The organism is Coriobacteriia bacterium (assembly GCA_041658765.1).
GTDB lineage: Bacteria > Actinomycetota > Coriobacteriia > Anaerosomatales > JBAZZO01 > JBAZZO01.
The window spans coordinates 1-54,489 of record JBAZZO010000003.1; the positions used below are offsets into that span (position 1 = coordinate 1).

Sequence of the window (54,489 nt, forward strand, 5' to 3'; positions counted from 1 at the left end):
GCACGTCGAGCCCGATGTGGGTAAGCTGGTCCATGGCCGGTCCCTCCGTCTGTCGGCGCCGCGGGCCGAATTCCCGCGGACGATCCACGTATACACGGATCGGACCGGCCATCTCATAGTGACTAGAGACAACAGGTGTCGACCCCGCATCTTGACGGCAGTGACACTGGCTGAGCGGCGTGGCCAATGTCATACCCCCGTGCGATAGTCTGGGTGTGGCGCAGATTGTGGCACTACCCACTCCGGCACTAGCGAAGGAGCATCATTGAGCCACCCCGTCATCAGCCTGTTCTCCGGTGCAGGCGGCCTGGATCTCGCGGTGCATCGTTGCGCTGAGCCTCCCCTGGTACAGGACGGCACTCCAAGTCCGCTCACCGTGGCAATCGCCACTGACTACTGCGACGTGGCGCTTGAGGCGTTTTGCGCCAACTTCGCCGACACCCCGACGCTTGTGGGGAACATCCGCGAGATGCCCTCGGACGACCTGCTCAGCGCGGGCGGTCTGGCTCCCGGTGACGCCACCCTTGTTGTCGGCGGACCCCCGTGCACGCCGTTCTCCAAGTCAGGGTTCTGGATAGAGGAGAAGCGCAACAGTGCTGATCCCGACGCGTCGCTCCTTGACGAGTACGTTCGTGTCGTTCATGACACGCGTCCGGCGGCCTTCGTGCTGGAGAATGTGCAGGGACTCACATATCGGACTCATCAAAGGCAGTTCGGTCGACTCATAACGCAACTGACAGATCTAGGCTACAACCCTCAGTGGAAGGTCCTTCTGGCTGCAGACTACGGTGTTCCTCAGTTGCGCAAGCGGGTCTTCGTTGTCGGACGCCGCGACGGCGTTGCTTTCCGATTCCCAGCGCCGACACACGGCGGCTTGAGCGAGCGGCAAGACTACTCGCATCCTGATCGGTTGCCCTACGTGACAGCAAGTCAGGCGTTCAACGGTCTGCCTGACATCCCGGAGCCAGGCGAGCTTGCGGAAGGCGAGTTCGCCGAGTTGCTCGCGAGCGTTCCTCCCGGTCAGAACTACCTGTGGCACACAGACCGATTTGGTGGACAGAACGTGTTCAAGTGGCGGACGCGCTATTGGACGTTTCTCCTTCGTCTCGCACCCAATCGTCCCTCTTCCACCATTCAGGCCCAGCCGGGTCCCTGGGTAGGACCTTTCCATTGGGAGAACCTAGAGAATCCGAACAGTCAGGAGAGGGCGCGTCGGCTGCGAGTGCCTGAGCTGTTGCGGCTCATGACCTTCCCCGACGGCTTCGCCGTCTCCGCGGATAGGACTTCAGCACAGCGGCAGATTGGCAACGCAGTACCACTCGAACTCGGAAAGGCGGTCATTCGCGCGTTAATGGAGCAGATGGGACTGCTAGAGCCGGTCCGGCTCGCGGCCCGCGCGTGCGAAAGGGAGACCGTTGGACTACTCGCGGGCTAGCAGCAAGCTCACTATTGCCCTCCGCCTTGCTCGTTCGGACGAGCCCCTTCCTAGCGAGTGGATTGACTGCGCGCGCGATGTCGCTGCGGAGCCCTACAAAACGTTCACTCCGTTTCTCGGCACAGCACTTCTCGCGAAGGCGATCGACCCACACCTTGACCCTCTCTCCATCAAGGAGGACTACGGAGCGCGGGCATACTCTGCACGCGGCTTGGCGCACCGGGTGTTGGTGCCCCGACTGATCGAGGAGCACATCGACATCCGCAATCGTGGTCCCGAGCCGCTCAACAATCAGCCGTTCTTCCGGTACAACCACGTGAGCGAGATCGAGCGTGTCAGGTATCCGGAGGCGCTCGAGCGACTGAAGGAGACACTCACCCGGGTGGATGCCCTCGACGCCGACGGCGCTGCGCTGGCACTGGCCGCGTTCGTACGCCAACGATTGCAGGCAACCGAGATGACGGTGATTCCCGTAGTCGGCGGGGCTGTCTTGAGCTTGGACCGCCTTGTTCGAGCGATGCAGACCTTCCTGGCAGAGGAGAGCGAAGGCGGCAAGCGCGCCCAAGCAGTCGTTGCGGGAATCATGGACTGCGCTTTTCGTGAGGTGGTTACCGCGCGCATCAACGACCCGTCTCGTCACTACCCCGGAGATGTCGTCGCCGTCGAGGACGGGGCGGTTCTCCTGAGTGTCGAAGTCAGAACGAAGCCCGTCAGCGCGGCAGAGGTGACTCGCATCGTGAGGGAATGCGCCGCAGCAGGTGTATCGCGGTGTGTCGTCGCAGCGTTCGCTCCTTCACAGGAAGTGCTCGATGAGGAGTCACTAGCCGCGGCAGCGCTGGCACGGGGCACTATCCTCAGGCTGCACCATTCTGCCGAGTCCATGTTGTACGCCGGTCTGTGTTGGCTCGACGGGGATATCGAGCCCGCCGTGAGCAATCTGCCGCAGCGTATTCTCCGACGCCTGGACGGAATCGAGGTCAGGCCAGATTCTCTTAGCAGTTGGGTCGACTTGTGCGGGGGAGACTGACGTCATTTGGCGAACATCGTTGTGTAGTCCATACACAGGGGGTTGTGTCTCTAACCCCGGCTTCCACCAGACTCGCTTCACTCGCAGGTGAAGCCGAAGCAAGTTAGCCCCAACCTGCTACACATGTCAGAGGTGTCCGCTAGGATCACAATGGCAATAGGTCCTGGACAAGTGTCAACATATTTGTTTACATAGTCGTTATCGCGGTAAGTACAGATTGGACCGGCGTGGAGGCTCAGAAGGTAGGCGATCGAACATGGATGCTTGTTACCAGTTCCGGTCAGTGCCAACCCAAGAAGTACCTCAAGAAGAACCGCGAGACTGCGCCAACGATGCTGGCGCGAATCCGTGACATTGACCAGAACGGACCCCCTCCGAACCAGGAACTGTTTCGCTGGTTGGATGAGCACAAACACCGGAACCTCCGATTGTGTGAGTACAAGGTCCACCATCCACGAGCATGCAGGGCATACGCAGCCTATACAGAAAGCGGATACGTAATCGTTCGAATTGAAGACAAGACGGAGAACGACCAGCAGTTCAACGACACGATGAAGTCGGTCAAGGCATCGATAGACGAGTTCCTAGGGGATGGCGAGAAATATGTCGACTAGTCTGCTTGACGATCTCAATGAGCTCATTGATGACGAAAGCGCTCAGCTCGAGTACAAGCACGAGCTGGCTGCCAGCGCGTTCACCAATGATGTTGCGCGCCTGATGGCCGACCAAGGCATTTCCCAAGCGGACCTCGCCCGCAAGCTGGGTGTTTCACGTGCGCGCGTTTCGCAGCTGATGCAGCACGCCTCAAGCCCCACGCTGCGCACCATGGTCGAGGTCGCGACCGCTCTCGGCTGTGACCTCGTACCGGGACTCGCCCCGTGCGGATTCCGCCCCGCTCGCTTGTACGTGGCGGATGGCAGCAAGAACGTCGCAGGGTACCGCCAGACCAAGCAGATCAGTGATGCGCTACGAGGACGTGTGGCTCAAGCAGAACGGATAGCTGTATGAGCTCGAACATCGACTCAATCCTAAAGTTGAATGACTTCAGGGCGATGAAGACCTACTTCGAGGTCAATCCAGGCGCGGGCACTTTCGAGAAGACGGACTTGAATCTCGCGATCGATATCGCCGTGCTTCAATCGGACGAGGCTGAAGACGACATGGCCGTCCAGCTCACGGTCGACGTAAACCGGGAAGAATCTCAGTTCGAGGCGGCGGGTTTCAAGGGCAGTGTAGTCATCGCCGGATTCTTCGATACGGCGGTTCTGAAGCGAGAGCATCCCGACGACTGGGAGCCGTTGCTCATCTACAACGGCGTTACTGTACTCATCGGGACAGTGCGCACCATGTATGCAGAACTCTCCGCCGCAAGTCCTGTTGGTCGTATTCTCATCCCGGCCGTGAACGTGGCGCAGATGCTGGACCATGCCAGCAAGAAGCAGGCGGATGGCGACGCGGACTGACCGCAGGTGAGCGTGACTTCAAGTTTGAATCGCAACACTGAGCCTTCCTGAGCGCCTTCCTACGATCGTGCATAGCATTCCTCCGGTGTCCGGTAGCCGTATCGCTTCCTCGGCCGTGAGTTGAGCTTCGCGGCGATCGCGTCGCAGTCGTCCATATCTCTCAAACGTCGGCATGGGTGGCTAACAAGGGTCTGGCTGACACGCACCAGGAGCCGATGCCGCGCGTAGCCGCCCGGGACGGGGTCGGGCGGCGAGTTCCGCAGCCGGGGAGGGCGCGAAGCGCCAGGGCCCCCGGCGAGGACTGTCTGAGCCGCGGACCCCGTCCCGGGCGGCTGCTCCGGCCCGCTACGCCAGTTCGCGCCCGACGGCCGCGGCGAACGGGGCGAGGTCCGCGACGAGCGCGCGCAGGCCGGGCAGGTCGAGCGACTGCTGCCCGTCGGAGAGCGCCTTGCGGGGGTCCGGATGCGCCTCGACCATGAGACCGTCGGCGCCGATCGCCACAGCCGCGCGGCAGACGGCGGGCACCATGTCGGCGTGGCCGACCGCGTGCGAGGCGTCCACCACGATCGGCAGGTTCGACAGCTTGTGCACGACGGGGACGGCGGTGATGTCGAGCGTGAAGCGCGTGGAGGTCTCGAACGTGCGGATGCCGCGCTCGCACAGGATGACGTTCTCGTTGCCCTGGTACGTGATGTACTCGCTCGCGCCGAGCCATTCCTCGATCGTCGCCGCCATGCCGCGCTTGAAGAAGACCGGCTTGCCCGACTCGGATGTGACCTTCCCGAGCTTCTTCAGGAGCGAGAAGTTCGCCATGTTCCGCGTGCCGACCTGCAGGATGTCGATGTAGGAGTCGACGAGCTCCGCGTGGGCGGAGTCGACGACCTCGGTGACGGTGAGCAGGCCGTAGCGCTCGCCCGCCTCGGCGAGGTACTTCAGACCCTCCTCCTCGAGGCCCTGGAACGAGTACGGCGAGGTACGCGGCTTGTACGCGCCGCCGCGCAGGATACGCACGCCGCACTCGGCCGCGACCGCGGCGACCTCCATGATCTGCTCGCGGCTCTCGATGGAGCACGGCCCGGCGATGATCGATATCGGGCCGGACCTCGTGACGGCGCCGATGGCGCATGCCTCCGTCATCGCCGTCACAGCTCCTTCATCACGTGGAGGACCGCCTCGTAGATCTCTCGCAGGCCGTCGGCGAAGAGCGGCCCGTCGTTGCTGCGCGTGAGGTTCTCGAAGATCTCCTCCTCGCGCTTGGGGTCGTACAGCGACCAGTTGACGGCCGGCTTGAGGTCGCGGATGGCGAGCGCCAGCTTCGCGCGCTCGTTGAGCAGCGCGACGATGCGCCGGTCGATGTCGTCGATCCCCTCGCGCAGCCGCGCGATGTTCTCCCGTGCCTCGTCGGTCTGCTCAGCCATGACGCCTCACTCCCACTCGATCGTGCCCGGCGGCTTGCTCGTGATGTCGTATGCGACCCGGTTGATGCCGGGCACCTCGTTGATGATGCGGTTGCTCATGAGCGCGAGCAGGTCGTGCGGGAGCCGCGCCCAGTCGGCCGTCATCGCGTCCGCCGAGGCGACCGCGCGGATGATGATCGGGCGCGCGTACGTCCGCTCGTCTCCCATCACGCCGACGGAGCGGATGTCGGGCAGCACCGCGAAGTACTGCCAGACCTCTCGGCCCTCGTCCCAGCGGCCTATCTCCTCGCGCACGATCGCGTCGGCGCGGCGCAGCATCTCGAGCTTCTCCTCGGTGATGTCGCCGATGATGCGCACCGCGAGCCCGGGGCCGGGGAAAGGCTGCCGGTGGACGATCTCGTCCGGCAGGCCCAACTCGGCGCCGACCGCGCGCACCTCGTCCTTGAAGAGGTGGTCGAGCGGCTCGATGAGGTCGAAATGCACGCCCGCGGGGAACGGGATGAGGTTGTGGTGGCTCTTGATCTTCGCGGTGGCCTTGCCCTTGCGCCCGCCGGATTCGATGACGTCGGGGTAGAGCGTGCCCTGCGCGAGGAACGCGACGCCTTCGAGCTTCGTCGCCTCCTCGAAGAAGACCTGCCAGAACTCCTCGCCGATGATCCGCCGCTTGAGCTCGGGGTCGTTCACACCCGCGAGCAGCGAAAGGTAGCGCTCCTGCGCCTGCACGTGGACGAGCGGGATGTGGAACTGGTCGCGGAAGACGCGTACGACCTCGTCCGCCTCGTCGAGGCGCAGCAGCCCGTGGTCGACGAAGACGCACGTCAGCTGGTCGCCGACCGCTCGGAAGACCAGCGCGGCGACCACCGACGAGTCGACCCCGCCCGAGAGCGCGCATATCACGCGCGCGCCGCCGACGCGCTCGCGGATGCGCGCGACGGCGTCGTCGATGATGTTGACCATCGTCCACGTCGGCGCGATGCCCGCCACGTCGTGCAGGAACCGCCTGAGCATGTCCATGCCGTGCGGCGTGTGGGCGACCTCGGGATGGAACTGCGTCGCGTACAGGCGCCGCGAGGGGTCCTCCATCGCCGCGACGCCGGTGGTCTCCGTGCGAGCACTGATGCGGAAACCGGGAGGCGGCGTGCCCACCGAGTCGCGATGGCTCATCCACACCTGCTGCTCGAGCGGCAGGCCGTCGAAGATCGCGCTGTCCTCGGCGAGCACCGACAGGCGCGCGAAACCGTACTCGCCGACGTCGGTCTTGGGAACGGCGCCGCCGAGATCGAGCGCCATGAGCTGCGCGCCGTAGCAGAGCCCGAGGATCGGCACGCCGAGGTCGTAGATGCGCGGGTCCATCTTGGGCGCACCGTCGGCGTACACGCTCGCCGGACCGCCCGACAGGATGAGCGCCGCCGGCTTGCGCGCACGCAGGTCCTCGATCGTGATGTCGTGCGGGACTATCTCCGAGTAGACCTTGCACTCACGCACCCGGCGCGCGATGAGCTGCGCGTACTGCGCGCCGAAGTCGACGACGAGCACCGTCTCCGGCTGCGCCTCGGGGCCGGACGCGGAGGGCATCAGCGGCCCATCCCCACGCCCTGCTCGTTCTGGAGCTTCTTGCCTTCGGTCTGCAGCGACGGAGCGACCATGACCTCGGCCTTCTGGAACGTCTTGAGGTTCTCGTAGCCGCATGTCGCCATCGAGGTTCGCAGCGCGCCGCAGAGGTTGAGCGTGCCGTCGTTCTGGTGCGCGGGGCCGAGAAGGACATCCTCGAGCGAGCCCTTCACGCCGGCCTTCACCCGCGTGCCGCGCGGCAGCTCGGGATGGAACGTCGCCATGCCCCAGTGGTAGCCGCGGCCGGGCGCCTCCGAGGCGCTTGCGAGCGGCGAACCGATCATCACCGCATCGGCGCCGCACGCGATCGCCTTCGCGACGTCGCCGCCGGCGCGCATGCCGCCGTCGGCGATGACGTGGCAGTACGTGCCCGTCTCGTCGAGGTGGCGCATCCTCGCCGCCGCAGCGTCGGCGACGGCCGTGCACTGCGGGACGCCGATGCCGAGCACGCGGCGCGAGGTGCACGCGTGACCGGGACCGACGCCCACCAGCACGCCGACCGCACCCGTGCGCATGAGGTGCAGAGCGCCCGCGTAGGAGCAGCAGCCGCCGACGATGACCGGGATGTCGAGACCGGCGATGAACGCGTTGAGGTCGAGTGGCTTGTCGTAGCTCGAGACGTGCTCGGCGCTCACGACCGTGCCCTGGATGACGAGGACGTCCAGGCCTCCGGCGAGCGCCGGCCCGATGTAGCGCTCGACGTTCTGCGGGGTGAGGCTGGCGGCCGCGAGCACTCCGCCGTCCTTTATCTCGCGGACGCGCTTCTCGACGAGCTCGGCCTTGACCGGCTCGAGGTAGATCTCCTGCATCTTGCGAGTGGCCTCTTCGTCCGGGAAGGAGGCGATTGCGTCGAGCTTGGCGGCGGCGTCCTCGAAACGGGTCTGAATACCCTCGAGGTTGAGGACGGCGAGTCCGCCGAGCTTGCCCATCGTCACGGCGAAAGCCGGATCCACCACGCCGTCCATCGCGGAGGCGAGGACCGGCAGCGGGAACGAGAACGTCTTGCCGCCGAACGCGAACTCCCAGTGGATGTCCACGTCGCGCGGGTCGCGGGTGCGCCGCGACGGCACGATGGCGATGTCGTCGAACCCGTATGCCCTGCGAGCCGTCTTGCCCCGTCCGATCTCGACTTCCATGCTGCCTCCTAAAGGCCCGAAAGGTTCGCCCGTGACGGCGGTAACACAAGACCAGGCCCGGTCTCCCCGACTTGCCGAGCGGGGGACTGCCTGGTCTGACGTGAGCCGCGAGCACAGTCCGAGCGGCGCGGTCGCCCGGGCCGGTCTCGGTATGCGTATTGTAGGTCGTTTGCGCGCGCGGGGGAAAGAGCGTATGTCTGACGCATGCGCAGATACCTAGCAACCGTCGCCGTCCTGCTAATCGCATCGCTCGTGACGGCGCCCGATGCGCTCGCCGCGACCATCGTCGTCGACCCCGGCCACGGCGGTCCTTACTCGAATTCCAACCACTTCGGCCTGCGCGAGGAGCACGTGAACCTCGCGATCGCGCGCGAACTCGCGCGCGAACTGCGGGCCCGCGGCCACACCGTCGTCCTCACGCGCGACCACGACACCGCACTCTCCCTTCGCGACCTGCCCACCTGGCACTGGGACTCGGGATGGCGCCTCTTCCCCGACGGGATCGTCCGCGTTCGCCAAGGGGTGCCCACCGACGACCTGCAGGCGCGCGTCGACGTCGCGAACCGCATCGGAGCCGATCTCTTCATCTGCGTCCACAACAACGGCGGCCGGCCCTCGGCGCGCGGAACGGAGACGTACGCCGCCCGGCGCGACCCGCTCGGACGACGGCTCGCGGCCGACGTCCAGGCCGCGGTCGCCGCCGGGGTCGGCACACGCAACCGCGGCGCGTTCGCGCGCGACTTCTACGTCGTGCGCTGGGCGGACATGCCGGCGGCGCTCGTCGAATGCGGATTCGTCAGCAACCGCGCCGACGCGCGCCTGCTCGCGAGCGCCGCGTGGCGCGCCCGGTTCGCTCGCGCCATCGCCGGAGGCGTCACGCGCTTCCTCGCGCGCCGGCCGTTCTCCGAACGCCTCCCCCGCATCGGCGGCGAGGGCGCCGCGGGGACCGCCGCGGCTCTCGCGCGCTCGGGCTGGCCGGAGGGCGCGCGCACGGTGATCCTCGCGTCCGCTGACGGGACGGCGGCGCTCGACGCGCCGACGCTGTCCCGCGCGCTCGACGCGCCGCTGCTCTACACGAGCGGCGGCGCTCTGCCCACCGCCACCGCGGCGGCACTCGCGGCGATCGCGCCGACGGAGGTCGTCGCGATCGGAAGCGAGGGATCGCTTCCCGCCACGCTTCTCGCCGAGGCGGCGGGCGTCGCCGGAGCGCATGCTTCGCGCATCGCCGCCGGAGACGCTTTCTCCGCCGTCACGGGACGGGTGCGCGCGCTCGTCGTCGCGTCCGGCGACGACACACGGACCGCCCTCGCCGCGGCCGCCGCGGCGGCCGACCTCCGCGCGCCACTGCTGCTCTGCGCCGGCGGGTCGCTCCCGGCCTCCGCGACGGCGTTCGTCTCCCGACACCGCCGGGAGGTCACGCTCACGGTCGTCGTCGGCGACGAGACCGCCGTGAGTGCCGCGACGGCCGCCACGCTCCCGGCCGCGCTCCGCATCGTCGGGAGCGACGCGTTCGAGACCCGCATGGCCCTCTTCGACCTGCTCGGGCGCCCCGGCGCGCTCTCGCCGCTCGTGGCGAGCGCACGCGACGTACCGACCGCGCTCGCGGCCGCCTGCTACGCCGGGAAGACGGGCCGCCCGCTCCTGCTCGTCGATGGACGCGCGCTGCCGGGCCGCTTGCGGGAGTGGCTCGGGCTGAACGCCTCCCGCGTCACCGGCCCGACGCTCGTCGGCGGCGTCGCGACGCTACCACCGTCCGTAGGGTGGGCGCTCGCGAAGGCGCTCGGAAGGTAGCGAGGACCGGGAGGTCCGGCGCGAGTTCCGCAGCCGGGGGAGGCGCGAAGCGCCGAGGGTCCCCGGCGAGGACTGTCTGAGCGCAGGACCTCTCGGTCCCCCGCCCCTACACGTTGAAGCGGAAGTGCATGACGTCGCCGTCGCGCACGACGTATTCCTTGCCCTCGATGCGCAGCTTCCCGGCCGCCTTCGCCGCCGCCTCGCTGCCGAGAGCGTCGTAGTCCGCGTAGGCGATGACCTCGGCCTTGATGAAGCCTCTCTCGAAGTCGGTGTGGATGACGCCCGCCGCCTGCGGCGCCTTGGCGCCGGCGGGAACGGTCCACGCACGCGCCTCGAGCGGCCCGGCCGTGAAGAACGACTCGAGTCCCAGCAGCCGGTACGCCTCGCGGATCAGCGCGTCGAGGCCCGCCTCGCGAAGACCTAGCTCCTCGAGGTATTCCACCGCTTCGTCCGGCTCGAGGTCGGCGAGATCGGCCTCGACCTTCGCGCAGATGGGCAGGGGCACCACGCCGTCGATCGTTGCTTGAGATTCGCCCAGCTCGGTCTCGTCGACGTTGGCGACGTAGAGCATCGGCTTCATCGTGAGCAGGTGGAGGTCGCGCAGGAGCGCGCGCTCGTCATCGGTCATCTCCATCGTTCCGGCACGATGGCCCTGGCCCATCCACTTCTCCACTCGCCCGACGAGCGCGACCTTCGCGGCGAGCGCGGCGTCGCGCTTCGCCTCCTTCTCGAGTCGCGGCAGCGCCTTCTCGACGGTGCCGAGGTCGGCGAGGACCAGCTCCGTCTTGATCGTCTCGACGTCGCCCGCGGGGTCGACCTTGCCGTCGACGTGCACGACGTTCTCGTCGGAGAAGTAGCGCACGACCTCCACCACCGCGTCGGTCTCTCGGATGTTCGCGAGGAACTGGTTGCCGAGTCCCTCGCCCTCACTCGCGCCGCGCACGAGCCCCGCGATGTCGACGAACTCGACGACCGCCGGGACCACCCGCTCGGGGTGGACGAGCTCGGCGAGACGGTCGAGGCGCGGATCGGGCACGGGCACGACGCCGACGTTCGGCTCGATCGTGCAGAACGGGTAGTTCGACGCGCCGACGCTCTTGCGAGTGAGCGCGGTGAACAGCGTCGACTTGCCGACGTTGGGTAGCCCGACTATGCCGATGGAGAGTGACAAAGGCGCTCCTCGCCTCTCGCACGTGATGGACTCTGGTACTGTACTCGATGGTCGCGCGACCCGCCACAGAGGAGTATGCCCGTGCGCATCGCGATGCTCTGCGACATGTACAAACCGCACCAGAGCGGCGTCACGAACCACATCGACCTCAACAAGGGGTCCATGGAGGCCGCCGGGCACGAGGTCTTCGTCCTCACCTTCGGCGACCTCGACCATCGCGACGAGGAGCGCAACGTCCTGCGCTCGCCTGGGGTCCCGTGGGGGCGCACCGGCTACAGGTTCGGCCTCGGATACTCCCGTGCCGCCCGCCAGGTCCTGCGCACCGCGGACGTCGCGCATGTGCACCACCCGTTCATGAGCGGCCGCTTCGCGCTGCGCGAATGCGTGCCGCGCTCGATACCGATCGTCTTCACGAACCACACACGCTACGACCTGTATTCGGACGCCTATGCGGCATTCGTGCCAAAGGCGATCCGCCGCGCGTACGTGCTTGGCTACCTGCGGCGTTTCTGCTCCCGGATCGACCTCACTATCGCGCCGTCACCCGGCATCGCAGCCTGGCTCCGAGAGTCCGGCGTCACGGGACGGGTCGAGGTCGTGCCGAACAGCGTCGACACCCGCCCGTTTTGCGAAGCGGACCGCGCGGCGGCGCGAGCCGGGCTCGGCATCGGCGACGATGAGACGGTGGTGTGCTATCACGGCCGCCTCGGACCGGAGAAGGACATCACCACCCTCCTGGGCTGCTTCGGTGCCGCGTCGAAGCGAGTGGACGGCCTCACTCTCCTGCTCGTCGGAGACGGGCCGGAGCGGACGCGCCTGGAGGCGTACGCGCGCGGCACCGGGCTCGCAGGGAAGGTGCGCTTCACCGGAGCGATACCGTACCCGAAGATGCCGGGGGTGCTCGCCGCGGCCGACTTCGCCGCGACGGCATCGGTCACCGAGGTCCACCCGCTCACGGTCATCGAGGCGATGGCGACCGGCCTTCCAGTCGTAGGCGTCGTCTCGCCCGGCGTGAGCGACACCGTCGAGGACGGCACGACCGGCCTGCTCGTCGCGCCTGGAGACCCGGTCGCGCTCGCCGGGGCGATAGAGCGCCTCGCGAGCGACGCGGGGCTGCGGGCGGCGATGGGTGGGCGTGCGCGCGAGGCTGCGGCCGCGTACGACGTCGCCCGTACGAGCGCCGTCGTGCTCGAGCGCTACGCGGAACTCGTGCGTGCGAAGCGGCGGTAGGATACGGGGAGGACGGGCTAGAGTCGTCTTTTACGCTTTCGAAGGGCTCGTTGCGGCCATTCATCGCCGTAAACGAAGCGCTGGTTAGTTGGCGGACTCGTCTGCGAAGTACTTAGCCATCATGTCCTCCGCAATTGTCCGCAGCTGGTCCGCAGCTGGTCCGCAGCTGGTCCGCACCCTGTCCGCACCCTGTCCGCACCCTGTCCGCAGCTGGTCCGCAGTCGTCATCGTCATCGTCAGAACAGACTCCGCTGACTTGAGTCGGGCGGCTGGTAATCGGCATTGATTTCGTAGAATGCACTGGGATCGCTAACCGACTTCCCGTGCCTTACAAGCATGCCCTTCTCGACGAGCGCTGCAAGCGCTCTCTGGATGTGTCGGCGATCCATGTCGACCGCATCCACGACATCACTCGCCTTTGCACGCCCGCTCTGATAGACGACTTCGAGCACGGTGATTTGTATTGACGCGAGCTCGTCGAGTACGTGCTCCGAGTATCGCTCGCGCAAGTCCGCAACTGCTTTCTGGCCCGCTACGGTGTAACAAGCAGCGCCTCTGGTTCCATGCTGCGTGAGCAAGCCGCGCCGGACCAATGCCTGCAACTGGCGTGTCGCCTCAGGCCCATCAACGAAGTTGAGTGACTGAACGTCAGAGTTGACCACACGTCCGTCGCGAGCCGCCGTGACAAGAATGCGCTGCTGATCTTCGGGAAGGCCGTGCGCCCCCAGGCCCTCTAACCAGGCGTGCGCCTCCTCATCCAGAAACGCGTGGAGCCTCAACGTCACCGTGAACGATGTGGCAGCGTCCTTGAACTCCGGACGGGGAAGATGCGCCTCGTCCATGGCACGTATCATGTTGTCGATACCGATGCCGTGACGCTCAACGTACCCCAAGGCCCTCAGCACGTCTGCAGTTCTCGGATTGCGTGCATAGGATTCCGTGACGATGTTCTCGAGCGTTATCGGATAGGGCAACCCTCCTGGGCTTTGGATCTCGATGCGATCAGCGAATAGCCGGACATGGACGGTGCCGCCTGCCAGCGCGTAGTCGCGGTGGCACAGTGCGTTGACAATGGCTTCTCTGAGGGCGAAGCGGGGCACCGCGGGCAGCTTTTTCACCCTGAAGCCATCCGCGAGCACTGCCATGCTGAGCCTGTCCGTCAAGAGCCGCTCAGTTCTGTCGATGATCGCCGGGATTGTCCCTTCGACCTCTTCCGAGTGGATATAGACACCGCCGGCACCCGGCTGGGCGATCGACTTCCCCGGGAACTGCACGAAGAGCACTTTGCTCTGAGGGACCAACGCCTGCGGGTCTCGCGCGAAAAAGACAGCGCCGAGTACCGTCAGCGCGTCAGACCCAGGACCACGGACGATTGCGCCAAGCCCGCGAAGCACCTCCTCATCGGAGGCATGCGACACTAGCGAGTCCGGGTTGCGCTCCAAGACGGATTCCTTGTACATCCCCACGGCAGCTTCATCGACATCCGCCAGCGCCGTGCCCGAAACTTCGCGAAGCTCGTACTCGATTTCGGTCTTCGCGGCAACATGCGACGGCTCTTGGTCGAGGTAGATCGCCTCGCGCTCGCCACCTCGTCTTCGCGCAAGTGAGCCGTTGATGTGCTGGTGAAGCGTCGGAGAATCCGGCACCTCCATGAGAATCGCGTATGCTCCGGACTCTGGGTCGGGCACGACCTCGACTCGCACCAAGTCGAGTGGAGGTCGCATGCATTCCCGAGCAGCTCGGCTGATGCTGTCCAGTTCTGCTTGGCCGACGGACTTGATCTTGCCGCTGAACCTCGGCGGTCGGTCGTGAGTCATGCCAAAGACCACAAACCCACCCTGAGCGTTCGCGAACTGCATGAAGTAGTCAGCCAGCTCGCTCGGCTTGACGATGTTCTCCTTGAGCTCAAGGGTTTGGGTCTCGTGGCCCTCAACGAGGCGTTCCAGCTGCTCCGCATTCATCCTCGGACGTCCTTCAGCTTCTCATCCATAGAGCAAAAGCCCCTCCTCGAGCACCTGGCACTCAATCGAGGCGTGCACCTTCGAGTACCTCTCGAACTCGGCGTGTGTCTTCACGAGGATGTCGGTCGGGAACTCGAGCCCCGATAGGGCCCGGTGTGCGCGCTGCGCCCGACGGATCGGCGTGTCATCGCTCTCGGCGACGATCACCGCGAAGTCGTAGTCGCTGTCCTCCGTCGCCCGCCCCCACGCGCGCGAGCCGAAGAGGTACACCTTCTCGGGGTGGAACTCGGCCACCAACCGCTTCGTGGCCTCACCCAACCGCCGTTCTTCCACCGCGACCGGACCCATGCGGCTTCCCTCCGGGATCAAGAATCGGTGCTCCGAACGCTCATGCGTTCGCCTGAAGTATATCCTCCGCACACGACGGCCGCATTCGTGCGGGCGGCTCATGACAGGGTTGCTCCAGTGCCGTCGAAATGTCAGATGGCGGCGCTACAATTGCCCCGACTGAGCGGAGGCAGCGGTGAAGCCGAGGTCAAACCAACCGAAGAAGCATCACTACGTTCCCTGTGTCCTGCTGTCTCGCTTCGGTGACGGCGAGGGGCGCAACACCCTCATATGGGTTTGGGACAAGCAGACGGGCAAAGTCCGCCGCACGAGCGTCAACGACGCCGCACACGAGAAGCACCTCTACCGCGTCCCCAGGGAAGACTGTGCACTCATCGCCGATCTACCCGGCATGCGCTCGCTGCCAGAGGAGTACCAGGGCGAACTCGGCTGGGAGCACATGTTCGCGGACATCGAGGGGATTTTCGGCACCCTGCTCGATAGCATGTCCGAAAACCTTCGCATACCCGAGAGAGGCTCCGACGACTGGCGGTTCCTGCTGCACACCTTCTTTCTCTTGTCGGCGCGAACGCCCGCGAAGATGGAGGAAGCGCGAGTGGTGGGGGAACTCACGCTGAACATGTTCGCTCAACTTGAGGTCAACCGCTCTGACGACCCCGAGCGAGAGGCGCCCCGCTACGAAATGCCGTTCCGCGAGAACAGTCATATCCTGCTGGCGCACACCTTGCTGTCCATGGAGCCGGTGGTCGCCCTGCTTGCCGAACGCAACTGGTCGCTGCGTGTAGTGAACGACCCCGCCAACTTCATCCTCACCGACTATCCCGTGTCTTATTCGTTCGCACGACCATCCCGCAACGAGTTCGATAGTGCCGCCCCTGCGACGAAGAATACACTCGCCACTCTCCCTTTGAGCCGAAACATGTTGTTGGTCGGCGAGTTCGAGGTGCCAAGCGGGATGCGCATGGGCGATGCCAGATGGGTGGGATACCAGAACAACCTGGCATTCACCCTCGCCGAGCGGTTTTTGTTCACCCGCGAGGACAGGTTCGACTGCCTGACCGACTTCGAGCGTCTTCCCGCTTATGCCAGCATCTATGGCTCGGAAGAACGGCTGGTCACCATCACGCCCGAACTGTTTCGTTCGATGCACGAGAAAGGCGCACTCGAAAAGCCCGTGCGCATGACCGTCAACGGGCAACTGCCACAGGACTACCGCCTTTCGTAGTTCGCCCGCCCATGGCAGCAGGTAGGAATACCTTCCCAGTGACCTACTCTGTCCTGAGCACTCCCTCCGCTCGCGGTCGCGCGTGCGAGAGTGAGAACGACCGGAGGGCCGCCCCTCGCGGGACGGCCCTCGGTTCGATGCGTTTCTCGGTGCGAAAACGCGGCCTAGTACATCCCGCCGCCCATGCCGCCGCCCATCGCGGCCGCGGCGGCGCCGCTGTCCTTCTCCTTGACGTCCGAGACCGTGGTCTCGGTGATCAGGATGAGCGCGGCGATCGAAGCCGCGTTCTGCAGCGCCGAGCGGGTGACCTTGACCGGGTCGATGACGCCCATCTTCACTAGGTCGCCGTACTCGCCGGTAGCGGCGTTGAGACCGTGGCCCTTCTTGAGGGTCTTTACCTTCTCGGCCACCACGGAGCCCTCGAATCCTGCGTTCGACGCGATCATCTTCAGCGGCTCGTCGAGCGCCTTGCGGATGATCCGCACGCCGATGGCCTCGTCCTCGTCGACCTTCAGGGCGTCGAGCACCTTCGCCGCGTCGGTCAGAGCCACGCCGCCGCCGGGCACGATGCCCTCCTCGACCGCCGCGCGGGTCGCCTGGAGGGCGTCCTCGATGCGGTGCTTCTTCTCCTTGAGCTCGACCTCGGTGGCCGCGCCGACCTTGATGACGGCGACACCGCCGGAGAGCTTCGCGAGCCTCTCCTGCAGCTTCTCCTTGTCGAAGTCGCTGTCGGAGTTCTCGATCTCGACCTTGATCTGGTTGATCCGGCCCTTGATGTCCGCTTCCTTGCCGGCGCCGTCGATGATCGTCGTGTTCTCCTTGGTGATCTTGACGGTCTTCGCGCGGCCGAGCACCTCGAGCGTCACGCTCTCGAGCTTCGTGCCGAGCTCCTCGCTCACTACCTGGCCGCCGGTGACGATGGCGATGTCCTCGAGCATCCGCTTACGGCGGTCGCCGAAGCCCGGCGCCTTGACGGCGACGCACGTGAACGTGCCGCGCAGCTTGTTGAGGATCAGCGTCGGCAGGGCCTCGCCCTCGACGTCCTCGGCGATGATGAGAAGCTGCTTGCCGGCCTGCATGACCTTCTCGAGCACGGGGAGCAGGTCCTGCAGGTTGGAGATCTTCTGGTTCGCGATGAGGATGAGCGGATCGCTGAGCACGGCCTCCATGCGGTCGGGGTCCGTGATCATGTAAGGCGAGATGTAGCCCTTGTCGAACTGCATGCCCTCGACGGTCTCGATGTCGATGCCGAAGGTCTGGCTCTCCTCGACGGTGATGACACCGTCCTTGCCCACGACCTCCATCGCCTCGGCGATCTTGGCGCCGATCGTCTCGTCGGCGGCTGAGATCGAACCGACCTGCGCGATCTCGTCCTTGTCCTCGATGTCCTTCGCGTTGCCCTTGATCTCGGCGACGACGGCCTCGACGGCCTTCTCGATGCCGCGCTTGATGGCGAGCGGGTTCGCGCCCGCCGCGACGTTGCGCAAGCCCTCGTGGACGATGACCTGGGCCAGCAGCGTCGCGGTGGTGGTGCCGTCACCGGCGACGTCGTTCGTCTTCGTAGCGACTTCCTTGATGAGCATGGCGCCCATGTTCTCGAGCGGGTCGTCGAGCTCGATCTCCTTGGCGATGGTCACGCCGTCGTTGGTGATCGTCGGCGCGCCGAACTTCTTCTCGAGGACCACGTAGCGCCCGCGGGGGCCCAGGGTGACCTTCACCGCGTCGGCGAGCTTGTTGACGCCCGCTTCGAGGCCGCGTCGAGCCTCCTCGTCGAACCTGATGTCCTTGGCCATAGTGAGTGTTCTCCTTCCGGATGCGTGAGAGAGAGGCGTCGAGGGCTTCGCTAGCCCTTGACGATCGCGTACACGTCGTCGGCGCGAAGGATCAGGTAGTCCTCGCCGTCGATCTTGATCTCGGTCCCGCCGTACTTGCTGTAGATGACCACGTCGCCGACCTTGACGTCCACGGCGATGCGCTTCTTGCCGTCCTCGTCCCACTTGCCCTCTCCTACGGCCACGACCTTGCCCTTCTGGGGCTTCTCCTTGGCCGTGTCGGGGATGAACAGTCCGGACTTGGTCTGCTCCTCCGCCTCCAGCTGCTTGACGACCACGCGGTCGCCCAAAGGCTTGAGATCCATGTCTACCCTCCTGCTTCACGTGCTCGACTGACCGGTTCCGGGGCGCGATATCGGCTTGCGCCACGCATGAGTAGGTACCCCTCCTCGAGACGCGTTAGCACTCGCTCCCCGTGACTGCTAACGGAATCGGATTGTAGCGAGGCGCACGCGCGTATGCAAGACCTGCGCCGTACAAACGTCACACATCTGCTACGTGGCCGCTCATATCCTGGCCAAGCCGCAGGTTAGGAACGGCCTCCGCGTCGAGTGGGAGCCTGTCCCCGCGCGCGAGGCGGAAGTGCGCGGCAGCGGCGACCATCGCCGCGTTGTCGGTGCACAGATCCAGCGGCGGCACGCTCAGGCGCACCCCCTTGGCCCCGAGCGCGGCGGCGAGCGACTCGCGCAAGCGAGCGTTGGCGGCCACACCGCCGGCGAGGCAGAACGTCCGCACGCCGAGTTCCTCGGCCGCCCGCACCGCTTTCGCCACCTGCACGTCCACGACAGCCGCCTCGAACGAGGCGGCGATGTCCGCCACGGCGAGATCACGGCCGGCGGCACGCTCCTTCGCGATGTGCGTGACGACGGCCGTCTTGAGACCGGAGAGTGAGAAATCGAAGTCACCCGAGCGCAGCATCGCGCGCGGGAACGGGATCGCCTCGGAGTCGCCTTGCTGCGCCAGCCGCGAGATCGCCGGACCGCCCGGATAACCTAGTCCGAGCGCCTTCGCGACCTTGTCGAACGCCTCCCCCGCCGCATCGTCGAGCGTGCTGCCGAGGGTGCGATACTCGCCCCAGGCCGGCACGTGGACGAGCGACGTGTGGCCGCCGCTCACAAGGAGCGCCACGAGCGGCGGCGCCACCGTCGGATCGGCGAGCAGGTTCGCGAAGATGTGCGACTCGAGGTGGTTCACCCCCACGAGCGGAAGCCCGGTCGCGAACGCGAGCCCCTTCGCGTATGCCACCCCGACCACGAGCGCGCCCACGAGCCCTGGACCGTGTGTCACGGCCAACCCGTCGAGTTCGCCCAGGCGCACCCCGGCGCGGGAGAGCGCCTCGTCGACGACGGCGACGATCGCCTCTGTATGCTTGCGGGACGCGATCTCCGGGACGACCCCGCCGAAGCGTGCGTGGAAGTCGACCTGGCTCGCGACCACGCTCGACAGCAAGTCGGTGCCGTCGCGCATGACCGCCGCGGCGGTCTCGTCGCACGACGTCTCGATGGCCAGCAACAGCTCACCTCTCGGCAGGTCCGCCGAATCCTTCGCAAGAGACAGGAGCGCGCGGTCCCCCCGCGCGGAGATCGCATCGAGCGCCGCACTCGACTCCTGTCCCGCAAGGTCGCCGGTCCACATTATGAGCGCGTCCTCGTGCGTGTCGGGGTAGTACCCCGTGCGGATCCCCTCTGTGATGAAGCCCGCCTCGCGGTAGAGCGCGACCGCGGCGTCGTTGCTCGGACGCACCTCGAGGGTGAGCCTGCTCGCACCGCGCGAGCGCGCCTCGACGGCGAGGTGCGCGAGCAGCGCCGAAGCCAGACCCTCGCGACGGAACGCCGGCGCTACGGCGAGATTCAGCAAGTGAGCCTCGTCATCAAGGACCATGATCCCGCCGAAGCCGAGAAGGCGTCCGTCCGCCTCCAGAACCGCCCAGTAGCGCGTGTCGGTCAGCGCGAGTTCCTCGCGGAACGACGCCCGCGACCACGGCATCGTGAAGCTCGACTCCTCGACCCTGAGCACGGAGTCGAGGTCGGCCGAGGTCATCTCCCTGACCAGCACGCTCACGGTCCCACCGCCCCTGGACCGGCGACCCCGCTCTGGGGAGGACGTTCCCGGGAAGCCTGCCTGGAGGGCTCGCGCTCCTCGGCGTCGGCGAGTCTCGTGTAGATGGGGAGCAGCGCGCCGGGCTCGCCCTCCCCGGCCACCACGCCGCGAGCATGCGCCTCGGCGAGAAGCGCGCGTCCCGTCGGATACCACCGCTCGCGGTCGACGACTTCGACGCGCCCAGCCAGAGCCTCGCGAAAGACCGCCTCGTGCTTGGCGAGGCCGTCCCCCGCGAGCAACATCGCGCCGTCCGTCTCCGCCGCCCAACGCGAAGCCGTCTCCAGCGGCCGCTCGACGAGATCGACGCCGATCCGCCGGACGTCTCCGCCTTCGAGCCGGAACAGCGCCGGATAGACTTCTCCCCGCATGGCGTCGCCGACGATGCCGAGCATGCCGCCATTCCCGGCGAGCCCCCGCGCGACGGCATCGAGGGTGCCGACGCCGTAGAGCGGGACCCCGAGACCGTGAGCGAGGCCCTTCGCGGTCGCCACGCCGATGCGTACGCCGGTGAACGAGCCGGGGCCCCGCCCGACGACGACGCACTCGAGGTCGGCCGGCGTGAGGCCCGCTTCCGCGAGGAGATCGCGCAGACCGGGCAGTAGGTTCGACAGTGCCGCCCGCGGAGCCATTCGGTCGCTCTCCGCGAGGATCTCGACGTCCCCAGGTTCACCAGGCTCCGGAAGCCGGCCGACGGCGATGGCGAGCTGCTCGGTCGCGGTGTCGAAGACCGCGGTCAGCTTCACGCGGCACCGCCCGCAGCGTCCCCGGCGGCGGCGACCCACGCCCTCGCCAACGCCATCGCCCGCGGACCGGTCGGCCGCAAGCAGAGTCGGCGGGAGGTCTCGCCCGCAAAGCTTATCTCGACCGAAAGGTGATCGTCGGGCAGCGCCTCGGGGAAGCGATCTCCCCATTCGATCAGACTCACGCCGCCGGACTCGAGCGTCCCGCGGAAGTCGATGTCCTCGAGCTCGTCCGCGTCCTCGAGCCGATACAGGTCGAGGTGGAAGAGTGTGAGTGCTCGGCCGGGGTGCACCAGGAGGATGTTGAACGTCGGGCTGGTCACGGGCTCCTCGACTCCCATCCCGCGCGCGACCCCCTTCGCCAGACATGTCTTCCCTGCGCCCAGATCCCCGCACAGCGAGACGACGTCGCCGGGCTCCACCAGGCGAGCGAGCGCTTCACCGGCACGCTCGGTCGCCTCGGCGCTGCGACTGCCGATGACGAGCGGCTCGCCGCTCACCCCAGCGCCCTGTCCAGCACGACCCGTAGACGCTTGAAGTCGTCGAAGAGCACGTCCCGCTTGTCGGGCGAGTAGAGCGCGGCCGCAGGATGGAAGATCGGCACGACCTGACGCCCGTCCACCTGGTAGAGCCGCCCCCTGAGCGACGAGATCGGCGCGTCCGTGTGGAGCATGTAGCGCGTCGCGAAGTTACCGAGCGTCGCTACGACCACGGGGTCTATCAGGCGCAGCTGCTCGGCGAGGAACGGGGTGCACGTGGCGATCTCCTCCGGGAGCGGGTCCCTGTTGTTCGGCGGACGGCACTTGAGCACGTTCGCGATGTAGACCTCCGTCCGCCGCAGACCGATGCTGCCGAGCAGCTCGTCGAGGAGCTTCCCCGCTGCGCCCACGAACGGCTCACCCTTCAGGTCCTCGTTGCGGCCCGGCGCCTCTCCCACGAAGACGAGACGCGCGCCCGGGTCTCCCACGCCGAAGACGAGCCGGGTGCGAGTGGATCCGAGGGGACAGCGGTGGCAATCGCCGATGTAGCCGCCAAGGGCCTCGAGATCGGGATGAGAGAGATCGGTCACGGACGGCCTCACAGCCAAGTCGTGACGTCCTGGAGCGGCCGCCGCGACGGCTTGCCCGCCGACTCCGCCGAGTAACCGACGGGCAGGATCGCCACGGGCGCGATCGGGTGGGGTATCTCCAGCGCCTCGCGCACCGCACCCTCGTCGAACGCTCCGATCCAACAGGAGGCGAGACCGCGATCCACGGCCGCGAGCAGGATGTTCTCGACGGCGGCCGCACTGTCCTGTATCGCATAGAGCATCTCGCCGCGGTCACCGTATCGCGCCGCGCAGGGACGCGGGTCGACGCACACGACGATCACGACCGGGGCCGCGGTCGCCCAGCGCTGCGTCAGCGCGCCGGCAAGCCGCTCGCGAGTGTCGAGCGAGCGGACCACGTAGAACCGCCACGGCTGGATGTTCCCGGCCGTCGGAGCGCTGACGGCGGCGGCCAGCAACTCCGCGACGTCCTCCTCGCTCACTGCGAGCTTGGGGTTGAAATGGCGCACGCTGCGCCGCTTCGCGATAACCTCGGCGAACTCCACGGCGGCCCCTTAGCCTCTTAAGCCGCCTGACGCGGCACGGGTGCGTGTCCCGCCCTGCCCACACACTTCCACGCACGGGACATCTCCATTCTAGCGCAGCGCGGCAGGAACCCTGCCGCGCGTGGCGAATCCAACGGACAAGGGGGTGGGACGGAGAATGAGCAGCCAGCGGCCCGACATCACTGACGAGGACATTGGAATGCGCGCGCTCGAGCTCCGCCGCGAGCGGGCGGTCGAGTACGCGGTCGACCGGCTCCGGCGTGGAGCGGCCGAGCGGTGGCGGACACTGGACCCGGCGGACTACGAGCGCTTGACTTGGTTGCTCGGGGAGCTGTGGTCGTTCGTCACCCACTCGGAGTGGAACGACCTGCACTTCTCCGGCGCGAGCGGCGCGGACATCGACCGTCTTCTCGAGTTCGCGGCCGAACTGCGCGCGGGAACCCGGCCCACCGATGCCGTGCTCTCGGAGGCCGAAGGGGTCGTCCGTAAACAGGATTAGATCAGCCGGCGGCCGCGGCCGCCACGCGGGCGGCTTTCGAGCGCTCTATCTGCTTCTTGACCTTCTTTAGGCGGAACAGGTCCTCGCGTGCGCGTTCGTCCAGCGTCATCTGGATCGCGCGGACCTGTTCGCTCAGCGTCGGGATGGTGACCTGTTCGAGCGCGTTCACTCGTCGGCTCGTCTTCTGTATCTCCTCGCCGAGACGCTTCAACCGCGTCTCGATGTCCGCATACTCGATGATGGCGTCGAGGATCTTCTCGAACTTGTCGGCCGCCTCGTCGATGCGTGACGAGACGCCGGTGACGGCGTAACCACGCGTGAACGACGTCCGCAACGGGCTCTCGGACTTGTTCACGACCGGCACGGCGACGCCCATGATCTTCGTGCCGGTCATGCCGACCTTGATCGTCCCCTTGCCGGCCATCGCCGCGGAACGCACGGTCACGCCGCCGTCGACCGCTTTCGCGACGGTGAGGCTGAACTGCGCGTTACGCGACATCTGTTCGAGACTGCCCGACAGGCGCAGGGTCTCATCCATGACCGCCATGAACTCGATGAGCAGCGCGTCGCGCTTCTGCTTGAGCAGTTCCATGCCCTGTTTGGCGAGCTGGATCTGCCCCTTGCGCTCGAGCAGCTCGGAGCGTGTCGGGCGGACCTCCTCCACGCGTCAGTCCTCCTCGGCGTCCTCGGGCGCGCCCGCGTCCGGGGCCGCGGCCGTCTCCTCGGCGTCCGCCTGCTCGGCGGCAGCCGTCTCCGGCATGTACTTCCCGATGAAGTCGCGCACGCGCTTGAGTTCGCCGACCGGAAGACTCGACAGGAGTTCCCACCCTATGGCCAGCGTCTCCTCGATGGTGCGGCCCTCATCGCCCTGACCGACGACGCGATCCTCGAACATGTCGGCGAACCGCAGATAGCGACGGTCGGTCTCGGACAACGCCTCTTCGCCGACGATGGCGACGAGGCGGCGCAGGTCGCGGCCCTGTGCGTACGCGGCGTAGAGCTGGTTCGCCACGCCACGGTGGTCCTCACGCGTCTTGCCCTCGCCGATACCGAGGTTCATGAGCCTCGAGAGACAGGGCAGCGTGTCGATCGGCGGGTAGACGCCGCGCCGATGCAGCTGGCGCGAGAGTACGATCTGCCCCTCCGTGATGTACCCGGTGAGGTCGGGGATCGGGTGAGTGATGTCGTCGTCGGGCATGGTGACGATCGGCAACTGCGTGACCGAGCCCGGACGGCCCTTGATGCGGCCGGCGCGCTCGTAGATGGTCGAGAGGTCGGTGTACATGTAGCCGGGGTAGCCACGGCGACCCGGGACCTCTTCGCGGGCGGTCGAGACCTCGCGCAGCGCCTCGCAGTAGTTCGTCATGTCGGAGAGGACTACGAGCACCTGCATGTCCTTCTCGAAGGCGAGGTACTCGGCGACGGTCAGCGCGCACCGCGGCGTCAGCAGCCGCTCGACCGTCGGGTCGTCCGCGAGGTTGCGGAAGAAGACGACGCGCTCGATGGCGCCGGTACTCTCGAACTGCTGCATGAAGAACGACGCCTCGCGATGGGTGATGCCCATCGCGCCGAAGACGATGGCGAACTGCTCGCCGGAGACGACGCGCGCCTGCCGGATGATCTGCGCGGCCAGCTCGTTCGCGGGCAGACCCGAGCCGGAGAAGATCGGCAGCTTCTGGCCGCGGACGAGCGTGTTCAGCCCGTCGATGGCGGAGATACCCGTCTCGATGAAGTCGGCCGGCTTCTCGCGGCTGTACGGGTTGATCGGCAGACCGCTGACCTCGAGGCGAGCCTCAGGGATGACCGGCACGCCGCCGTCGATGGGCTTGCCCACGCCGTTGAGCACACGGCCGAGCAGCTCGACCGAGACGTCGATCTTGGCGACCTCGTCGAGGAAGCGCACGCTCGTGTACTCGACGTCGATGCCGCGAGTCCCCTCGAACACCTGGATGCAGGCGATGTCGCCCGCGATCTCGAGCACCTGTCCCGAGCGCTCGCTGCCGTCCGGCATGTTGATCGCGACCATCTCGTTGTACGAGACGCCGTGCACGTTCTCCACGAAGACGAGTGGACCGGTGACGTACGAGAGGGTCCGGTACTCGGTGGTGAGAAGGGACCCCACGGACGGGGTCTTCGTCGCTGTCCGGGCCATCTATTGCACCTCGATCCCTGCGATGTCGGCGCCGATGCGGGCGCACAGTTCCGGTATCACTTCGAGCGACGCGTCGTGGCCGATCGACTTCATGCCCGCGATCTCGTCCTTGAGCGGCAGCTCAAGGACCTGTGAGAGCGCCACGCCGCGCTGCAGCGCGGCGACAGCCGCGTCGTAGAAGGCGAGGATCGCCTTGAGCATCCAGTACTGCTTCTTCGGTGGGCAGAACGCGTCGACTTCGTCGAACGCGAACTGCTGCAGGAAGTCCTCGCGGAGCATACGGGCTATCTCCATGACGACCTTCTCCGACTCCGGCAAAGCGTCGGGGCCGACGAGCTGCACGATCTCCTGCAGCTCGACCTCCTTCTGGAGGATGAACATCGCGCGGTCGCGCGAGGCCTGCCAGTCGAAGGCGACCTCGCCCTCGAACCAGCCTTTGACCTGCGCCAGGTAGAGCGTGTAAGAGCGCGTCCAGGATATCGCCGGGAAATGGCGTCGGTGCGCGAGCCCCGTGTCGAGCGCCCAGAACGCGCCCGTGACGCGCAGCGAGTTCTGCGTCATCGGCTCCGAGAAGTCGCCGCCCGCGGGAGAGACTGCGCCGACCATCGTGACCGAGCCGACCCTGCCGTCACCGCCGAGGGCCTCGACGCGACCGCTCCTCTCGTAGAAGGCGGCAAGCCGCGTGGCGAGGTAGGCAGGATAGCCCTCTTCGCCCGGCATCTCCTCGAGGCGTCCGGAGACCTCACGCAGCGCCTCGCCCCACCTCGACGTCGAATCGGCCATCATGGCGACGTTGTAGCCCTGGTCGCGGTAGTACTCTGCGAGGGTGACGCCCGTGTAGATCGATGCCTCGCGCGCTGCGACCGGCATGTTCGACGTGTTCGCGACGAGCACGGTGCGGTCCATGAGTTTCGCGCCCGTGCGCGGGTCGTCGAGTTCGGGGAACTCGGCGAGGACCTCCGTCATCTCGTTGCCGCGCTCGCCGCAGCCGATGTAGACGATGATGTCGACATCGGCCCACTTGGCGAGCGACTGCTCGGTGACCGTCTTCCCGGTGCCGAAACCGCCAGGGATGATCGCGTTGCCGCCCTGGGCGATCGGGAAGAACGTGTCGAGGATGCGCATCCCGGTGATGAAAGGCGTGGACGGGTCGAGCTTGCGCGTGTACGGACGGCCCTGGCGGACCGGCCAGCGCTGGTGCATCCGCACCTCCTGCCCGCCCTCGAGTGTCACGACGACGTCCTGCACGGTGTAGTCGCCCTCGGCCACGACCTTCGCGACCTTGCCGGCCATTCCGGGAGGCACCATGATGCGGTGCTCGATAGTCGTGCTCTCCTGGACCGTCCCGACGATGGTGCCGGCGACGACCTCCTGCCCGGCTTTCACCCGGGGGGTGAAACGCCAGCGCTTCTCTTGGTCGAGCGCGTCCGCCACCGTGCCGCGGCTGATGAAGTCGCCATGGTCGCGGGCGATCACGGGCAGCGGACGCTGCACGCCGTCGTAGATCGACGAGAGAAGCCCCGGACCGAGGTCGACCATGAGCGGCCCTTCCGTGGACTCGACCGGCTCGCCGACCTTGAGCCCGGCCGTGTCCTCGTAGACCTGGATGGTGGCCTTGTCCGCCTCGAGACGGATGACCTCCCCCATGAGCCCGACGCCGCCGACGCGCACGACGTCGTACATCTTCGCACCGGTCATGCCTTCGGCGACGACGACCGGGCCGGTGATCTTCGCGATAGTTCCCCGTATCATGCGGTCCCCCGCTTCAGTGTGATGTCGAACCCCACCGCTCGACGGATGAGCCGCGCCAGGTAGGCGCGATGGGCGTCTCCGGTCTCGAGCTTCTCCCGGATGGGAAGCGAGATGACGATCGGCCGGTAGATACTGTCGATCTTCTTCTGCAGCCGATCGTCGATGGTGCGCAGGAGCGCCTCGTTCACCGCGACGATCCCGCTCGCGTCATCGTCGACGAGAGCCGCGATCTTCGCGCGGGCCTCCTGTGGGGTGCTCGCCGACTCCACGTCGACGCCCGCGAGACGGAATCCGTCCGCGGTGTCGGGGTCGGTGAGTACGACGAGCCTATACAAGGATCAACTCCTCCTTCATGCGCTTCTCGGTCATGCCAGAAGCGATGCCGCGGATGACGATGCGCAGGTTCGTGACCTCGTTCTGCTTCGCCCACAGGTACGAGATGAGGACCCCGACGCCGAGCGCGTCCCCGGTCCCGACGGCAAGCGCCTTGCGCATGAGGTGGTCTTCGAGCGCTCGCTCGAGCGTGGAGATCGTCCCGTGCTCGGCGTAAGTCTTGACGGCTTCGACGAGCACGCGCTCGTAAGGTGTGCGCGCCAGCCGCGCGAGCACCTCGTCGATGTCTGACATCTGGACGAGGTCCGCGAACAGACGCTCGGTGACGTGGAGACCTCCCGGAAGGAAGAACCTCTTCGCCTCCTCGCTGCGCATGTCCGCCTTCTGCACTCGGAAGACGGTCACGAGATCGACCGCGTCGATCTGGACGGCGAGGATGCGCCGTGCCGTGGCGTAGTTGTGCCCCTTGCCGGCCAGACGCTTGGTCGCCCACTTGGAGTAGAAGCGGTCGAGCGCGAGTTCCAGGACCGCGAGGTCGCTGGTCCGGACGTACTCCACGATCGACTCGTTGAGGGCATGCGCGTAGTCGACGTCCCAGATGACGAGGGTGTCGACGACGTCGCGAACGTCGCGTCGGTGAGCGAGCTCCCTCAGCTCGATAGCGGACATGGCGCCGGCGGCGATGAGGCTCTCCTCTATCTCCTCCGGCGCGAGCCCCATGTGGACACCGCGCAGAACGGTCTTGATGTTGAGCAGGTCCCACTTCCCGAGCAGCGTCCCAAGTATCGTGCGGGCCTCGGCGCTCACGAAATCGAGCACCTTCCGGTACGTCCGCACCATGTTCTCCTTGAACGCCTCGTCGATCGAGGACGGCTTCACGCCGCCCTCCAGCAGCGCCTCATCGATGTCGGGACCGTAGTCCGTGGGAGCGAGGAGCTCGACTGCGTCCCCGAGGTCCCAGCACTTCATGACCTGTTCGAACGTATCCGACGTGATCATGCGCGAGCGCATGCCGCGGACGCGCGCGTTCCCATACCCGTAGCTGCTCGAGATCGGCCGACGCTGACGGTGTCTCGTCACCGCGTGCGTCATGAGAAGAGAGCCTTCGCGATCGCGGTCCGAGCTTCGTGCCGCACGCGATCGAGACGGTCCTCGAGCATGTTGCTGTGGCTGATGCGGCCACCGGTCGCGACGATGACGACGCCGCCGGCCGTGTCGATCGGCTCGCCGAGCACGTAGCCCTTCCCTGCCCCCGCGATCGCCTTCCCCGCGAGAGCCTGGTCCTTGACGTCGACCCGGACCTCGCCGGCGTCACCGCACACCGCGGCGGTCTCGGAGAACAGCCTCTCGAACAGCTTCGCGTAGTCTCCACCGGCGCGCACATCACCGAGGCGCTGCTCGACCGATCCGAGCACCTCCTCGATGGCGCGTTCGCGCGCCGACGCCATCTCACGCTTGGCTGAGAGACGGGCGGCGTTCAGGACACGCCCCGCGCGGTCCCGGCCGGCTGCCTCGGCGGCCTGCATTCCCGCCGCGGTCAAGCGATCGGCCTCTTCTCGCGCCTCGAGCTCGATCTTCTCGGCCTGCTCGCGCGCCTTGGCGAGGACGGCCTCGCTCTCGCTCTCGGCCTGCTCGTCGAGGATCCGCAGGATGTCTTCGAGTGCCATGTTCGACCCCTAGTCGTCCGCGCCGGCTTCCGGCGCGTGTCGGTCACGCCTGAAGGATGAGGAACGCCACGACCATGCCGAGCAGCGCGATGATCTCGGGCAGCGCCTGAAGGACGATGATGTACGTCGCCACTTCCGGACGCTCGGCGAGCGTGCCGGCACCTGCGGAGCCGATGTTCGCCTGCGCGTAGCCGGCGCCGATGCCCGAAAGACCCATGGCGAGTCCAGCGCCGAGGGCCTTCCCGAGTACGGCCATGCCGACCACAGCCGCCTTGGCGGGCTCCTCGGCCGCGAGGGCCACCGCCGGGGTGAACAGGACCGTCAGGAACGTCGTGCCGTAAGCGATGCGTGCGAGCTTGCTCTTGTCCATGCCTCCTCCTAACTCCCTACTTTGTGGAACGGCCGGTATTGCTGTGCCCCCGACTCGTAGAACTTCCCGAAGAACTCGTAGAAGTTGAGGCGGAGCGCGTGAATGTTGGGGCTGAACGCCGCGATGGCGAAGTTGAGGCTGTGGAGCAGGATGCCTACCATGACGCCGATGACCGGCCCCACCTTGAGCGCGATCTCGTTCGCGATGTCCGCGAAGATCGCCCCGGACAGGCCGACAGCCATGATACGGATGTAGCTGGCCACGTGCGAGAACTGCGAGATGGACTCGACGGCGCCCGCAACACCCCCGCCACGGACGGTGAAGAACATGCCGACGAAGATGCCGGCTGCGACCAACGCCTGCAACGGGATGCTCCACGGGCCGAGACTCTCCCCTACCACCGGGATCGCCGCGAGCACTATCAGCAGCGGGACGAAGATGAGAACGGCGAGCATCCCGCCGCGCTCCTCGACGTGCTTCATGTGGCGGGTCCTGAAGCCGTTCACGATGCCGAGCACGAGGCCGAGGATGACCTGAATGGCGCCGACACCGATCGCGATGCCCATGAAGGTGGTGACGAGCTCGGTCCGCACGAAGGGCAGCTGGACCCCGCCCACATGGATCTCGCGGATCCAGCCCAGGTGCTCGCTGAGGATGTTCCCAAAGAACTCGCCGTAGACGAAACCGAACACGATGGCCATCGACGCCGCCGGTCCGAGGACCGCCGTGGCCACCTGTACGCCCTTGTTGTCCTTGAACTTGATGCGCACGAACAAGATGGTGGCGAGCATGATGAGCCCGTAGCCGATGTCGCCGACGATCATGCCGAAGAAGAGCGGGTAGAACAGGAAGATCATCCACGATGGATCGAACGTGCCGTATCGCGGGCTGCCCAAGATGCTGAGCAGGCTCGAGAACGGTGCGACCGCGCCCGTGTTGCGCAGCGCGACCGGTGTCTCCTCGTAGTCGTCCCGCGTGATCCGCTTGCGCTCGATCACGACCGCGTCCCCGACCTTCTCGTGCAGCGCGGCCTCGAGCTTGGCCACCTCTGGCTCGGGCACCCAGCCGGTGACCACGAACGCGTACTCGGTCCGGCTGAACTTGGGGATAACGACGATCTCGTCGAGACGGTCGGTGAGGACCTCGCGCACGGCGCTCATCCTCGAGTACCAGCCGGCGGCGACGCGCGAGAGGCCGCGCTTGATCTGCGAGAGGCGACCTGGGAGAAGATGAAGCCTCTCCGTGATCGTCGCGAACGCCTCTTCGAACGGCATGTCCTTGAGCTCCGAGGGGAGCCTGATCTGGTTGACGTTCTCCATCGCGAGGAACTTGTGGACGTCCTCGCTGTACCTGCGGTCGAAGACGAGGATGGCGACCGTGGTCTCCTCCTCGACATCGGCGGTGAGCACCTCGCACGAGTTGTGCGTCATACGCTCGACCTCCGAGCGGATGTGACGCAGCGCCGCCCGATAACGGCTCTCGAAGAGCAGGGCGATCGACTCGTAGTTCTCGGCGGTGACGACCTCGCGCACGAGAGGCTCGATCTTCTTGAGGATCGGCTTGTACCTGGCGAGGAGTTCCAGCTCGCTCTCGATGGATGTCCGATCGCCGACGAGGTCGGATGTCTCCTTCTCGACCCGGGCGAGCGTCGCGCCGACCTCCTTGATGAGAGCGGCGTTGTCGAGACCGTTCAGGCGCTCGTACTCGCGAAGCCTGTCGTCTTCGATGACCGCACCCGCCTCGTCGACGAGTGAAGCTAGGACGGCACGGGACCTGACCATCAGGTCCTGCAGGTCCTCCCGGTCGGCCTCTTGGTTCGCAAGGATGTCCACGTGCTCTAGCGGCAGCGGCTCCCTCAGCAGGCGCCGCGCCGGGTCCTCGATGTGCAGGACCCCGATCTCGTGAAGAAGACCCACCACCTCGGTCATCCTGTTCTGCGGACCGATTATCTCGACCTTGGCCATCTCGACGAGCATGGCCGCCCCCCTTCGGTCGCCCCGCGCATAGGCGCGGGACTCTAGCTACCGACCACCATCTTCACGACGGTGTCGACGGCGCTACCGGCACGCGCTGCTGATGCCGAGCGTATGCGCTCGACGTCCGCTTTGGTGGACTCCATGAGTTTGGCCTCTTCGACACACGCCGAGGCGACGACCGCCTCTTCGCGGCGTTTGGCGGCCTCTTCGGCCGCGACGCGGGCCTGTTCGATGATCTCCGCGGCTCGAGCACGCGCGTCGGAGACGATGACATCCGCCTCCGCACGAGCATCTTCGAGCCGGTGTCCGATAGCGACCTCGCGCTCGTGGATGACCGCGAGCGGCGAATCGCCGGAAGAGATCCTTGCGACCGGGCCGTGCTTCGCCTCCATGCCTCCCCCTTCCCCGTGGGGGACGACCCGAAGCCGAGGGTCCGGCGCGATCGCCGGTCATACCTCCGGGCGACGGTGGGTCGTCGGGCCGTTCGGGCGCGCCGCACGAGCGGCAGGCCGGCGCTCTTTGCAGGTCTCTATTGCGGTGTGGCCACGCCTCGGGCAGCCATTCCCCGCGTCAACGGTACAGGCGCTCCATCCTCAATCCGAAGGAACATGCTATCTCATAGTTGATAGTTCCGCTCGCGGAGGCCAGTTCCTCTAAAGGTATCCTGGTCGATCCTCCGCCGCCCACGATGACGGCCTCGTCCCCCACGGACACGTCGAGCCCCCGCGGCACCTCGACCATGAGCTGGTCCATGCACACGCGACCGACCTGTCGGCACGGCTTCCCCGCTATGAGCACGCGCATCGCGTTGGAGGCCGCTCGATGGACTCCGTCCGCATACCCGAGCGGCAGGGTGGCGATCGTCGTGGGCCCCGCCGCCCTGTACGTCAGCCCGTAGCTGACTCCTTCTCCGAGCGCAAGGCGTCGCACCCGTGTGACGAGCGCCTTCACCGACATCGCCGGCTCCAGGTCCACGCGGCCTTCCGTCGCGGGAGCAGGATGCAGACCGTAGATCGCGATCCCGCACCGGACCATCGCGTAGTGCGTCGCGGGATGCAGGATGGTCGCCGGACTGTTCGCGGCGTGGACGATGCCGGGGTCGATGCCGCGGTCGCGCATCGCAGCGAGCGCACCCTCGAAGCGCTCGACCTGCCTGTCGAAGTCCCAGTCGCCGGGGACGTCCGCCGTGGCGAAGTGAGTGTAGACGCCCTCCATGGAGATCCCCGGGACTCCCCTGAGGGCATCCGCCGCCTCGGCGGCCTCCTCGGCGGGGACTCCGATGCGGTTCATGCCGGTCTCCACCTTCAGATGGAAGCGCGCGGTCACGCCGCCGGCCACGGCGGCGGATGCGAGGGCCTTCGCGAACGTCCCCGAGAAGACCGTCGGCACGATCTCGTGCTCGACGATGACGGGCGCGGACTCGACCGGGGGTTCGGAGAGGAGGTGTATCGGCGCGGTCACGCCCGACTCCCGAAGTCGCAGGGCCTCGGCGACCGTCGCGACGCCGAACCGGTGAGCGCCTCCGCGCGTGGCAGCGACCGCCACGCGCTCGAGACCATGCCCATAGGCGTCGGCTTTCACCACCGCCATGAACCTGGTCTTCGGTCCGGTGAGCCTTCGAAGCGCGCGCACGTTCCGCTCGACGGCTCCCAGGTCGACCTCGACCCAGGCTCCACGGGGCGTCTGGAGACCGGACACGCTCACTCCTCGGCGGCCAGTGCGCGGACTATGTCGGACTTGCTCACGATCCCCACGAGCTTGCCGTCCTCGAGCACGGGCAGCCGACTCGCGTCCTTCTCGACCATGAGTGTCGCGATGTCGCCGATGGTCGCGTCGGCGTCCACCGTGACAGGATCCGCGGTCATCACGTCGGCGACGCTCGCGGCGACCGCCTTCCTGAGTTCCTCCTCGAACCTGCGAGTCGACGGAGGGTAGAGGATGAAACCGTCGAGGAGATGGAAGTAGGTCGGGTACTCGACCTTCACCTCCTGCATGATGAGATCGCCTTCGGTGACGAGACCGACGAGCCGCTCCCCTTCGACGACGGGAAGGGCGCCCACGCCCTTCTCGACCATGAGCTTCGCGGCCTCCTTGACGGAAAGGCCGGGCGCCACGGTCACGGGACCCGGGGTCATGATGTCTCGCGCCACGCGGTCAGCCATGTGCGCCTCCTGTTGCCGGCTCGGAACGTTCAAGGGTCTCGGCGACGGCGCCGGGCAGATGCAGCGGGACGTCCTCCGCCGTCATGCAGGTCTGGGTGCAAGCGCCGGCCGCAAGGTCTCCGGCGCGGCCATGCAGATACGCCGCAAGCGCTCCCGCCTCGAGGGCGGGCAGTCCTTGTGCCAGTAGCGTCCCCATCATGCCGGCGAGTACGTCGCCCGTGCCCCCCGTCGCTAGCCCGGGGTTTCCCGCGAGCGTGACGACCTGCCTGCCCTCTCCGGCGACGATCGTTCGTGCCCCCTTGAGGACGCAGACGGTCTCCGCGACGGCGAGCCTACCCGCCCAGGATACCCTATCGGCCTGCACTTCCCGGACCTCGACGCCGAGCAGCGACGCCAACTCGCCAGGGTGCGGGGTCAGTACCGTCCGGAACTCGCGCCCGGAGAGCGCGGAGAGGTCGGCCGCGAGAGCGACGAGGGCATCGGCGTCCACCACGAGCGGCACCGAAAGCTCCCGAACGAGACGCCGCGCGACCTCCGCCGTCTCGGGGTGACGCGACATCCCAGGCCCGAGCACGACCGCGTCCGCGCGCTCGGCGAGGGCGGCGATCCTCTCGACCGCCCCGGTCGCGATCGAACGGGTGTCGGTCTCCGGAAGCCCGACGACGACCGCAGGGACGACGCCGGCGTCCACGATGTCGGCGACGGAGACAGGCACGGCCGCGGTCACGTATCCCGCGCCCATGCGTAGGGCCCCGACGCACGCGAGCCGCACGGCGCCCGTCATGCCCGCGCTGCCGCCGACGACCAGCACGCGCCCACGGGAACCCTTGTGAGCGTCGAGTCCCGCGAGCGGGATCAGCTCGCGATAGTCCCCTCGGTCCCAGACCTCAAGCGTCCCGACCTCGTCGACCAGGTCGCCGGGGACACCGATGTCGACGACGACCACCTCGCCGGCGAAGAACGCCCCCGGGAGCAGGAGCAGGCCCGTCTTCGGAGCAGAGAAGCATACCGTGCGGGCGGCGATCACCGCCGGACCCGGAGTCGCTCCGGTCGTCGCGTCGACGCCCGAAGGTACGTCCACCGCGAGGATCGGCGCGGCTACGTCCGACATGACCGCGATCGCAGCCGCGTACGGATCGCGCGGGACGCCGGTGAAGCCGACCCCGAACAGTGCATCCACCACGCAAGCAGCCGACCTGAGCTCGAGGAGGAGTTCCTCCGCCGACTGTGGTGCGGTCCAGTCGACGCCGCCGCGTATCGCGGCCTCCGCAGCCTCGCCGGCCGGTCGCGGAAGGTCGTCCGGCAGCCCGAACGCGAGAACACGCACTTCGCGACCGGCCGCGTGGAGGCGCGCCGCGGCGGCCCATCCGTCGCCGCCGTTGTTCCCCTTCCCGGTGACGAGGACGATGCGCCCCTCCGGCGCGAGACCGGCGGCCTCGACCGCCACGGCCTCGCCCGCGCGGGCCATCAGCGCCGAGAGGGTCACGCCGCGCTCCTCGACAGCGCGCCGCTCGAGTGCGAGTGACTCGATGCCCGTAAGCGCATGGATCACTTCTGTCCCCTTCCGCTCGACGGACCCTAGCGACCCTCGACGTCCTCCTCGGGTTCATCCCCTACCTCGTCGAGCACCGAGCGCATCTCCTTGAAGGTCGCGGCGATGCGCTCCTGAGGGCTCAACGCTCCGGGCGTAGGCCCCTCGGGATCCGCCGCGATGGCGACGGCAGACGCGACCGCGTTCGTGTGCGTGTACGAGAGCGACACGTGCAGCTCGACGACGCCCGCTTCCGCGGCGACCGCGGCCGCGCGTCCGCTCAGCCGCGGCGTCGGACGGCCCGTCCGGTCGCGCACCACCTCGACGTCCCTGAAGCGCATGCCGGCGAAGCCGGTGCCGAGCGCTTTCAGCACTGCCTCCTTCGCGGCGAACCGTAGCGCGTAGTGCACCGCGGGACGGTTGCGCGAATCGCAGTAAGCGCGCTCCTCTTCGGAGAAGCACCGCTCCCTCATGCGCGGATGGCGCTCGAGAGCGACACGCATCCGCTCGATCTCGACGATGTCGACGCCCAGGCCGGCGATCACGGTCACTCCACCGTCACGGACTTCGCGAGGTTGCGCGGCTGGTCGACGTCGCAGCCCCGGAACTTGGCGATGTGGTAGGCGAGCAGCTGCAGAGGAACGACGGCCGGGATCGCCATGAGCTCCTCGGTAGCCGCGGGGACGCGGAGCACGTGCTCGGCGTGGTCTTCGATCGAATCGTCCTCCTCGGCGGCGACCGCGATGACCTCGGCGCCGCGCGCGCGGACCTCCTGGATGTTGCTCACGACCTTCTCGTACGTGCGGCTCGGCGTCGCGACGACCACGACCGGGACATCGGGGGTGATGAGCGCGATAGGCCCGTGCTTCATCTCGCCCGCCGGGTAGGCCTCCGCGTGGATGTAGCTGATCTCCTTCAGCTTGAGAGCTCCCTCCATCGCGATGGGGACGCCGAGACCGCGACCGAGGAAGAGCGAGGAGTAGCGGTCCTTGTACACAGCCGCACACTCGCGCACAGCGTGCTGGTCGGAGAGGATGCGCTCGATGAGGGCGGGCGTGCCCGACAGCTCCGTCCACACGTCGGCCACCCGCGAGCGACTCATCGCACCCTTCGCCTGCGCCAGGTAGAGTGCGAGGACGTAGACCGCCGCGAGCTGGGCCGTGAAGGTCTTCGTCGCGGCCACACCGATCTCCGGGCCGGCATGCGTGTAGATCACGCCGTCGGACTCGCGCGTGACCCTGCTCCCGACGACGTTCGTGATGGCGAGGACCCTGGCCCCGCGGGCACGGGCCTCGCGGATGCCCGCGAGCGTGTCGGCCGTCTCGCCCGACTGGGTGATCGCGACGACCAGCGTGTGGTCGTCGACGATCGGGTCGCCGTAACGGAACTCGCTCGAGACCTCGACCTCGACGGGGAGGCGCGCCCATGTCTCGATCAGCGACTTCCCGACCAGGCCCGCGTGGTACGAGGTGCCGCAAGCGATCACGAAGACGCGCTCGATCGCCCGCACCTCCTCGTCACTCATCGCGAGCTCGCTCAACATGACGCGGCCGTCCTCACCCATGCGGCCGCGCAGGGTCTCGCGAACCGCGGTGGGCTGCTCGTGGATCTCCTTGAGCATGAAATCCTCGAAGCCACCCTTCTCGGCAGCGTCCAGGTCCCATGCGACATGGATGCGTTCGGGCTCGACGGCCCTCCCCTCGCGGTCCGTGACGACGACGGAGTCCGCGGTCACCGAGGCGACCTCCCCGTCCTCGAGGACGAGGACCTCACGGGTGTGCTCGAGGACGGCGGGGATGTCGCTCGCGACGATGTTCTCCCCGCTCCCGGTGCCGACGATCAGCGGCGAGTCCCGCCGCGCCGCCACGATGAGGCCGGGGTGATCGGCGTGCACCACCGCGAGTGCGTACGAACCGTCGAGCCTTGCGGTCGCGGCACGGACGGCCCCGGCGAGGTCTCCGGTGTAGAGAGACTCGACAAGGTGCGCGATCGTCTCGGTGTCCGTCTCGGAGACATGATGGTGCCCGGCCGCCTCCAGTTCGTGGCGCAGCTCGAGGTAGTTCTCGATGATCCCGTTGTGCACGAGCGCGAGACGACCCGTGCAGTCCCGATGCGGGTGAGCGTTGACCTCGCTCGGGCATCCGTGCGTGGCCCAGCGTGTGTGCCCGATCCCTACCGAACCCTCGATCGGAGACGCCTCCACCGCAGCCCTCAGCGAGACGAGCTTGCCCAGGCGCCGCATGACGACGAAGTCGCCGTCTCGGCCGATGACCGCAAGCCCGGTCGAGTCGTACCCGCGGTACTCCAGCCGAGCGAGTCCGCCGATCAGGATGTCGGTCGCTCTTCTGGGCCCGACGTACCCGACGATGCCGCACATGTTCGCGCTACCTCCCGATGTCGGGGGATGGGTTCGTGTGAAGACGTCCGCTGCACGGTCGCGTCGCGCGCGCCGAAGCGGGGATGCGGACGCGCCATGGCGTCCGAAGATGTGATCCGCCGGACCGGAGCCGCTTTGTCCCCGCGGTCACCCGCGGGATTTGTCGGCACCGTGACGACACCGGCGCGCCGGAGGGCCATCCGCCGAACGATTCGATCGGCCCTCACCTCGTCGACCGGACCGCGACATAGCGCGGAGCGGTCCTGGCGCTTGCGGTACGCGGCAAGGTGGACGGGCATCGCCTCCTCGAAGGAGAGAGCGGACTCGGCGGAAAAGAGTGTACCAGGTCGCACGGCGCGCGAGGGACACGCGACGGTGACGGTCGAGTGACGGCTAGCCGAGCTCCCTGCGGACGACCTCCGCGAGACGCTCGGCGTGCCTTGCGGCCTCAGGCTCCGTCTCCGCCTCGACCATGACGCGGACGAGCGGCTCGGTGCCTGACGCACGCACGAGGACGCGTCCGCGCTCCCCGAGCTCGGCCTCCACCGCGTGGACGGCGTCGTTCACGGCATGGCTGGTGCCTACTCGGCCCTTGTCCGCGATCGTCACGTTCACGAGCACCTGAGGATAGCGGCGCATCACCTGACGCAGCTCCGAGAGTGGCAGACCGGTCTCGACGATGATCGACGCGAGTTGGAGACCCGTGACGAGCCCATCTCCCGTGGTGTTGTGTTCGAGGAAGATCACATGCCCCGACTGCTCGCCGCCGAGCACCGCGCCCGAGGTGAGCATCTGATCGAGGACGTAGCGGTCGCCGACCTTCGTCTTGATGAGAGCGATCCCCTGGTCGCGGAGGGCGACTTCGAGTCCGAGGTTGCTCATCACGGTGGCGACGACGAGGTCGTGGGGGAGTCTTCCGCGCTCCTTCAGATGCGTCGCGCACACGGCCATGACGGCGTCTCCGTCGACGATCGCGCCGACCTCATCCACCGCGAGCACGCGGTCCGCGTCGCCGTCGTGCGCGAGCCCGAGGTCGACGGCGTGATCCTTGACGACCCCCGCGATGCGGTCCAGATGTGTGGAACCGCTCTCTCGATTGATGTCCGTACCGTCGAAGCCGGTCTCGACCGCGATGACCTTCGCGCCGAGCTGCCTGAACGCCTCGGGTGTCGTGAGGGACGCCGCGCCGTGGCCGCAGTCGACGGCGACGGACAGGCCCTGCAGGTCGCCCTCGATGGTGCCTATCGCGTGCTGGATGTACCGGTCCGCGGCGTCATCCACGCGCTCGACACGTCCGACGGCCGCGCCGGTCGGACGCTCCCACGAGCGCTGAGCATCGACGAACTCGGCGATCTCGTCCTCGACCTCGTCGGGGAGCTTGTACCCCTCCCTGTCGAAGAGCTTGATCCCGTTGTACTCGGCCGGGTTGTGGGAGGCGGAGATGACGACGCCGCCGTCCGCGCCGAGCTGACGGGTGAGCAGGGCCACCGCGGGGGTCGGGACGATGCCGCACAGCAGTGCGTCCGCGCCGCCCGACATGATTCCCGCGACCAGCGCCGACTCGAGCATCTCGCCCGAACGGCGCGTGTCGCGTCCCACGACGATGCGGCCCCGCCCGGTGTCGCCGAGGAAGTGACCGGCCGCCTCACCGAGTCGGAAGGCGAGCTCCGGCGAGAGGTCGTCGTTCGCGATACCGCGCACGCCATCGGTGCCGAACAGCCTTCCCATGCCATCCCCTCCCGAACGGACGAAGGCCCACCGCTGGGGTGGGCCTCCAGTATCGCGCAGCCTTGCGGCCCGCGCCTAGCGCTTGCTGAACTGCGGGCGCTTGCGCGCCTTCTTGAGACCGTACTTCTTGCGCTCGACCATACGCGGGTCCCGCCGCAGCAGGCCGGCCTTCTTCAGTTCGCCGCGGTACTCGTCGCCCGCCTCGAGCAACGCGCGCGCGACGCCGTGGCGCAGCGCGCCGGCCTGACCGGATACGCCGCCGCCGTGGATGTTGGCGAAGACGTCGAACCTGCCGACCGTCTCGGTGACCCTGAGTGGCTGCTCGACGAACGTGCACAGCGCTGCGCGCCCGAAGTAGTCCTCGGCCGACTTGCCGTTCACCACCCAGAGCCCAGTGCCGGGCATGAGCCTCACGCGAGCGACGGACGTCTTCCGTCTGCCGGTACCCTGGTAGACCGCCTTCTCAACCATGCGCTACCCCTCCAAGGAGATCTGCCGGGGCTTCTGCGCCGAGTGCGGGTGCGTCGGTCCGGCGTACACTTTCAGCTTCCGGTTCATCGCGCGGCCGAGCGTGGTCTTCGGGAGCATGCCCTTCACGGCGTGCTCGATGACGCGCGCCGGCCTCTTGGCGAGCAGCATCCCGACCGAGACCTCCTTGAGGCCTCCCGGGAAACCGGTGTGGCGGTACTGCTTCTTGTCGGCCATCTTGTTGCCGGTGAGCTTCACCTTGCCCGCGTTGACGACGATGACGAAATCGCCGGTGTCGACGTGCGGGGTGAACTGCGGCTTGCGCTTGCCTCGCAGGATCGAGGCGACCTCACTGGCCAGCCGGCCGAGGGGGATGTCGGTCGCATCGACCAGCAGCCACTCGCGCTCGACCTCGCCGGGCTTGGCGTGGTACGTCTTCACAGGTCCTCCAGTGCGTGGGATGTCGGTTCTCGAGTTCACGGGGCTCGGAAACGAACCCTTAGACTATAGCCACGGCTCGTGAGCGTGTCAAACGACGCCACCGGGCGTATCCATCACGGCGCGAGCGCGTGCGCGAGCACGTCCGCGGGGGTCAGAGCCATGGCTCCTCCGGATAGCGCACGTGCCACAGGACGAGACCGTGCGGCGGGGCCGTGGGGCCCGCGGCGGCGCGCTCGCTCGCCGCGAGCGCCTCCCCGACCCACGCAGCGGGACGCCGGCCCCTGCCCACCTCGACGAGCGTGCCCACGATGATCCGCACCATCGAGTGGAGGAACGAACGGCCGACGACGCGCACGACGACGCAGTGCTCTCCCATCTCCTGCGCGGGCCCGACGTCGAGCGTCTCGATCTCGCGCACGGTCCGCTTCCCGGCCGCACTCTCCGTCACACAGAAGCTGCGGAAGTCGTGCTCGCCAAGAAGGTGATGGGCTCCCTCGCGCATCGCCCCCAGATCGAGACCCCCTTTGACCCACCAGGCGCGCCCAGCCAGGAAGAGGGGCGGGACCGGTCCCGGCACGAGCCGGTACCGGTACTCTCGGGCCTCAGCGTCATGACGGGCCGAGAAGCCGGCTGCCGCCCGGCACGCACCCGAGACCACTATGCCGGGACCGAGCAGCGCATTCAGCGACCTCACGATCGACGCCGGATCCGGATCGTCGCCCGAAGCCGGCAGGGAGACGACTTGACCCAGCGCGTGGACGCCCGCGTCCGTACGCCCGGCGCACTCGAGCGAGACTTCCCGGCGGAGGACCACGGCGAGTGCCTCCTCGAGACGACCCTGCACCGTGGCGAGGCCGGCCTGCCGCTGGAAGCCGGCGAGCCCCGCCCCGTCGTAGCCCAGCGTCAGCACGAGCGTTCCCTCGGCCTCTTCCCGCTCCACGACGCCCCCCTCTCCCGAAGATGCCGCCTTCGAGTCCATCAGCACACCACCGCGATCGCGATGCAGGCGAGGGCCCCGAGCGACAGGGTCGCCCAATCGGTCGCGCGCATCAGGGGCTCGACCAGCCGGGTGCGCGCGGCTCCACTCCGGTAGCAGCGCGCCTCCATGGCGACCGCGAGCGCGTCCGCCCGACGGAAGAGCCCGACGAAGAGCGGAACGAGCACCGGGACGTACGCCCGAGCCCGCCGCAGCGGGCCGCCCTCGCCCAACCTCGCACCCCGGGCCGTCTGGGCAAGGATGACGTGTTCGGCCTCCTGGGCCGTGGTGGGGATGAAGCGCAGAGCGATCGTGAGCATCATCGCCAGGTCGCCCACGGGTAGTCCGAGGACCTTGAGGGGTCCGAGTGCACGCTCGAGGCCGTCCGAGAGTTCCACCGGCGTCGTCGTCAGCGTGACGAGCGAAGTCCCGACGACCAGCACGACGATGCGCACCGCGAAGAAGACGCCCGAGCGCAAGCCTTCCGCATCGAGAGCGAGAGGTCCGAGCCTCAAGAGCGAGACCGTCGCGGGCTGCCATCTCACGGCATGGGCGACGAGGGTGAAGGTGAGAATGACCGCGACGGCGCGCACCCCGCGAACGGCCACGCTCCACGGCACGCGCGACACGGCGACCGACAGCGCGACGAACACGGCGAGGACGAGGAGCCCGGCGAACCGATCGACGGCGAAGAGCGCGACCGCGAACACCGCCGCGACGCCCATCTTGGCGCGCGCGTCGAGCCGGTGGACCGGCGAATCCACCGCTACGTACTGCCCGAAGACAGGACGGGCCCTCATCGCGGCCACCCCGCTGCCCCGGCGAGCCGTCGGGCCGCTTCGACCGGGTCGAACGTCACCGATCCAGAAGCTGCGCCATGTCGGGTGGCGAGCGCTTGCGCCCGCACGACCTCGGGGACCGGCGCGTCCGCGGGAGGCGCCTGCGCATATGCGCGCGCGTCTCCCGAGAAGACCGGTCTCCCGTCCCTCAAGTAGAGCACTCTCGTCGCGAGCGGCAAGAACGTGTCGGGGTCGTGCGAGACGACGACGACTCCCGCCGACTCCCGCGCCCGGCACACGATCTCGATCACGGCCGCGCGTCCCGGCGCATCGAGCCCGGCGGTCGGCTCGTCGAGCAGCAGGTACGCGGGGCGCATCGCGACGACGCCGGCTATCGCCGCCCGACGGGCCTCTCCCCCCGAGAGCGAGAACGGCGACCGCGGGTGGAACTCCTCGCCTAGCCCGACGAGCGCGAGAGCGTCGCGCGCGGCCGCGTCGGTCTCCACCTCCGACATGCCGCGGTTGCGGGGACCGAAGGCCGCGTCCGCCAACACGGTGTCCGCGAAGAACTGCGACTCCGGGTCCTGGAAGACGAGCCCGACCGACTTGCGGAACCTCACGGCCTCTCGCGAAAGGAGTTCGAGGCCGTCCACGGAGACGGAACCTTCCGTGGGCGTGACGAGCCCGGCCATGAGGGACAGCAGCGTCGACTTGCCCGATCCGGTCGGCCCGAACACGGCGAGGAGGTCTCCGGCTCCTATCTCCAGGCTCACGTCGGCGAGCGCCCTGTGTTCGACGGACGTCCCGGCCTGGTAAGCATACCCGGCGCCCTTCAGTATCAGGGCCATAGGGCGGCCACCACGCTCTCCGCAGACATCGCGTCGGGCGGAACGGGGACTCCGAGTTCGCGAAGGCTTCGGGCGAGGATCGCGATGGGCGGGATCCGCAACCCGAGGCTGCTGAGAAGCTCCTCGTCCGCGAGGAGACCACCGATGTCGCCATCGAACGCTACCGTTCCTCGCGACAGGGCGACGACCCGGTCGGCGCGAGCCGCGTCGGCCAGATCGTGGGTCACGTGCAGGATGCCCGTGCCGCGCACCGCCAGCCGATCGAGGACGGCGAGCACGTCCGCGCGGCCGCAGGGGTCGAGGAGGGCGGTCGGCTCGTCGAGCACGAGGTACGCCGGGCGCATAGCCAGCGCGCCGGCTATGGCGAGACGCTGCTTCTGCCCCTGTGAGAGCAGATGCGGTTCGCGGCGCTCCGATCCGGTGAGCCCCACCGAAGCCAGGCTCTCGTCGACCCGGAGCCGCAGCTCATCGCGAGGGACGCACAGGTTCTCGGGACCGAACGCCACGTCCTCTTCGACGACGGTGCCCACGATCTGGTCGTCGGGATTCTGCATGACGAGCCCGACTCGGGAACGCACGTCGCGCGCGCGACTCTCGTCACGGGTGTCGACGCCGTCGACGGCGACCGTCCCCTCGTCCGGCGACAGGAGGCCGTCGCACAGACGCGCCAGTGTGGACTTACCCGAACCGTTCGCGCCCACGACGGCGACGGTCTCCCCTGCGGCGAGCGTCAGCGAGACCCCGCACAGCGCGGCGTTCGGCGCTCCGGGATAGGTGAAGCCGACATCGATGAGTTCGATCACGGGCGATCCTGACGACGCGGACGCGAAGAGGGCTCCGCGCGACGCGGAGCCCTCTCATCCTACTACGCTGTGCCCGAAGCGTCGGTCAGTCGACGAGCTCCAGGATGACCATGGGTGCGGCGTCGCCCTTGCGGGGGCCGAGCTTCAAGATGCGGACGTATCCGCCCGCGCGACCCTCGAAACGGGGAGCGATGTCAGCGAACACCTTGTGGACGAGCGCCTTGTCACCGAGTTCGGCCATTGCGAGCCGACGCGAGTGCACGTCTCCGCGCTTGCCCCACGTGATGATGTGCTCGACGAGGCCGCGGACCTCTTTGGCGCGCGCTTCGGTGGTCGTGATGCGCTCGTTGATGAAGACCGCGCGCGCGATGCTGCGCAGCATGGCCGTCGTATGGCTCGCGTCGGTGCCTAGCGCACGGCCCTTCTTGGCATGTCTCATTCTGCGGTTCTCCTAAGCCTTGAGTCCCAAACCCATCGCCTGGAGCTTGTCCTTGACCTCTTCGATGGACTTGGCCCCGAAGTTCCGGATGTTCAGCAGATCGCCTTCGCTGCAGTCGACCAGCTGGCGGATGGCGTTGACGCCTTGCCTCTTCAGGCAGTTGTACGAGCGGACCGAGAGGTCCAGATCCTCGATCGGCGTGTCGAGGGCACTCTCGCTCTCGTCGATCGAGGTCGCGAAGATGGTCTCGCCCTCGGGAGGCCTTTCGGCCTGCTCGGCGAAGAGCATCATATGCTCGTCGATCACCCGGGCAGCGCGAGCGACCGCGTCGCCCGCCTCGATCGACCCGTCGCACTCCACTTCGAGGATGAGCTTGTCGTAGTCGGTCCGCTGACCGACACGCGTGTTCTCCACCACGTACGTACAGCGGGAGACCGGGCTGAACAGCGAGTCGACCGTGATGACGCCCAGCGGGTCCTCGGCGCGCTTGTTGCGGTCCGCCGTGACGTAGCCGCGCCCGACGCCGATCCGGATGCTCATCTCGAGCTTGGCGCCCTTGTTGAGCGTCGCGATGACGTGTCCGGGGTTCACGAGCTCGAACTCCGACGGGACCTTGAGGTCCGCGCCGGTCACTACCTTCGCACCGCTCGCGGTGACGGTGGCGACAGCGTCGCCCTCTCCGATCCCCGTGTCGCGGAATACGAGGCCCTTCACGTTGAGGACGATGTCGGTGACGTCCTCGCGAACGCCCTCGACGGTCGAGAACTCGTGCTGGACGCCCTCGACCCTTATCGACGTGGCGGCAGCCCCCTGCAGAGACGACAGAAGGACGCGCCGCATGCAGTTGCCGAGCGTGTAGCCGAAGCCGCGCTCGAGCGGCTCGACGACGTATCGCGCGCTGCGCTCGTCGATGCGTTCGACGTTCACCGTTGGCTTGAGGAACTCGGTCATGTACGAAGCCTCCTTGGCCGTCGCGACGCTACTTCGAGTACAACTCGACGATGAGCTGCTCGCGCACGGGCGCGTCGATCTGGTCGCGCTGCGGCGCGGATAGCACCTTGCCGGACAGCTTCTCGACGTCGACCTCGAGCCACCCGGGCACCTCGGTCTTCGCGGAAGAGATAAGAGCCGCCTTGAGCACCGTCAGGTTCCGGGCCTTCTCGCAGACGGCGATGACGTCGCCCGGACGCACGCGGTACGACGGGATGTCGACCCGCCTTCCGTTGACCAGGTAATGGCCGTGGCGGACGAGCTGACGCGCTTCATCCCGCGATGACGCGAGACCTAGGCGGTAGACCACGTTGTCGATACGGCTCTCGAGGAGCCGCAGCAGGTTCTCGCCGGTGATGCCGGGCAGCCTCGATGCGATCTCGTAGTACGTGCGGAACTGCTTCTCCAGCACGCCGTACGTGCGCTTCGCCTTCTGCTTCTCGCGCAACTGCACGCGGTACTCCGAATCGCGCGGGCGCTTCTTGCCGGCCTGGCCAGGCGGATAGGGACGACGCTCCACAGCGCACTTGTCGCTGTAGCAGCGGTCACCCTTCAGGAAGAGCTTGATACCTTCACGGCGGCACAGTCTGCAGTCCGCCCCGGTGTAACGGGCCATGGGGTCTCTTCCTCTCGAACTACACGCGACGGCGCTTGCGCGGCCGACAACCGTTGTGAGGGACGGGGGTGCGGTCCTGGATGCTGCTGATCTCCAGACCGGCGGCCTGCAGGGAGCGGATCGCCGTCTCGCGACCGGAGCCAGGCCCCTTCACGAAGACCGCGACCTTGCGCAGGCCATGCTCCTGGGCCATCTTCGCGCACGCCTCCGCGGCCATCTGCGCGGCGAACGGCGTGGACTTCCGGGAGCCCTTGAAACCGACGGTCCCAGCGGACTGCCAGGAGACCACGTTCCCCGCGGGGTCCGTGATCGAGATGATCGTGTTGTTGAACGTGCTCTTGATGTGAGCCGCGCCGACGGCGATGTTCTTGCGCTCGCTGCGGCGGACCCGGGTCTTAGCGACCCTCTTCTTGGCTGCCATGCTACTTGCCCTTCTTCTTCGCGCCGATCTGGCGACGCGGACCCTTGCGAGTGCGGGCGTTGGTGTGCGTCCGCTGACCGCGCACGGGTAGGCCCTTGCGATGACGCAGGCCGCGATAGCAGCCGATCTCCATGAGGCGCTTGATGTTCTGGCCGATCTCACGGCGGAGATCGCCTTCGACCTTGAGAGCGCGGTCGATGTACTCGCGGAGGCGGACGACCTCCTCCTCGGTGAGGTTACGCACCCGCGTGTCGGGGCTGATGCCCGTCTCGCGGAGGATCGTCCGGCTCGTCGTGAGACCGACGCCGTAGATGTAGGTCAAGCCGATCTCTACCCGCTTCTCGCGGGGAAGGTCGACGCCTGCGATGCGCGCCACGCTGACTCCCTCCCGGGCCTAGCCCTGCCGCTGCTTGTGCCGAGGATTCTCGCAGATCACGAGTACCCGACCGTGGCGGCGGATGACCTTGCACTTCTCACAGATGCGCTTTACCGACGGTCGCACCTTCATCGTGTGTTCCTTCCGGTCATTCCTGTAGACCTGTATCTCTACACCCAGCCGCAGGTGTTCCTTTTCATACCCGTTGCCCGGACGGCCACGCCGCCGGGCGTCTCCACGGCACTCCCGAGAGAGCGCCTACTTGTAGCGATACGTGATCCGGCCTCGGGTCAGGTCGTACGGAGAGAGCTCGACGATGACCCGGTCACCTGGCAGGATGCGGATGTAGTGCATGCGCATCTTCCCTGAGATGTGGGCTAGCACCCGATGCCCGTTGTCGAACTCGACGCGGAACATCGCATTCGGGAGCGGCTCGACGACCACGCCCTCCATCTCGATGGAATCATCACGCTTGCCCAAATACCCGTTTCCCTCCGATGCCCAACGGCCACGAACGCGTAGTATAGCCGACCTGCCGCGGTCGCGTCCAGCACGGAAACGATCCTAGCTGCCGCATCACTCCACCGTGAGCACCCACGGTCCCTCTTCGGTCACCGCCACGGTGTGCTCGAAGTGCGCCGAGAGGCTGCCGTCAGCCGTCACCACCGTCCAGCCGTCCCGCAGCGAGCGCACTTCCTGGCCGCCCGCGTTCACCATCGGCTCGATGGCGAAGACCATGCCCGCCTTCAGCGTCGGCCCCTGCCCCGCACGCCCGTAGTTCGGGACGTTCGGCTCCTCGTGCATGTCCCGACCGATCCCGTGCCCCACGTACTCGCGCACGACCGAGAAGCCCGCACCCTCCGCGACGTGCTGGACCGCGGCGCTGATGTCGTAGAGGCGCATCCCGGGTATGCATCTGGAGATGCCCGCCTCGAGCGCACGGCGTGTCGCATCCATCAGCGACGCCGCTTCGTCAGAGATCGCTCCCACCGGGAACGTCCTCGCGGCGTCGCCGAAGTACCCGTCGACCACCGCGCCTACGTCGACCGAGAGGATGTCACCCTCGACCAGACGCGTCGGGCCAGGGATCCCGTGGACGACCTCGCCGTTGCGCGACGTGCATATCGAGGCCGGGAACCCGCGATAGCCCTTGAACGCGGGGACGGCGCCAGCCTCTCGGATCACCGAGTCCGCGATCTTGTCGAGTTCGCCCGTGGTGACACCCGGGCGGACGGCGGCGCCGACCTCACGCAGCGTCACCGCGACGACGCGCCCCGCCTCGCGCATGATCTCGAGCTCGGCGGCCGATTTGCAGACGATCATCGTGGGGCGGCCTACGTCGCCAGGGTGCGACGGACCTCGGCGTACACTTCGTCGACGGGACGGTCGCCGTCTACGGAGCGAACGAGACCCTTCGCGCGATAGTACTCGATGAGCGGTGCGGTCGACCTCTCGTACACGTCGAGGCGGTTCGTGACCGTCTCGACCGTGTCGTCGTCCCGCTGGTAGATCTCGCCTCCGCACGTGTCACATCGACTGGGATCCGCCGGAACGTCCGAGAGCAGGTTGTAGATGCGGCCGCACGAACGGCAGGTGCGGCGAGCGGTGAGCCGGTCGACGATGACCTGCTTGTCCACGTCGACGCTCACGACCGCGTCGAGGCCCTTGCCTATCTGAGCGAGCATCGCGTCGAGCGCGTCGGCCTGCGCGACGGTGCGCGGGAAGCCGTCGAGTATGAACCCGGCGACCGTGTCCGGCTGCGAGAGCCGCTCGCGCACGAGCCCGATGACCACGTCGTCGGGGACGAGGTCGCCCGCGTCCATATAGCGCTTCGCCTCCATGCCGAGAGTCGTCGCGTCAGCGACGGCCTTGCGCAGGATGTCACCGGTCGAGACGTGGGCGACACCGAGATCGGCGACGAGCCGGGCGGCCTGCGTTCCCTTGCCGGCGCCGGGCGCCCCGAGCAGGACGATCTTCATGGTCCCGTTCCCCCTACTTGAAGTAGCCGTCGTAGTGACGCATCTTCAGCTGGCTCTCGAGCTGCGTCATCGTCTCGAGCGCGACACCAACCATGATGAGGATCGATGTGCCACCGAAGGAGCGCAGCAGCGTGACATCGGTCGCCTGGAACATGAGGCTCGGCAGGATAGCGATGCCCGCGAGGAAGAGCGCCCCCGGCAGGGTGATCCTGTTCAAGACGTTCTCGATGTAGGTGACCGTCGTCTTGCCCGGCCGCACACCCGGGATGAAGCCGCCGTTCTTGCGAAGGTTGTCCGCAAGGTCTATCGGGTTGAAGACGAGCGCCGTGTAGAAGTACGTGAAGAACACGATGAAGATGACGTACAGCGTGAAGTAGAGCCAACCGCTCGTGAGGTAGGAGCCGAGCCGCTGGAGGAACTGCACGCGAGTGAAGCTCGCGATGACCGCGGGGAACGACAGGATCGCGGACGCGAAGATGATGGGGATGACGTTCGCGGCGTTGATCTTCAGCGGGATGTACGTGCCCGTACCGCCGTATACCCGGCGGCCGACGACGCGCTTCGCGTACTGCACCGGGATACGCCGCTGTCCGCGTTCCATCACGACGACGGCCGCGATCACCAGGATGAAGACCCCCATCACAGCGAGCACCATGACCCAGTTGTTCACCTGGAGCGCGGAGATCGTCGCTTCGGGGAACCTCGCGACGATGCTGCTGAAGATGAGCAGTGACATCCCGTTGCCGATGCCTCGCTGCGTGATGAGTTCTCCCATCCACATGATGAAAGCCGTTCCTGCGAGCAGCGTGATGACGACCACGATCCGGGTCGTCCAGTCGAAACGGACGCCCACACCGCCGGCGGTCAGAGGTGCTTGGAAGACGCCGAGCAGACCTATCGACTCGAGCAGGCCGATACCGAGGGTGAGGTAGCGGGTGACCTGAGTGGTCTTGCGCTGGCCCTCCTCCCCCTCCTTCGCCCAGCGCTCGAGGGTCGGGATGACCGCCTGGAGCAACTGGATGATGATCGACGCCGTGATGTAGGGCATGATCCCTAGCGAGAAGACCGCGAATCGCTCGAGCGCGCCGCCCGAGAACAGGTTGAGCAGACCGAGCGCGCCCGGTGCGTTCACGATGTCCTTGATCTTCGACGGATCGACGCCGGGCACGGGGATATGCGCGCCGACGCGGTACAGAGCGATGATCCCGAGCGTGAAGAGTATCTTCTTGCGCAGATCGGGGATGCGGAACGCGTTGACCAATGCCTGGATCACAGCGCCTCGACCGTCCCTCCGACAGCCTCGATCTTCGTGCGGGCGGAGCCCGACACCTTGTCTACCTTCACAGCGAGCTTCTTGGTGAGCTCGCCGTCGCCGAGCACCTTCACCGGCACGGTCTTGCGCTTGATGACGCCCTTGTCGAACAGGGAGTCCACGTCGACGACGTCACCGGCCGAGAAGAGGTCCTCGAGCCGGCCCACGTTGACGATGGCGAATTCCACGCGGAACCGGTTCTTGAAACCGGGCAGCTTCGGCAAGCGCATGTGGAGCGGGTTCTGTCCGCCCTCGAAGCCGGGGCCCTTGCCGCCACCGGCGCGCGAGAGCTGTCCCTTGTCGCCGCGGCCGGACCTACCGCCGTGGCCGGATCCGTGTCCGCGACCGACTCGCTTGCGCTCCTTGCGCGAACCAGGCGCCGGGAACAGGTCATGTATCTGCATTCGTGCTCTCTCCTTCTCGCTCGACGCCGGGCGGTCCTGCCCGCCCGGCCGCCGGCAGCTCGCCGCCGGCCGACTGATGGCGCGTGCCTTCCTAGATCTCCTCGACGCGCACGAGGTGCCGCACCTTGTGGACCATCCCGCGGATGACCGGCGTGTCCGCCTGCTCCACGGTGTCCGAGATGCGCTTCAGACCGAGTGCGCGCACGGTAGCCCGCTGGTCCGCGGGAGTGCCGATGACGCTCTTGGTCTGGGTGATCCTCAGGTTCTTCACGTTCGTCGTGGTCACGGTGTCACTCCTCGGTCCCGTAGACCTGCGCGATGGTCTTGCCGCGGCGGCGTGCGATGTCGGCCGGGCTAGCGAGCCCGCGCAGCCCCTCGGCAGCGGCCTTCACCATATTGAGGGCGTTGTCGGAGCCGAGCGACTTCGACAACACGTCGTGGATGCCCGCGAACTCGAGCAGCGCACGCACCGGGCCGCCGGCGATGACGCCGGTACCGGGAGCGGCGGGCTTCAGTAGCACCTTGCCGGCGCCGAACTCCCCGAGGATAGCGTGCGGGATGGTCGTCCCCGACAGCGGGATCCGGAACAGGTTCTTCTTCGCGTCCTCGACGCCCTTCTTGATGGCGACCGGCACCTCACCGGCCTTGCCCATCCCGACGCCGACCTGTCCCTTGCCGTCCCCGACGACGACGAGCGCCGTCAGCGAGAAGCGGCGGCCGCCCTTGACGACCTTCGAGACACGATTGATGTAGACGACCTTCTCCTGGAACTCGGAGACCGGAGCGGTGTTGCGGGCCATCGTCATCCTCTCCTAGAACTTCAGGCCGGCGGCGCGCGCGCCGTCAGCCAGGGCCTGCACGCGACCGTGATACAGGTGGCCGCCGCGATCGAAGATGACCTCGGCCACCCCCGCCTCGACAGCGCGGCGGCCGATGGACTCGCCGACGGCGCGTGCGGCTTCGACATCCGCGCCGCCCTTCAGCGTGGCGCGCAGCTCAGGGTCGAGGGTCGACGAAGCGGCGACGGTGCGGCCGGCGACGTCATCGACGAGCTGTGCGTATATGTGCAGGTTCGTCCGGATGACGCAGAGACGCGGCCGCTGTGCGCTGCCGTTCACCTTGCCCCTGACCCTGCGATGACGTCGAGCCAGACTCGCCCGCTTCGCCTTGAGTGCGTCCATGCCGATCCTCTCCTCGCTTCGTCTCCGGACTACTTGGCGGTCTTGCCGAGCTTGCGGCGTACGCGCTCGCCCTCGTACCGCACGCCCTTGCCCTTGTAGGGCTCCGGCGGCCGGATCTTGCGGATCTCGGCGGCCACCTGGCCGACCTGCTGCTTGTCGATACCGCGCACGGTGATCCTCGTCGGCGCGGGCACCTCGAACGTGATGCCGGCGGGAGCGGGATAGACCACCGGATGGCTGAAACCGAGCGCGAGCTCGAGATCGGAACCCTTGAGCACGGCACGATAGCCGACCCCGACGATCTCGAGATTGCGGGCGAAACCTTCGGAGACGCCCACGATCATGTTGTTGACCAGTGTGCGCGTCAGACCGTGCAGCGACCTGTGATCGCGGCTGTCGGACGGACGACTGACGGTGATGACGCCCTCGTCGAGACCGATCTCCATGTCAGGATGGAACGTACCGTTGAGAGAGCCCTTCGGCCCCTTCACGCTGACGCTCGGACCCTCCACTATGACCTCGACCCCGGACGGGACCGGGATGGGCTGCTTGCCGATGCGGGACACGGCTTCTCGCTCCTTTCTCAGTCCTGTCCGGTCACCAGATGTAGGCGATGACCTCGCCGCCCACGCCAGCGACGCGGGCCTGCTTCTCGGTCATTACACCGCGCGAGGTCGAGATCACGGCGATGCCGAGACCGCCGAGCACGCGCGGGAGTTCGTCCTTCTTCGCGTACACACGTAGGCCCGGCTTGGAGATCCTCCGGATACCGGTGATCGTGCGCTCCTTCTTCGGGCCGTACTTGAGAGTGATCGTCAGGGTACCCTGAGGGTTCTCGCCCTGAGCCACCTCGTAGCCCTCGACGTAGCCTTCCTGCTTCATGATGCGCGCGATCTCGACGATCTTGCGCGAGGAGGGCATCGATGCGCTCCCCTGGAAAGCGGAGTTCGCGTTGCGCACCCGCGTCAACATGTCCGCGATCGGGTCTGTCATGCTCATGTCGTTCTCCTCCGTATGTTCCGGGATGACACTCGCTCGGCGGTGCGCGGGCACCCGTGGCGCCTGCGCCGGACCCGAGCGGGGCTGGACGTCCTCAAGAGCGCTACCAACTCGCCTTGCGGACGCCGGGCAGCTCGCCGCGGCTCGCCAGTTCGCGCAGGCACACGCGACACAGGCCGAACTGGCGATAGTAGGCCCGAGGACGGCCGCACCGGACGCACCGGTTGATCGTGCGGACCGAGAACTTCGGGACTCGCTTCGCCTTGGCGATCATCGACTTCTTTGCCACTGAAGACCTCCTTGCCTTGACGCGCGCGGCGCGTCGGCTATCGCTTGAACGGGAAACCGAACGCGTCGAGCAGTGCCCGGCAGCGTTCGTCGTTCCCGGCGGTCGTCACGAAAGTGATATCCATGCCGCGCACGCGGTCGACCTTGTCGTAGTCGATCTCGGGGAAGATCAGCTGCTCGGTGACTCCGAGCGAGTAGTTCCCGCGGCCGTCGAACGCCTTCTCGCTCACACCGCGGAAGTCACGGATGCGAGGCAGAGCCGTGGCGAGCAGCCGATCCATGAACTCCCACATCCGGTCGCCTCGCAAGGTCACCTTGCACCCGATTGGCATGCCCTTGCGGATCTTGAAGCCGGCGATCGACTTCTTCGCCTTCGTGATGACAGGCCTTTGCCCGGTGACGATCGCAAGATCCTCGGCCGCGGCGTCGAGCAGCTTCGTGTCCTGCACCGCAGCACCGACGCCCATGTTGACCACTATCTTCTTGAACTTCGGTACCTCGTTCACGTTGGCGAGACCGAGCTGCTCCTTGAGCTGCCCGACCACCTCCGTGCGGTACTTCTCCTTGAGCCGTGGGGTCACAGCGTTCCCTCCATCGCACCCTCACGCGCCGGATTTCCGACCCGGCGCGCTCGGCACCCGCCAGAGGCGGGCCCGGCTGTCACTTGTCGATCTCCTTGCCGCACTTCTTGCACACCCGCACCCGGACGCCGCCCTCACGCTTGCGTGAGATCCGTGTCGGGAGCGAGCAACTCGGGCAGACGAGCATGACGTTCGACACGTGGATGGTACCCTCGATATCGACGATGCCGCCTTGGGGGTTGCGCTGCGTCGGGCGGGCCGCTTTCTTGAGCATGTGGACGTTCTCCACGACGAGGCGCTGCTTGTAGGGCAGGGCGCGCATGACCTTGCCCTCCTTGCCCTTGTCCTTGCCCGCGATGACGCGGACACGGTCACCCTTGTGTATCGTCAGTGACTTGGTCATCGCATGCCTCCTACAGGACCTCGGGCGCGAGCGACACGATCTTCATGTACTTGCGGTCGCGCAACTCGCGGGCGACCGGGCCGAAGATGCGGGTCCCGCGCGGGTTGCCCTGGTTGTCGATGATGACGGCCGCGTTCTCGTCGAACTTGATGTAGCTCCCATCCGGCCGGCGCATCTCCTTCGCCGTGCGAACGACGACGGCGCGAACGATCTCGCCCTTCTTGACGCTCCCGTTCGGTATGGCTTCCTTCACCGTAGCGACGATGGTGTCGCCGATGCGCGCGTACCGGCGCCGCGAGCCGCCGAGCACCTTGATGCACAGCACCCGCCTCGCGCCGCTGTTGTCGGCCACCTTCAGCCGGGTCTCAGCTTGGATCATCTCGTCCTCCACACCTGTTCGGACTTCCCGTGAGCGGGACCGACTCTACTTGGCCTTCTCCACGATCTCGACCAGACGCCACCGCTTCAGCTTGGACAGCGGACGCGTCTCCATGATGAGCACGCGATCGCCGACCGAACTCGCGTTCTCGTCGTCGTGCGCGTGGAACTTCGTGCTCTGAGTGAGCATCTTGCCGTACAAGGCGTGGCGCTTGCGTTCCTCCACCAGGACGACACAGGTCTTGTCGCCCGCGGTGGAGACCACCACGCCCTGCCGGACCTTACGACTCTTGCGATCCGTGGTCATCTGTATCCCTTCCTAGCTCGCCGCGGCTTCGCGCTCGGCGGCAAGCTCGCGCGAGCGCGACTCTGTATGGAGCCGCGCGATGTCGTGCTTGACGGCCGCGATGCGCTGCGGATTGTCCAACTGACCGGTCGCGAGCTGGAAACGAAGGTTGAACAACTCGGCGCGCGCGTCCTTGATCTTCAACTCGAGGTCGGTTTCGCTGAACTCTCTGATCTCGGAGGGCTTCATCACACCTCACCACCCAGGTCGGTCCTTGTCACGAACTTGCACTTTATGGGGAGCTTGTGGGCGGCGAGCCGCATGGCCTCGCGAGCGACCTCTTCGGTCACGCCTGCGACCTCGAACATGATCCGCCCCGGCTTCACCACGGCGACCCACTTCTCGGGGTTGCCCTTGCCCGAGCCCATGCGGGTCTCCGCAGGCTTCTGCGTGACGGGCTTGTCCGGGAAGATGTTGATCCAGACCTTGCCGCCGCGCTTCATGTAGCGGGTCATCGCGACTCGGGCCGCTTCGATCTGCCGGTTGGTGATCCATGCGGCCTCGAGCGACTTGAGCCCGTAATCGCCGAAGTGGACCTGGGTGCCGCCCTTGGCAGGACCCTTCCAGTTGCTTCCACGCTGCACCTTGCGGTGCTTCACGCGCTTGGGGAGCAGCATCTAGCCTCGCCCCCCAACCTCGTTGCGGCGTCCGGCGCCGCGGTCGGGACGCGGACGGTCCGAACGCGGACGGTCCGAACGCGGACGGTCCTCTGTCGGATCGGGAAGAGCCGTCCTCGGCTGGCCGGGAAGGATCTCGCCACGATAGATCCAGACCTTGACGCCGATGGCGCCGAAGGTGGTCCGCGCGTCGGCGGTACCGTAGTCGATCTTGGC

The 54,489-nt window shown here is 67.2% G+C and carries 68 protein-coding genes (1 of these 68 only partly in view); 9 read left to right on the forward strand and 59 right to left on the reverse strand.

Translation table 11 applies throughout. The annotated features are described in order from the left end of the window. Positions 1-265: 265 nt before the first annotated feature. The 5 genes from WC971_02475 (at position 266) to WC971_02495 (ending at position 3,925) form a co-directional block, all read left to right on the forward strand. Positions 266-1,435, forward strand: coding sequence for a DNA cytosine methyltransferase (locus WC971_02475; GenBank protein ID MFA5843679.1), 1,170 nt, complete (start codon positions 266-268; stop codon positions 1,433-1,435). Then, positions 1,416-2,462 carry a restriction endonuclease, SacI family gene (locus tag WC971_02480; GenBank protein MFA5843680.1) on the forward strand — a complete coding sequence of 349 codons (1,047 nt, stop codon included), beginning with the start codon at positions 1,416-1,418 and terminating at the stop codon, positions 2,460-2,462. Before WC971_02475 ends, WC971_02480 begins: the two co-directional genes overlap by 20 nt. A gap of 227 nt (positions 2,463-2,689) precedes the next feature. Next, a complete protein-coding gene (locus WC971_02485) occupies positions 2,690-3,076 on the forward strand; it encodes a hypothetical protein (protein MFA5843681.1) in 387 nt (128 codons plus the stop codon). Further along, a complete protein-coding gene (locus WC971_02490) occupies positions 3,066-3,470 on the forward strand; it encodes a helix-turn-helix transcriptional regulator (protein ID MFA5843682.1) in 405 nt (134 codons plus the stop codon). Before WC971_02485 ends, WC971_02490 begins: the two co-directional genes overlap by 11 nt. After that, positions 3,467-3,925 (forward strand): hypothetical protein, encoded by a 459-nt coding sequence (locus WC971_02495; GenBank protein ID MFA5843683.1) that lies wholly within the window; start codon positions 3,467-3,469, stop codon positions 3,923-3,925. The genes WC971_02490 and WC971_02495 overlap by 4 nt, the downstream gene beginning before the upstream one ends. Positions 3,926-4,270: 345 nt before the next feature. On the opposite strand, the gene aroF is transcribed toward WC971_02495, so the two are convergent. From aroF to WC971_02515, 4 genes are read right to left on the reverse strand one after another with little or no spacing between them, the layout of a single operon-like run. Continuing rightward, positions 4,271-5,062, reverse strand: coding sequence for a 3-deoxy-7-phosphoheptulonate synthase (aroF, locus tag WC971_02500; protein MFA5843684.1), 792 nt, complete (start codon positions 5,060-5,062; stop codon positions 4,271-4,273). Between the two features lie 5 nt (positions 5,063-5,067). Continuing rightward, positions 5,068-5,343 (reverse strand): chorismate mutase, encoded by a 276-nt coding sequence (locus tag WC971_02505; GenBank protein MFA5843685.1) that lies wholly within the window; start codon positions 5,341-5,343, stop codon positions 5,068-5,070. A gap of 6 nt (positions 5,344-5,349) precedes the next feature. Beyond that, positions 5,350-6,918, reverse strand: a complete 1,569-nt coding sequence (gene guaA, locus WC971_02510; protein MFA5843686.1) for a glutamine-hydrolyzing GMP synthase — start codon at positions 6,916-6,918, stop codon at positions 5,350-5,352. Next, a complete protein-coding gene (locus WC971_02515) occupies positions 6,918-8,090 on the reverse strand; it encodes a GuaB3 family IMP dehydrogenase-related protein (protein ID MFA5843687.1) in 1,173 nt (390 codons plus the stop codon). The genes guaA and WC971_02515 overlap by 1 nt, the downstream gene beginning before the upstream one ends. A 204-nt stretch (positions 8,091-8,294) precedes the next feature. On the opposite strand from WC971_02515, the gene WC971_02520 reads away from it, so the two are divergent. After that, a complete protein-coding gene (locus WC971_02520) occupies positions 8,295-9,881 on the forward strand; it encodes an N-acetylmuramoyl-L-alanine amidase (GenBank protein ID MFA5843688.1) in 1,587 nt (528 codons plus the stop codon). 106 nt (positions 9,882-9,987) lie between these two features. Here WC971_02520 and ychF read toward each other — a convergent pair whose 3' ends face one another. Next, a complete protein-coding gene (gene ychF / locus WC971_02525; protein ID MFA5843689.1) occupies positions 9,988-11,052 on the reverse strand; it encodes a redox-regulated ATPase YchF in 1,065 nt (354 codons plus the stop codon). Between the two features lie 81 nt (positions 11,053-11,133). Here ychF and WC971_02530 point away from each other — a divergent pair, with 81 nt between their 5' ends. Further along, entirely contained in the window at positions 11,134-12,282 is a 1,149-nt protein-coding gene (locus WC971_02530; GenBank protein MFA5843690.1) for a glycosyltransferase, read from the forward strand. Positions 12,283-12,518: 236 nt separating this feature from the next. Here WC971_02530 and WC971_02535 read toward each other — a convergent pair whose 3' ends face one another. Together WC971_02535 and WC971_02540 are read right to left on the reverse strand one after the other, a co-directional pair. Further along, positions 12,519-14,243, reverse strand: a complete 1,725-nt coding sequence (locus WC971_02535) for an ATP-binding protein (protein MFA5843691.1) — start codon at positions 14,241-14,243, stop codon at positions 12,519-12,521. Positions 14,244-14,264: 21 nt separating this feature from the next. Further along, the gene (locus WC971_02540) at positions 14,265-14,591 is read right to left on the reverse strand and encodes a nucleotidyltransferase domain-containing protein (protein MFA5843692.1); all 327 of its coding nucleotides are present in this window, start codon (positions 14,589-14,591) and stop codon (positions 14,265-14,267) included. Between the two features lie 175 nt (positions 14,592-14,766). On the opposite strand from WC971_02540, the gene WC971_02545 reads away from it, so the two are divergent. After that, positions 14,767-15,816 carry a DUF4238 domain-containing protein gene (locus WC971_02545; protein MFA5843693.1) on the forward strand — a complete coding sequence of 350 codons (1,050 nt, stop codon included), beginning with the start codon at positions 14,767-14,769 and terminating at the stop codon, positions 15,814-15,816. A 164-nt stretch (positions 15,817-15,980) separates the two neighbouring features. Here WC971_02545 and groL read toward each other — a convergent pair whose 3' ends face one another. The 7 genes from groL to WC971_02580 form a co-directional block, all read right to left on the reverse strand. Further along, positions 15,981-17,609 carry a chaperonin GroEL gene (gene groL / locus WC971_02550; protein ID MFA5843694.1) on the reverse strand — a complete coding sequence of 543 codons (1,629 nt, stop codon included), beginning with the start codon at positions 17,607-17,609 and terminating at the stop codon, positions 15,981-15,983. Between the two features lie 50 nt (positions 17,610-17,659). Then, entirely contained in the window at positions 17,660-17,953 is a 294-nt protein-coding gene (gene groES / locus WC971_02555) for a co-chaperone GroES (protein MFA5843695.1), read from the reverse strand. Positions 17,954-18,131: 178 nt separating this feature from the next. After that, a complete protein-coding gene (gene tsaD / locus WC971_02560; GenBank protein MFA5843696.1) occupies positions 18,132-19,709 on the reverse strand; it encodes a tRNA (adenosine(37)-N6)-threonylcarbamoyltransferase complex transferase subunit TsaD in 1,578 nt (525 codons plus the stop codon). After that, on the reverse strand, positions 19,706-20,491 hold the full coding sequence (gene tsaB / locus WC971_02565) for a tRNA (adenosine(37)-N6)-threonylcarbamoyltransferase complex dimerization subunit type 1 TsaB (GenBank protein MFA5843697.1): 786 nt from the start codon (positions 20,489-20,491) through the stop codon (positions 19,706-19,708). Before tsaB ends, tsaD begins: the two co-directional genes overlap by 4 nt. Further along, positions 20,488-20,988 (reverse strand): tRNA (adenosine(37)-N6)-threonylcarbamoyltransferase complex ATPase subunit type 1 TsaE, encoded by a 501-nt coding sequence (gene tsaE, locus WC971_02570; protein ID MFA5843698.1) that lies wholly within the window; start codon positions 20,986-20,988, stop codon positions 20,488-20,490. The genes tsaB and tsaE overlap by 4 nt, the downstream gene beginning before the upstream one ends. Next, positions 20,985-21,557 (reverse strand): uracil-DNA glycosylase, encoded by a 573-nt coding sequence (locus WC971_02575; protein ID MFA5843699.1) that lies wholly within the window; start codon positions 21,555-21,557, stop codon positions 20,985-20,987. The genes tsaE and WC971_02575 overlap by 4 nt, the downstream gene beginning before the upstream one ends. Positions 21,558-21,565: 8 nt before the next feature. Continuing rightward, entirely contained in the window at positions 21,566-22,081 is a 516-nt protein-coding gene (locus tag WC971_02580; GenBank protein ID MFA5843700.1) for a nitroreductase family protein, read from the reverse strand. Between the two features lie 157 nt (positions 22,082-22,238). Between WC971_02580 and WC971_02585 the strand changes: the two genes are divergently transcribed. Further along, positions 22,239-22,580: a hypothetical protein gene (locus WC971_02585; protein ID MFA5843701.1), complete on the forward strand. Its 342-nt coding sequence runs from the start codon at positions 22,239-22,241 to the stop codon at positions 22,578-22,580. Between the two features lies 1 nt (position 22,581). Here WC971_02585 and WC971_02590 read toward each other — a convergent pair whose 3' ends face one another. The 45 genes from WC971_02590 to rpsC form a co-directional block, all read right to left on the reverse strand. After that, positions 22,582-23,244, reverse strand: a complete 663-nt coding sequence (locus tag WC971_02590; GenBank protein ID MFA5843702.1) for a V-type ATP synthase subunit D — start codon at positions 23,242-23,244, stop codon at positions 22,582-22,584. Between the two features lie 3 nt (positions 23,245-23,247). Then, positions 23,248-24,732 (reverse strand): V-type ATP synthase subunit B, encoded by a 1,485-nt coding sequence (locus WC971_02595; protein ID MFA5843703.1) that lies wholly within the window; start codon positions 24,730-24,732, stop codon positions 23,248-23,250. Further along, positions 24,733-26,484, reverse strand: a complete 1,752-nt coding sequence (locus WC971_02600; protein ID MFA5843704.1) for a V-type ATP synthase subunit A — start codon at positions 26,482-26,484, stop codon at positions 24,733-24,735. Further along, on the reverse strand, positions 26,481-26,819 hold the full coding sequence (locus WC971_02605) for a V-type ATP synthase subunit F (protein ID MFA5843705.1): 339 nt from the start codon (positions 26,817-26,819) through the stop codon (positions 26,481-26,483). Before WC971_02605 ends, WC971_02600 begins: the two co-directional genes overlap by 4 nt. Next, positions 26,812-27,909 carry a V-type ATPase subunit gene (locus WC971_02610; protein MFA5843706.1) on the reverse strand — a complete coding sequence of 366 codons (1,098 nt, stop codon included), beginning with the start codon at positions 27,907-27,909 and terminating at the stop codon, positions 26,812-26,814. The genes WC971_02605 and WC971_02610 overlap by 8 nt, the downstream gene beginning before the upstream one ends. After that, the gene (locus tag WC971_02615; GenBank protein ID MFA5843707.1) at positions 27,906-28,484 is read right to left on the reverse strand and encodes a V-type ATP synthase subunit E; all 579 of its coding nucleotides are present in this window, start codon (positions 28,482-28,484) and stop codon (positions 27,906-27,908) included. The genes WC971_02610 and WC971_02615 overlap by 4 nt, the downstream gene beginning before the upstream one ends. A 43-nt stretch (positions 28,485-28,527) precedes the next feature. Beyond that, a complete protein-coding gene (locus tag WC971_02620; protein ID MFA5843708.1) occupies positions 28,528-28,854 on the reverse strand; it encodes a hypothetical protein in 327 nt (108 codons plus the stop codon). Between the two features lie 8 nt (positions 28,855-28,862). Beyond that, positions 28,863-30,830, reverse strand: a complete 1,968-nt coding sequence (locus WC971_02625) for a V-type ATPase 116kDa subunit family protein (GenBank protein ID MFA5843709.1) — start codon at positions 30,828-30,830, stop codon at positions 28,863-28,865. A gap of 41 nt (positions 30,831-30,871) precedes the next feature. Beyond that, on the reverse strand, positions 30,872-31,222 hold the full coding sequence (locus tag WC971_02630; GenBank protein MFA5843710.1) for a V-type ATPase subunit subunit G family protein: 351 nt from the start codon (positions 31,220-31,222) through the stop codon (positions 30,872-30,874). 178 nt (positions 31,223-31,400) lie between these two features. Then, on the reverse strand, positions 31,401-32,528 hold the full coding sequence (gene alr / locus WC971_02635) for an alanine racemase (protein ID MFA5843711.1): 1,128 nt from the start codon (positions 32,526-32,528) through the stop codon (positions 31,401-31,403). Positions 32,529-32,530: 2 nt separating this feature from the next. Next, positions 32,531-32,992, reverse strand: coding sequence for a CBS domain-containing protein (locus WC971_02640; GenBank protein ID MFA5843712.1), 462 nt, complete (start codon positions 32,990-32,992; stop codon positions 32,531-32,533). Beyond that, positions 32,985-34,544 carry an NAD(P)H-hydrate dehydratase gene (locus WC971_02645; GenBank protein MFA5843713.1) on the reverse strand — a complete coding sequence of 520 codons (1,560 nt, stop codon included), beginning with the start codon at positions 34,542-34,544 and terminating at the stop codon, positions 32,985-32,987. Before WC971_02645 ends, WC971_02640 begins: the two co-directional genes overlap by 8 nt. A gap of 26 nt (positions 34,545-34,570) precedes the next feature. Further along, positions 34,571-35,068, reverse strand: coding sequence for a holo-ACP synthase (locus tag WC971_02650; GenBank protein MFA5843714.1), 498 nt, complete (start codon positions 35,066-35,068; stop codon positions 34,571-34,573). A 2-nt stretch (positions 35,069-35,070) separates the two neighbouring features. Continuing rightward, positions 35,071-36,900: a glutamine--fructose-6-phosphate transaminase (isomerizing) gene (glmS, locus tag WC971_02655; GenBank protein ID MFA5843715.1), complete on the reverse strand. Its 1,830-nt coding sequence runs from the start codon at positions 36,898-36,900 to the stop codon at positions 35,071-35,073. A 393-nt stretch (positions 36,901-37,293) separates the two neighbouring features. After that, complete coding sequence (gene glmM, locus WC971_02660; protein ID MFA5843716.1) at positions 37,294-38,628, reverse strand: phosphoglucosamine mutase; 1,335 nt, start codon at positions 38,626-38,628, stop codon at positions 37,294-37,296. A gap of 75 nt (positions 38,629-38,703) precedes the next feature. Further along, positions 38,704-39,099: a 30S ribosomal protein S9 gene (rpsI, locus tag WC971_02665; GenBank protein MFA5843717.1), complete on the reverse strand. Its 396-nt coding sequence runs from the start codon at positions 39,097-39,099 to the stop codon at positions 38,704-38,706. Positions 39,100-39,102: 3 nt separating this feature from the next. Then, positions 39,103-39,537, reverse strand: coding sequence for a 50S ribosomal protein L13 (gene rplM, locus WC971_02670; GenBank protein ID MFA5843718.1), 435 nt, complete (start codon positions 39,535-39,537; stop codon positions 39,103-39,105). A gap of 151 nt (positions 39,538-39,688) precedes the next feature. Beyond that, on the reverse strand, positions 39,689-40,516 hold the full coding sequence (gene truA, locus WC971_02675; protein MFA5843719.1) for a tRNA pseudouridine(38-40) synthase TruA: 828 nt from the start codon (positions 40,514-40,516) through the stop codon (positions 39,689-39,691). After that, positions 40,516-41,313: an energy-coupling factor transporter transmembrane component T gene (locus tag WC971_02680; GenBank protein MFA5843720.1), complete on the reverse strand. Its 798-nt coding sequence runs from the start codon at positions 41,311-41,313 to the stop codon at positions 40,516-40,518. Before WC971_02680 ends, truA begins: the two co-directional genes overlap by 1 nt. Then, complete coding sequence (locus WC971_02685) at positions 41,310-42,140, reverse strand: ATP-binding cassette domain-containing protein (protein MFA5843721.1); 831 nt, start codon at positions 42,138-42,140, stop codon at positions 41,310-41,312. The genes WC971_02680 and WC971_02685 overlap by 4 nt, the downstream gene beginning before the upstream one ends. Next, positions 42,131-42,943 (reverse strand): ATP-binding cassette domain-containing protein, encoded by an 813-nt coding sequence (locus WC971_02690; GenBank protein MFA5843722.1) that lies wholly within the window; start codon positions 42,941-42,943, stop codon positions 42,131-42,133. The genes WC971_02685 and WC971_02690 overlap by 10 nt, the downstream gene beginning before the upstream one ends. 85 nt (positions 42,944-43,028) lie before the next feature. Next, the gene (gene rplQ, locus WC971_02695) at positions 43,029-43,382 is read right to left on the reverse strand and encodes a 50S ribosomal protein L17 (protein ID MFA5843723.1); all 354 of its coding nucleotides are present in this window, start codon (positions 43,380-43,382) and stop codon (positions 43,029-43,031) included. Between the two features lie 12 nt (positions 43,383-43,394). Continuing rightward, positions 43,395-44,333: a DNA-directed RNA polymerase subunit alpha gene (locus WC971_02700; protein MFA5843724.1), complete on the reverse strand. Its 939-nt coding sequence runs from the start codon at positions 44,331-44,333 to the stop codon at positions 43,395-43,397. Positions 44,334-44,361: 28 nt separating this feature from the next. Continuing rightward, positions 44,362-44,988, reverse strand: coding sequence for a 30S ribosomal protein S4 (gene rpsD, locus WC971_02705; GenBank protein ID MFA5843725.1), 627 nt, complete (start codon positions 44,986-44,988; stop codon positions 44,362-44,364). Positions 44,989-45,007: 19 nt separating this feature from the next. Beyond that, on the reverse strand, positions 45,008-45,409 hold the full coding sequence (gene rpsK, locus WC971_02710; protein ID MFA5843726.1) for a 30S ribosomal protein S11: 402 nt from the start codon (positions 45,407-45,409) through the stop codon (positions 45,008-45,010). A gap of 1 nt (position 45,410) precedes the next feature. Next, positions 45,411-45,785 carry a 30S ribosomal protein S13 gene (rpsM, locus tag WC971_02715; GenBank protein ID MFA5843727.1) on the reverse strand — a complete coding sequence of 125 codons (375 nt, stop codon included), beginning with the start codon at positions 45,783-45,785 and terminating at the stop codon, positions 45,411-45,413. A gap of 18 nt (positions 45,786-45,803) precedes the next feature. Then, on the reverse strand, positions 45,804-45,917 hold the full coding sequence (rpmJ, locus tag WC971_02720; protein ID MFA5843728.1) for a 50S ribosomal protein L36: 114 nt from the start codon (positions 45,915-45,917) through the stop codon (positions 45,804-45,806). 126 nt (positions 45,918-46,043) lie between these two features. Further along, positions 46,044-46,265, reverse strand: a complete 222-nt coding sequence (infA, locus tag WC971_02725) for a translation initiation factor IF-1 (GenBank protein ID MFA5843729.1) — start codon at positions 46,263-46,265, stop codon at positions 46,044-46,046. Positions 46,266-46,361: 96 nt separating this feature from the next. After that, positions 46,362-47,108: a type I methionyl aminopeptidase gene (gene map / locus WC971_02730; protein ID MFA5843730.1), complete on the reverse strand. Its 747-nt coding sequence runs from the start codon at positions 47,106-47,108 to the stop codon at positions 46,362-46,364. An 11-nt stretch (positions 47,109-47,119) separates the two neighbouring features. Further along, positions 47,120-47,764 carry an adenylate kinase gene (locus tag WC971_02735; GenBank protein ID MFA5843731.1) on the reverse strand — a complete coding sequence of 215 codons (645 nt, stop codon included), beginning with the start codon at positions 47,762-47,764 and terminating at the stop codon, positions 47,120-47,122. 13 nt (positions 47,765-47,777) lie between these two features. Next, positions 47,778-49,037 (reverse strand): preprotein translocase subunit SecY, encoded by a 1,260-nt coding sequence (secY, locus tag WC971_02740; GenBank protein MFA5843732.1) that lies wholly within the window; start codon positions 49,035-49,037, stop codon positions 47,778-47,780. After that, complete coding sequence (rplO, locus tag WC971_02745; GenBank protein MFA5843733.1) at positions 49,034-49,480, reverse strand: 50S ribosomal protein L15; 447 nt, start codon at positions 49,478-49,480, stop codon at positions 49,034-49,036. The genes secY and rplO overlap by 4 nt, the downstream gene beginning before the upstream one ends. A 91-nt stretch (positions 49,481-49,571) precedes the next feature. Then, the gene (rpmD, locus tag WC971_02750; GenBank protein ID MFA5843734.1) at positions 49,572-49,751 is read right to left on the reverse strand and encodes a 50S ribosomal protein L30; all 180 of its coding nucleotides are present in this window, start codon (positions 49,749-49,751) and stop codon (positions 49,572-49,574) included. 19 nt (positions 49,752-49,770) lie between these two features. Next, entirely contained in the window at positions 49,771-50,280 is a 510-nt protein-coding gene (gene rpsE, locus WC971_02755) for a 30S ribosomal protein S5 (protein MFA5843735.1), read from the reverse strand. A gap of 12 nt (positions 50,281-50,292) precedes the next feature. Further along, on the reverse strand, positions 50,293-50,661 hold the full coding sequence (rplR, locus tag WC971_02760) for a 50S ribosomal protein L18 (protein MFA5843736.1): 369 nt from the start codon (positions 50,659-50,661) through the stop codon (positions 50,293-50,295). 29 nt (positions 50,662-50,690) lie between these two features. Continuing rightward, positions 50,691-51,227 (reverse strand): 50S ribosomal protein L6, encoded by a 537-nt coding sequence (gene rplF / locus WC971_02765; protein MFA5843737.1) that lies wholly within the window; start codon positions 51,225-51,227, stop codon positions 50,691-50,693. Between the two features lie 31 nt (positions 51,228-51,258). Then, positions 51,259-51,660, reverse strand: a complete 402-nt coding sequence (gene rpsH, locus WC971_02770; GenBank protein ID MFA5843738.1) for a 30S ribosomal protein S8 — start codon at positions 51,658-51,660, stop codon at positions 51,259-51,261. 103 nt (positions 51,661-51,763) lie between these two features. Continuing rightward, complete coding sequence (locus WC971_02775; GenBank protein ID MFA5843739.1) at positions 51,764-51,949, reverse strand: type Z 30S ribosomal protein S14; 186 nt, start codon at positions 51,947-51,949, stop codon at positions 51,764-51,766. A gap of 37 nt (positions 51,950-51,986) precedes the next feature. After that, positions 51,987-52,529, reverse strand: a complete 543-nt coding sequence (gene rplE, locus WC971_02780) for a 50S ribosomal protein L5 (GenBank protein ID MFA5843740.1) — start codon at positions 52,527-52,529, stop codon at positions 51,987-51,989. Between the two features lie 79 nt (positions 52,530-52,608). Beyond that, positions 52,609-52,932 carry a 50S ribosomal protein L24 gene (gene rplX / locus WC971_02785; GenBank protein MFA5843741.1) on the reverse strand — a complete coding sequence of 108 codons (324 nt, stop codon included), beginning with the start codon at positions 52,930-52,932 and terminating at the stop codon, positions 52,609-52,611. A gap of 10 nt (positions 52,933-52,942) precedes the next feature. Continuing rightward, positions 52,943-53,311 (reverse strand): 50S ribosomal protein L14, encoded by a 369-nt coding sequence (gene rplN / locus WC971_02790; protein MFA5843742.1) that lies wholly within the window; start codon positions 53,309-53,311, stop codon positions 52,943-52,945. Between the two features lie 45 nt (positions 53,312-53,356). After that, positions 53,357-53,617 carry a 30S ribosomal protein S17 gene (gene rpsQ, locus WC971_02795; GenBank protein MFA5843743.1) on the reverse strand — a complete coding sequence of 87 codons (261 nt, stop codon included), beginning with the start codon at positions 53,615-53,617 and terminating at the stop codon, positions 53,357-53,359. Between the two features lie 12 nt (positions 53,618-53,629). Then, a complete protein-coding gene (rpmC, locus tag WC971_02800) occupies positions 53,630-53,845 on the reverse strand; it encodes a 50S ribosomal protein L29 (GenBank protein MFA5843744.1) in 216 nt (71 codons plus the stop codon). Then, the gene (gene rplP, locus WC971_02805; GenBank protein MFA5843745.1) at positions 53,845-54,273 is read right to left on the reverse strand and encodes a 50S ribosomal protein L16; all 429 of its coding nucleotides are present in this window, start codon (positions 54,271-54,273) and stop codon (positions 53,845-53,847) included. The genes rpmC and rplP overlap by 1 nt, the downstream gene beginning before the upstream one ends. Further along, positions 54,274-54,489, reverse strand: the 3' end of a protein-coding gene (rpsC, locus tag WC971_02810) for a 30S ribosomal protein S3 (GenBank protein ID MFA5843746.1). The gene runs 540 nt beyond the window's last position; 216 of the gene's 756 nt are visible here — the last part of the coding sequence; its start codon lies beyond the right edge, outside the window; its stop codon occupies positions 54,274-54,276.

Bases quoted from the DNA above. Each gene is read 5' to 3' on its own strand.
- WC971_02490 (MFA5843682.1), top strand. From the start codon at position 3,066: ATGTCGACTAGTCTGCTTGACGATCTCAATGAGCTCATTGATGACGAA.
- WC971_02495 (MFA5843683.1), top strand. From the start codon at position 3,467: ATGAGCTCGAACATCGACTCAATCCTAAAGTTGAATGACTTCAGGGCG.
- aroF (MFA5843684.1), bottom strand. From the start codon at position 5,062: ATGACGGAGGCATGCGCCATCGGCGCCGTCACGAGGTCCGGCCCGATA.
- WC971_02505 (MFA5843685.1), bottom strand. From the start codon at position 5,343: ATGGCTGAGCAGACCGACGAGGCACGGGAGAACATCGCGCGGCTGCGC.
- guaA (MFA5843686.1), bottom strand. From the start codon at position 6,918: ATGCCCTCCGCGTCCGGCCCCGAGGCGCAGCCGGAGACGGTGCTCGTC.
- WC971_02515 (MFA5843687.1), bottom strand. From the start codon at position 8,090: ATGGAAGTCGAGATCGGACGGGGCAAGACGGCTCGCAGGGCATACGGG.
- WC971_02520 (MFA5843688.1), top strand. From the start codon at position 8,295: ATGCGCAGATACCTAGCAACCGTCGCCGTCCTGCTAATCGCATCGCTC.
- WC971_02535 (MFA5843691.1), bottom strand. From the start codon at position 14,243: ATGAATGCGGAGCAGCTGGAACGCCTCGTTGAGGGCCACGAGACCCAA.
- WC971_02540 (MFA5843692.1), bottom strand. From the start codon at position 14,591: ATGGGTCCGGTCGCGGTGGAAGAACGGCGGTTGGGTGAGGCCACGAAG.
- groL (MFA5843694.1), bottom strand. From the start codon at position 17,609: ATGGCCAAGGACATCAGGTTCGACGAGGAGGCTCGACGCGGCCTCGAA.
- groES (MFA5843695.1), bottom strand. From the start codon at position 17,953: ATGGATCTCAAGCCTTTGGGCGACCGCGTGGTCGTCAAGCAGCTGGAG.
- WC971_02585 (MFA5843701.1), top strand. From the start codon at position 22,239: ATGAGCAGCCAGCGGCCCGACATCACTGACGAGGACATTGGAATGCGC.
- WC971_02595 (MFA5843703.1), bottom strand. From the start codon at position 24,732: ATGGCCCGGACAGCGACGAAGACCCCGTCCGTGGGGTCCCTTCTCACC.
- WC971_02600 (MFA5843704.1), bottom strand. From the start codon at position 26,484: ATGATACGGGGAACTATCGCGAAGATCACCGGCCCGGTCGTCGTCGCC.
- WC971_02610 (MFA5843706.1), bottom strand. From the start codon at position 27,909: ATGACGCACGCGGTGACGAGACACCGTCAGCGTCGGCCGATCTCGAGC.
- WC971_02615 (MFA5843707.1), bottom strand. From the start codon at position 28,484: ATGGCACTCGAAGACATCCTGCGGATCCTCGACGAGCAGGCCGAGAGC.
- WC971_02620 (MFA5843708.1), bottom strand. From the start codon at position 28,854: ATGGACAAGAGCAAGCTCGCACGCATCGCTTACGGCACGACGTTCCTG.
- WC971_02625 (MFA5843709.1), bottom strand. From the start codon at position 30,830: ATGCTCGTCGAGATGGCCAAGGTCGAGATAATCGGTCCGCAGAACAGG.
- WC971_02630 (MFA5843710.1), bottom strand. From the start codon at position 31,222: ATGGAGGCGAAGCACGGCCCGGTCGCAAGGATCTCTTCCGGCGATTCG.
- WC971_02640 (MFA5843712.1), bottom strand. From the start codon at position 32,992: ATGGCTGACCGCGTGGCGCGAGACATCATGACCCCGGGTCCCGTGACC.
- glmS (MFA5843715.1), bottom strand. From the start codon at position 36,900: ATGTGCGGCATCGTCGGGTACGTCGGGCCCAGAAGAGCGACCGACATC.
- glmM (MFA5843716.1), bottom strand. From the start codon at position 38,628: ATGGGAAGGCTGTTCGGCACCGATGGCGTGCGCGGTATCGCGAACGAC.
- rpsI (MFA5843717.1), bottom strand. From the start codon at position 39,099: ATGGTTGAGAAGGCGGTCTACCAGGGTACCGGCAGACGGAAGACGTCC.
- truA (MFA5843719.1), bottom strand. From the start codon at position 40,516: ATGGACTCGAAGGCGGCATCTTCGGGAGAGGGGGGCGTCGTGGAGCGG.
- WC971_02680 (MFA5843720.1), bottom strand. From the start codon at position 41,313: ATGAGGGCCCGTCCTGTCTTCGGGCAGTACGTAGCGGTGGATTCGCCG.
- WC971_02685 (MFA5843721.1), bottom strand. From the start codon at position 42,140: ATGGCCCTGATACTGAAGGGCGCCGGGTATGCTTACCAGGCCGGGACG.
- rplQ (MFA5843723.1), bottom strand. From the start codon at position 43,382: ATGAGACATGCCAAGAAGGGCCGTGCGCTAGGCACCGACGCGAGCCAT.
- WC971_02700 (MFA5843724.1), bottom strand. From the start codon at position 44,333: ATGACCGAGTTCCTCAAGCCAACGGTGAACGTCGAACGCATCGACGAG.
- rpsD (MFA5843725.1), bottom strand. From the start codon at position 44,988: ATGGCCCGTTACACCGGGGCGGACTGCAGACTGTGCCGCCGTGAAGGT.
- rpsK (MFA5843726.1), bottom strand. From the start codon at position 45,409: ATGGCAGCCAAGAAGAGGGTCGCTAAGACCCGGGTCCGCCGCAGCGAG.
- rpmJ (MFA5843728.1), bottom strand. From the start codon at position 45,917: ATGAAGGTGCGACCGTCGGTAAAGCGCATCTGTGAGAAGTGCAAGGTC.
- map (MFA5843730.1), bottom strand. From the start codon at position 47,108: ATGATCGTCTGCAAATCGGCCGCCGAGCTCGAGATCATGCGCGAGGCG.
- WC971_02735 (MFA5843731.1), bottom strand. From the start codon at position 47,764: ATGAAGATCGTCCTGCTCGGGGCGCCCGGCGCCGGCAAGGGAACGCAG.
- rplO (MFA5843733.1), bottom strand. From the start codon at position 49,480: ATGCAGATACATGACCTGTTCCCGGCGCCTGGTTCGCGCAAGGAGCGC.
- rpsE (MFA5843735.1), bottom strand. From the start codon at position 50,280: ATGGCCCGCAACACCGCTCCGGTCTCCGAGTTCCAGGAGAAGGTCGTC.
- rplR (MFA5843736.1), bottom strand. From the start codon at position 50,661: ATGGACGCACTCAAGGCGAAGCGGGCGAGTCTGGCTCGACGTCATCGC.
- rpsH (MFA5843738.1), bottom strand. From the start codon at position 51,660: ATGAGCATGACAGACCCGATCGCGGACATGTTGACGCGGGTGCGCAAC.
- rplX (MFA5843741.1), bottom strand. From the start codon at position 52,932: ATGACCAAGTCACTGACGATACACAAGGGTGACCGTGTCCGCGTCATC.
- rplN (MFA5843742.1), bottom strand. From the start codon at position 53,311: ATGATCCAAGCTGAGACCCGGCTGAAGGTGGCCGACAACAGCGGCGCG.
- rpsQ (MFA5843743.1), bottom strand. From the start codon at position 53,617: ATGACCACGGATCGCAAGAGTCGTAAGGTCCGGCAGGGCGTGGTGGTC.
- rpmC (MFA5843744.1), bottom strand. From the start codon at position 53,845: ATGAAGCCCTCCGAGATCAGAGAGTTCAGCGAAACCGACCTCGAGTTG.
- rplP (MFA5843745.1), bottom strand. From the start codon at position 54,273: ATGCTGCTCCCCAAGCGCGTGAAGCACCGCAAGGTGCAGCGTGGAAGC.